The 57,671-nt window shown below is 73.0% G+C and carries 39 protein-coding genes and 3 pseudogenes (2 of these 42 cut by a window edge); 29 read left to right on the top strand and 13 right to left on the bottom strand.

Going from position 1 to position 57,671, the window contains the following annotated elements:
* Both ACFWBB_RS03935 and ACFWBB_RS03940 read right to left on the bottom strand, forming a co-directional pair.
* Positions 1-863 carry the 5' end (the start) of an N-acetylmuramoyl-L-alanine amidase gene (locus tag ACFWBB_RS03935; protein ID WP_385266566.1) on the bottom strand. 1,069 nt of this gene lie to the left of the window's left edge, so the window shows 863 of its 1,932 coding nt (coding positions 1-863); it begins with the start codon at positions 861-863; its stop codon lies beyond the left edge, outside the window.
* Between the two features lie 242 nt (positions 864-1,105).
* Positions 1,106-2,245 carry an aminoglycoside phosphotransferase family protein gene (locus ACFWBB_RS03940; protein WP_385266569.1) on the bottom strand — a complete coding sequence of 380 codons (1,140 nt, stop codon included), beginning with the start codon at positions 2,243-2,245 and terminating at the stop codon, positions 1,106-1,108.
* A gap of 233 nt (positions 2,246-2,478) precedes the next feature.
* On the opposite strand from ACFWBB_RS03940, the gene ACFWBB_RS03945 reads away from it, so the two are divergent.
* Positions 2,479-3,990 (top strand): hypothetical protein, encoded by a 1,512-nt coding sequence (locus tag ACFWBB_RS03945; RefSeq protein ID WP_385266572.1) that lies wholly within the window; start codon positions 2,479-2,481, stop codon positions 3,988-3,990.
* A gap of 127 nt (positions 3,991-4,117) precedes the next feature.
* Here the strand turns inward: ACFWBB_RS03945 and ACFWBB_RS03950 are convergent, their stop codons facing one another.
* Positions 4,118-5,515, bottom strand: coding sequence for a PP2C family protein-serine/threonine phosphatase (locus ACFWBB_RS03950; RefSeq protein ID WP_385266575.1), 1,398 nt, complete (start codon positions 5,513-5,515; stop codon positions 4,118-4,120).
* 349 nt (positions 5,516-5,864) lie between these two features.
* On the opposite strand from ACFWBB_RS03950, the gene ACFWBB_RS03955 reads away from it, so the two are divergent.
* Positions 5,865-6,278 (top strand): SsgA family sporulation/cell division regulator, encoded by a 414-nt coding sequence (locus ACFWBB_RS03955; protein ID WP_385266578.1) that lies wholly within the window; start codon positions 5,865-5,867, stop codon positions 6,276-6,278.
* Positions 6,279-6,291: 13 nt separating this feature from the next.
* Here the strand turns inward: ACFWBB_RS03955 and ACFWBB_RS03960 are convergent, their stop codons facing one another.
* On the bottom strand, positions 6,292-7,317 hold the full coding sequence (locus ACFWBB_RS03960) for a Gfo/Idh/MocA family protein (protein ID WP_385266580.1): 1,026 nt from the start codon (positions 7,315-7,317) through the stop codon (positions 6,292-6,294).
* A 300-nt stretch (positions 7,318-7,617) separates the two neighbouring features.
* Entirely contained in the window at positions 7,618-8,712 is a 1,095-nt protein-coding gene (locus tag ACFWBB_RS03965) for a chemotaxis protein (RefSeq protein ID WP_385266582.1), read from the bottom strand.
* Between the two features lie 356 nt (positions 8,713-9,068).
* Here ACFWBB_RS03965 and ACFWBB_RS03970 point away from each other — a divergent pair, with 356 nt between their 5' ends.
* The 5 genes from ACFWBB_RS03970 (at position 9,069) to ACFWBB_RS03990 (ending at position 29,910) form a co-directional block, all read left to right on the top strand.
* Positions 9,069-10,778 (top strand): fatty acyl-AMP ligase, encoded by a 1,710-nt coding sequence (locus ACFWBB_RS03970; protein ID WP_385266584.1) that lies wholly within the window; start codon positions 9,069-9,071, stop codon positions 10,776-10,778.
* A 155-nt stretch (positions 10,779-10,933) separates the two neighbouring features.
* Positions 10,934-25,213 (top strand): SDR family NAD(P)-dependent oxidoreductase, encoded by a 14,280-nt coding sequence (locus tag ACFWBB_RS03975; RefSeq protein ID WP_385266587.1) that lies wholly within the window; start codon positions 10,934-10,936, stop codon positions 25,211-25,213.
* A gap of 33 nt (positions 25,214-25,246) precedes the next feature.
* On the top strand, positions 25,247-27,934 hold the full coding sequence (locus tag ACFWBB_RS03980) for a thioester reductase domain-containing protein (RefSeq protein WP_385266589.1): 2,688 nt from the start codon (positions 25,247-25,249) through the stop codon (positions 27,932-27,934).
* Positions 27,931-29,064 carry an alpha/beta hydrolase gene (locus tag ACFWBB_RS03985; protein WP_385266591.1) on the top strand — a complete coding sequence of 378 codons (1,134 nt, stop codon included), beginning with the start codon at positions 27,931-27,933 and terminating at the stop codon, positions 29,062-29,064. Before ACFWBB_RS03980 ends, ACFWBB_RS03985 begins: the two co-directional genes overlap by 4 nt.
* A gap of 63 nt (positions 29,065-29,127) precedes the next feature.
* Complete coding sequence (locus ACFWBB_RS03990) at positions 29,128-29,910, top strand: alpha/beta fold hydrolase (protein WP_385266594.1); 783 nt, start codon at positions 29,128-29,130, stop codon at positions 29,908-29,910.
* A 73-nt stretch (positions 29,911-29,983) separates the two neighbouring features.
* On the opposite strand, the gene ACFWBB_RS03995 is transcribed toward ACFWBB_RS03990, so the two are convergent.
* Together ACFWBB_RS03995 and ACFWBB_RS04000 are read right to left on the bottom strand one after the other, a co-directional pair.
* Positions 29,984-31,492 (bottom strand): glutamate synthase-related protein, encoded by a 1,509-nt coding sequence (locus ACFWBB_RS03995; protein WP_385266597.1) that lies wholly within the window; start codon positions 31,490-31,492, stop codon positions 29,984-29,986.
* Positions 31,493-33,112, bottom strand: coding sequence for an alpha/beta hydrolase (locus tag ACFWBB_RS04000; RefSeq protein ID WP_385266807.1), 1,620 nt, complete (start codon positions 33,110-33,112; stop codon positions 31,493-31,495). It lies immediately after the preceding gene.
* 347 nt (positions 33,113-33,459) lie between these two features.
* Here ACFWBB_RS04000 and ACFWBB_RS04005 point away from each other — a divergent pair, with 347 nt between their 5' ends.
* From ACFWBB_RS04005 to ACFWBB_RS04020, 4 genes are all read left to right on the top strand, one after another.
* Complete coding sequence (locus tag ACFWBB_RS04005) at positions 33,460-34,119, top strand: chaplin (RefSeq protein ID WP_385266598.1); 660 nt, start codon at positions 33,460-33,462, stop codon at positions 34,117-34,119.
* Positions 34,120-34,332: 213 nt separating this feature from the next.
* The gene (locus ACFWBB_RS04010; protein WP_385266601.1) at positions 34,333-34,548 is read left to right on the top strand and encodes a hypothetical protein; all 216 of its coding nucleotides are present in this window, start codon (positions 34,333-34,335) and stop codon (positions 34,546-34,548) included.
* 40 nt (positions 34,549-34,588) lie between these two features.
* Positions 34,589-35,365 (top strand): GNAT family N-acetyltransferase, encoded by a 777-nt coding sequence (locus tag ACFWBB_RS04015; protein WP_385266604.1) that lies wholly within the window; start codon positions 34,589-34,591, stop codon positions 35,363-35,365.
* A 511-nt stretch (positions 35,366-35,876) separates the two neighbouring features.
* A complete protein-coding gene (locus ACFWBB_RS04020) occupies positions 35,877-37,319 on the top strand; it encodes a hydrolase (RefSeq protein WP_385266606.1) in 1,443 nt (480 codons plus the stop codon).
* A gap of 98 nt (positions 37,320-37,417) precedes the next feature.
* Here the strand turns inward: ACFWBB_RS04020 and ACFWBB_RS04025 are convergent, their stop codons facing one another.
* Positions 37,418-37,858, bottom strand: coding sequence for an SPW repeat protein (locus ACFWBB_RS04025; protein WP_385266609.1), 441 nt, complete (start codon positions 37,856-37,858; stop codon positions 37,418-37,420).
* Between the two features lie 260 nt (positions 37,859-38,118).
* Positions 38,119-38,712, bottom strand: a complete 594-nt coding sequence (locus ACFWBB_RS04030) for an RNA polymerase sigma factor (RefSeq protein ID WP_385266611.1) — start codon at positions 38,710-38,712, stop codon at positions 38,119-38,121.
* A gap of 138 nt (positions 38,713-38,850) precedes the next feature.
* Between ACFWBB_RS04030 and ACFWBB_RS04035 the strand changes: the two genes are divergently transcribed.
* Positions 38,851-39,819 carry a MerR family transcriptional regulator gene (locus tag ACFWBB_RS04035; RefSeq protein WP_385266614.1) on the top strand — a complete coding sequence of 323 codons (969 nt, stop codon included), beginning with the start codon at positions 38,851-38,853 and terminating at the stop codon, positions 39,817-39,819.
* Between the two features lie 105 nt (positions 39,820-39,924).
* Here the strand turns inward: ACFWBB_RS04035 and ACFWBB_RS04040 are convergent, their stop codons facing one another.
* Positions 39,925-41,298 (bottom strand): cryptochrome/photolyase family protein, encoded by a 1,374-nt coding sequence (locus ACFWBB_RS04040; protein ID WP_385266617.1) that lies wholly within the window; start codon positions 41,296-41,298, stop codon positions 39,925-39,927.
* A gap of 191 nt (positions 41,299-41,489) precedes the next feature.
* Positions 41,490-43,022, bottom strand: a complete 1,533-nt coding sequence (locus ACFWBB_RS04045) for an SDR family oxidoreductase (protein ID WP_385266619.1) — start codon at positions 43,020-43,022, stop codon at positions 41,490-41,492.
* A 194-nt stretch (positions 43,023-43,216) separates the two neighbouring features.
* Between ACFWBB_RS04045 and ACFWBB_RS04050 the strand changes: the two are divergent.
* The 3 genes and pseudogenes from ACFWBB_RS04050 to ACFWBB_RS04060 form a co-directional block, all read left to right on the top strand.
* A pseudogene (locus ACFWBB_RS04050) lies at positions 43,217-43,575 on the top strand (MarR family winged helix-turn-helix transcriptional regulator); the annotation flags it as partial.
* Positions 43,555-43,922, top strand: a pseudogene (locus ACFWBB_RS04055) (MMPL family transporter); the annotation flags it as partial. The pseudogenes ACFWBB_RS04050 and ACFWBB_RS04055, both read left to right, overlap by 21 nt.
* Positions 43,923-44,067: 145 nt before the next feature.
* Positions 44,068-44,235: a hypothetical protein gene (locus ACFWBB_RS04060; protein ID WP_176741484.1), complete on the top strand. Its 168-nt coding sequence runs from the start codon at positions 44,068-44,070 to the stop codon at positions 44,233-44,235.
* A 142-nt stretch (positions 44,236-44,377) separates the two neighbouring features.
* Here ACFWBB_RS04060 and ACFWBB_RS04065 read toward each other — a convergent pair whose 3' ends face one another.
* Entirely contained in the window at positions 44,378-45,295 is a 918-nt protein-coding gene (locus ACFWBB_RS04065) for a LysR family transcriptional regulator (protein WP_385266623.1), read from the bottom strand.
* A 143-nt stretch (positions 45,296-45,438) separates the two neighbouring features.
* Here ACFWBB_RS04065 and ACFWBB_RS04070 point away from each other — a divergent pair, with 143 nt between their 5' ends.
* From ACFWBB_RS04070 to ACFWBB_RS04105, 8 genes and pseudogenes are all read left to right on the top strand, one after another.
* Positions 45,439-45,516 (top strand): putative leader peptide, encoded by a 78-nt coding sequence (locus tag ACFWBB_RS04070; protein ID WP_350786652.1) that lies wholly within the window; start codon positions 45,439-45,441, stop codon positions 45,514-45,516.
* A gap of 144 nt (positions 45,517-45,660) precedes the next feature.
* Positions 45,661-46,782, top strand: coding sequence for a dimethylsulfone monooxygenase SfnG (gene sfnG, locus ACFWBB_RS04075; protein ID WP_385266626.1), 1,122 nt, complete (start codon positions 45,661-45,663; stop codon positions 46,780-46,782).
* Positions 46,783-46,839: 57 nt separating this feature from the next.
* Positions 46,840-46,965: pseudogene (locus ACFWBB_RS04080) on the top strand (monooxygenase); the annotation flags it as partial.
* Positions 46,966-47,032: 67 nt separating this feature from the next.
* Positions 47,033-47,587 carry an NADPH-dependent FMN reductase gene (gene ssuE, locus ACFWBB_RS04085; RefSeq protein ID WP_385266629.1) on the top strand — a complete coding sequence of 185 codons (555 nt, stop codon included), beginning with the start codon at positions 47,033-47,035 and terminating at the stop codon, positions 47,585-47,587.
* A gap of 7 nt (positions 47,588-47,594) precedes the next feature.
* Positions 47,595-48,779 carry an SfnB family sulfur acquisition oxidoreductase gene (locus ACFWBB_RS04090; protein WP_385266631.1) on the top strand — a complete coding sequence of 395 codons (1,185 nt, stop codon included), beginning with the start codon at positions 47,595-47,597 and terminating at the stop codon, positions 48,777-48,779.
* Between the two features lie 103 nt (positions 48,780-48,882).
* A complete protein-coding gene (locus tag ACFWBB_RS04095; RefSeq protein ID WP_385266632.1) occupies positions 48,883-50,028 on the top strand; it encodes an LLM class flavin-dependent oxidoreductase in 1,146 nt (381 codons plus the stop codon).
* Between the two features lie 157 nt (positions 50,029-50,185).
* Positions 50,186-50,620, top strand: coding sequence for a peptidoglycan-binding protein (locus tag ACFWBB_RS04100; protein WP_385266634.1), 435 nt, complete (start codon positions 50,186-50,188; stop codon positions 50,618-50,620).
* A 223-nt stretch (positions 50,621-50,843) separates the two neighbouring features.
* Positions 50,844-51,884 carry a hypothetical protein gene (locus ACFWBB_RS04105; protein WP_385266636.1) on the top strand — a complete coding sequence of 347 codons (1,041 nt, stop codon included), beginning with the start codon at positions 50,844-50,846 and terminating at the stop codon, positions 51,882-51,884.
* Here ACFWBB_RS04105 and ACFWBB_RS04110 read toward each other — a convergent pair.
* Positions 51,849-52,877: an acyl-CoA dehydrogenase family protein gene (locus ACFWBB_RS04110; RefSeq protein ID WP_385266637.1), complete on the bottom strand. Its 1,029-nt coding sequence runs from the start codon at positions 52,875-52,877 to the stop codon at positions 51,849-51,851. The genes ACFWBB_RS04105 and ACFWBB_RS04110 overlap by 36 nt on opposite strands.
* Positions 52,878-52,975: 98 nt before the next feature.
* Between ACFWBB_RS04110 and ACFWBB_RS04115 the strand changes: the two genes are divergently transcribed.
* From ACFWBB_RS04115 to ACFWBB_RS04140, 6 genes are all read left to right on the top strand, one after another.
* Positions 52,976-53,326 carry a YciI family protein gene (locus tag ACFWBB_RS04115; protein ID WP_385266810.1) on the top strand — a complete coding sequence of 117 codons (351 nt, stop codon included), beginning with the start codon at positions 52,976-52,978 and terminating at the stop codon, positions 53,324-53,326.
* Positions 53,326-54,525, top strand: coding sequence for an RNA polymerase sigma factor (locus tag ACFWBB_RS04120; RefSeq protein WP_385266638.1), 1,200 nt, complete (start codon positions 53,326-53,328; stop codon positions 54,523-54,525). The genes ACFWBB_RS04115 and ACFWBB_RS04120 overlap by 1 nt, the downstream gene beginning before the upstream one ends.
* Before the next feature lie 135 nt (positions 54,526-54,660).
* Positions 54,661-55,986: an aldehyde dehydrogenase family protein gene (locus tag ACFWBB_RS04125; RefSeq protein ID WP_385266641.1), complete on the top strand. Its 1,326-nt coding sequence runs from the start codon at positions 54,661-54,663 to the stop codon at positions 55,984-55,986.
* Between the two features lie 258 nt (positions 55,987-56,244).
* The gene (locus ACFWBB_RS04130) at positions 56,245-56,409 is read left to right on the top strand and encodes a hypothetical protein (protein ID WP_385266643.1); all 165 of its coding nucleotides are present in this window, start codon (positions 56,245-56,247) and stop codon (positions 56,407-56,409) included.
* Entirely contained in the window at positions 56,406-56,972 is a 567-nt protein-coding gene (locus tag ACFWBB_RS04135) for a sigma-70 family RNA polymerase sigma factor (RefSeq protein WP_385266646.1), read from the top strand. Before ACFWBB_RS04130 ends, ACFWBB_RS04135 begins: the two co-directional genes overlap by 4 nt.
* Positions 56,969-57,671, top strand: the 5' portion of a protein-coding gene (locus ACFWBB_RS04140) for a hypothetical protein (protein ID WP_385266647.1). It continues 167 nt past the right edge of the window; only the first 703 of its 870 coding nucleotides appear in the window; the start codon lies at positions 56,969-56,971; its stop codon lies off the right edge, out of view. The genes ACFWBB_RS04135 and ACFWBB_RS04140 overlap by 4 nt, the downstream gene beginning before the upstream one ends.

Consider the following 57,671-nt stretch of genomic DNA (forward strand, 5'->3'; position numbering starts at 1 on the left):
ACGACGATGTACCTGATGCTCGGCGCGGCGGGCCGGTCGCCGAGGTCGTGGTTGCCGTAGTCGTTGTCGCCGAACTGCTCGTAGGGCGCCGGGATCCACTCGCAGGACACCGTCGTCGGGCATTCGGTGCCGGCCGCGGAGGCCGTGCGCAGGCCTGTCTCCCGCAGCTGGGCCGTCCGCGGGGTGAGGTCCGGCTGGGCGGCCAGGGCGATCGGCCGGCCGGTGTCGGTGGTGCGCTCCGCGCCGGTGCGGAGCACGTCGTAGACGTCGTTCGCGTAGGTGGCGGCCGTCGCGCTGTCGTCGGCGCCCGAGAACCGCGCCACCGCGCCGTACCAGTCCGCCGGGTCGGCGCTCAGCGGCTCGCCCAGTTGCTTCTGCGCGGCGGCGAGGAGCGCCGCACCTCCCGCGATGTTGGCCGCCGGGTCCGTGCGCAGCTCCGCCACGCCGAGGCCGGTCAGCTCCGCCGCCCTCGGCAGGGTCTTCAGCCGGGCCGGGAGTTCCTGGCCCGACGGGAGTTTCGTGCGCCGGACGCGGGCCGGGCGGGCGGAGTCGCCGCGGGCGTCCTCCTTGTCCGCACCGTGAGTCGGGGCCGCGGCCAGCGCCGCGCGGGCGTCGGTGAGGTGCATCGGGCCGTAGCCGCCGGTGACGCTCGGCGCTCCGCCGTGCGCGTCCCAGCGCGACTGGAGATAGGAGACGCCCAGCAGCACGCTCTGCGGTACCTGGTACTCGGCGGCCGCGGCGGCGAAGGCCCGCTGAAGGCTGTTCGCGGTGGAGCCCCCGGCGGCCGGGGAAGCCACGGAATCCGTGGCGCCGGCCGGGGATGCCGCGCCGAGCAGTGGGAACAGCAGAGCCGCCGACGCCATGGCGCCTGCGGCTCTGAGGGGACGTCTGACAGGAGTGGGGTGAGTGACGGGTTTTCGCAACGCGGCCTCCTGGGACGGACGAGCGGGGTGTGCGGGGCTGGGTACGAGTCGCCTCATACCCGTGGTACGACAACCCGTCAATCATGCGCACACACAGGAGATTTCCCTTGTCAAGACACTGCTGACGCACCGTCGGAGGCGGGCGGGCGCCCCGTTCAGGCGCACCGCGCACCTCCGTCCTCTCAGCGGGTGCCGACCGCCGCCCGTACGGCCCGGCGGGCCAGCTGGCAGTCGTCGTGCAGCCGCCGCAGCAACAGGCGCTGTTCCTCACCGGACGGCACGCCACCCGGGTGGGCGGCCCCCGGAGCCGTCGGGGCGGCGTCGTGCATCGACCGCTGCACGGCCGTCTCATAGGTACGGATCTCGCGGGTCAGGACCAGCATCAGGTTCACCAGGAAGGCGTCCCGGGAGGCCGGGCCCGCCGACTGGGCGATCTGGCTGATCTGACGGCGCGCCACCGGCGCGTCGCCCAGTGCCGACCACAGCGTCGCCAGGTCGTAACCCGGCAGATACCACCCCGCGTGCTCCCAGTCCACCAGCACTGGACCGGCCGGTGAGAGAAGGATGTTCGACAGGAGGGCGTCGCCGTGACAGAACTGGCCCATGCCCTGCCGGCCCGCGCCGGCCGCGATGCCGTGCAGCAGCTTCTGGAGGTCGCCCAGGTCCCGGTCGGTGAGCAGACCGAGCTCGTGATAGCGGGAGATACGGGCGGCGTAGTCCAGCGGCGCGTCGAACGTCCCCACCGGGGGCCGCCAGGCGTTGAGCCGGCAGACCGCGCCGATCGCCGCCCTGATGTCCGCCCGCGGCGGGGCCTCGGTGGGGTGCCGCTGGAGTGCCGCCACCCGGCCGGGCATCCGCTCGATCACCAGGGTGCAGTTGTCCGGGTCCGCCGCGATCAGTCTCGGCGCCCGCACCGGGGGGCGGTGCCGGACGAACGTGCGGTATGCGGCTATTTCATGCCGGATCCGTTCGGCCCACACGGGGGAGTGGTCGAGTAAACACTTGGCGACCGCCGTGCTGCGCCCGGTCGTACCGACCAGGAGCACCGAGCGACCGCTGCGGCGCAGTACCTGGACCGGGGCGAACTCCGGGCAGATCCGGTGCACCGACGCGATCGCGGTGCGCAATTGGGCGCCCTGCGGGCCGGACAGGTCGAGTCGTCCGCTGAGCGGCTGGGCGCCGGGCCCCGCGGGGCGCCGGGCCAGACCCGCGCCGAGCGTGGGAGCCGCCGACCGCGCGGGGTCGAGGTAGGGGCCGCCGCCGCCCGGGCGGGTGTGCAGCGACCGGGGCGGGGCGGACACGGAGGACGATGCTGCGTACATGGGAGAAACAGATCCCTTCGTGTGCCGGACGTTCAGAACGCTGCCCCGACCGGTCCTTTCGGATACACCCTGGGGAATGTCCCTCGGCGACCGGGTCGGGGTGGCGCTTTCCTACCTGACACCCATCGCCCAGTGGCACACCATCTGGCGAACCCTGGCGAACCCTGGCGAATAGTCGCCCGGCAACTTTCACGGGGCTACTGTCAACTCAGCCGAGAACCTGGGGGCTTGACGTGAGCGGACAACCCAATACCCGTCTCTCGGACCTGTTCGGCCTGGCCGGCTGGTCCAAGGGTGAACTCGCGAGGCTGGTCAACCGGCAGGCGGCGGCCATGGGCCACCCCCAGCTGTCGACCGACACCTCCCGGGTGCGGCGGTGGATCGACATGGGAGAGATCCCGCGCGATCCGGTGCCGCGGGTGCTGGCGGCTCTGTTCACCGAGCGTCTCGGCCGTGTCGTGACCATGGAGGACCTCGGTCTGGTCCGGCACGGGCGTACAGGTAAACGGCCCGGCGGCGGGAGTGTGGAACATCCCGACGGTGTGCCGTGGGCGCCCGAACGGACTGCTGCGGTCCTCACCGAATTCACGGGAATGGACCTCATGCTCAACCGACGCGGCTTGGTGGGCGCGGGTGCCGCGCTCGCAGCGGGATCAGCTCTCAGCAGTGCCATGTACGAGTGGCTGCACACCGACCCCACCCTCTCCTCCGACGCTCCTGTCCTCGACCACCCCCTCCTCCACCACGCCGACCCCGCCGGGTTCGACCGCTACGAGGCCGCCCCCATCGGAAGGGAGGAGGTGGACGAACTCGAGCGCTCGGTGGACGTGTTCCGGGCCTGGGACGCGGCCCGCGGGGGCGGGCTGCAACGCAAGGCCGTGGTGGGACAGCTCAACGAGGTGGGCGGCATCCTCGCCTACCACCACCCCGCCCATCTCCAGCGGCGACTGTGGGGCGTCGCGGCGAACCTCGCCGTCCTCGCGGGCTGGATGTCGCACGACGTGGGTCTGGAGCCCACGGCTCAGAAGTACTTCGTCATCGCCGCACACGCCGCTCGAGAGGGCGGTGACCGGCCGCGGGCGGGCGAGGCGCTCTCCCGGGCGGCCCGTCAGATGGTGCACCTCGGCCGGCCCGACGAGGCCCTCGACCTGATGAACCTCGCCCAGTCCGGATCCGGCGACAACGCGACTGCGCGCACCAGGGCGATGTTCCACACCGTCGAGGCCTGGGCGCAGGCGTCGATGGGCAAGGGCCAGGCCATGCGCCGTACCCTCGGCCGGGCGGAGGACCTCTTCGTCTCCGACAAGGGCGAGATCACCCCGCCGTCCTGGATGCAGACCTTCAAGGACGAGGACCTGTACGGCATGCAGGCGCTGGCCTACCGCACGCTGGCCGAGTTCGAGCCGCAGGCGGCCGCGCACGCCCAGTATTACGCGGAGAAGGCACTGGCGCTGCGGGTCGACGGGCGGGAGCGGTCGAAGATCTTCGACCATCTGTCCATGGCGTCCGCCTGCTTCATCGCGAACGATCCCGAACAGGCGGACCGGTTCGCACGGTTGGCCCTGATGTCGATGGGGTCGAACTCCTCCCGGCGCACCTGGGACCGGCTGAGCCAGATGTACCGGCTCACCGCGCAGTACGCCGACTACCCGAGGATCAGCGAGCTGCGTGAGGAGATCAGGCTGGCGCTGCCGAGGCAGAAGAGCGGGAAGGGAGGCAGGGCAGGCGACGGCGCTCAGGTGTGAGCGGGCGGCCGTCGGCCGAGTCTGCCCGTCGGGTGGTCCGGGCGACGAGCAGACGTCACCGTGCGATGAGCGCGTATCACGAGGTGACGAGCACGTATCACCGGGTTTCCGGGGCGACCGACACGTATCACCGGGTCACTCGGGCGACCAACACGCAGGCGTCGTCCGCGCGTTCGCTCTCGTCGCACTCCTCCACGACCATCCGCACGCAGTCCTGTGCGGTGCGCGCCCCGTGCAGGCGGGGGGCCAGGCCGAGGAGGCGGTCGGCGGGTGCCAGCGCGTCGGTGTGCAGCAGGAGCAGGTCGCCCTCTTCGAGCCTCTGTTCGGCCTGCCCGTAGGCCGCGCGCGCGGTGGCGCCGAGGAGCACGCCCTCGGGCGCGTCCAGTCGGCGTCCCGTCCCGTCGCGGAAGAGCAGCGGGGCGGGGTGTCCGGCCTGCGCCCACGTCAGGGTGCGGGTCTCCGGCCGGTAGCGGCAGCAGACCGCGCTGCCCAGGGCCGGTTGGACGGTGGCGTCCAGTAACTGGTTCAGCCAGGCCATCAGTTGGGCCGGCCGGGTGCCCGCCATGGCCATACCGCGCAGGGCGCCCAGCATCATCGCCGTGTGGGAGGCGACGGACGGGCCGTGTCCGGTGAGATCGCCGACGCTGAGCAGTGTCTGGCCGTCGGAGAGTTCGAGCGCGTCGTACCAGTCGCCGCCGATCTGTGAAGTCGTCGCGGCGGGCAGGTAGTGGGCGGCGAGGTCGAGGGAACGGGGGCCCTGGTACGGCAGGCGCAGCGAGCCGCGCCACGGCGGCAGCACCGCCTCCCGCAGCTCCACCGCCAGCCGGTGTTCGGTCTGCGCCCGGTGCCGCTGGCGCTGGAGCGAGTCACGGCTCTCGCGGACCGCGTGCTGGCTGCGGCGCAGTTCGCTGACGTCGCGCAGGACCGCCCACATCGAGGCGGTGCCGCCGTCGGAGTCGAGCACGGGCTCGCCCATCATGTGCACCGTGCGGTTCCCGCCGTCCGGGCGCACGACGCGGAACTCGCCGTCGATGGGCCGGGCGTCGATCAGGCAGTCCGTGACCATCGTCGTCAGTTTCGGCCGGTCCTCGTCGAGGACGAGCGAGGGCAGTTCGTCGAGGGTGAGCGGCGCGGTGGCGGGGTCGCGGCCGAGGATTGCGTAGAGCTCCGCGGACCAGACGGCCTCGTCCGTCAGCAGGTTCCACTCGGCGCTGCCGACCCGGCTGTGCAGCGACTCGCGCCGGGACGCCGTCGGGGCGGCGGACACCGGCTCGGCGGCGGGCTCGGGCGGCGGGCCGTCCCGCAACTGGGCCAAATGCGCGTCGAGGTCGTCGAGTTGATGGAGGGCCAGATCGTAGAGCGCGCGCTGCCAGCGTCCCTGCGGGTCCGCCCCGTCGCTGCGGGTGTCCTGCCGTACGGCGTCCATGTCGCCCTTGAGCCGACGTGTCTGCGTGATCAGCGCGTCGACCGAGCCGCGCCCCGGCGGCTGGGCGGCGGAGTGATCCGCGGAGACGTGGGGCGGCATGACGCACTCCGATGAGGGACGGTACGGCGAAGGCTGACACAAGGGCCGTTACGACTGTTGCACAGCGCGCGACGGCGTGTAAGGGATTTGGCAACACACGATTCGGTGGTGCTTCTGGCATATGCCACTGTCTCCGGGGTGATGCGGTGAGACATGCTCGTCAGCCCCTGGGAGGGGGTCAAGTCGTAGGTGACGTACGTGACTTGAGGGACCCCTGAGGGGGTCGAGGTGACCATCGGTCGCGCGTTCGACGGGCTGATGTTCCAGCATGTCGGCCCTGTGACGCAGGTCACATGAATTGGACGCCGCTTTCGCGTAATGCAAGGGGCCCCCACGAGGTCGTACATGCATGGACATCACTCTTGAACAACCTGTCCGCGCCCGCCTGATCACCGCGGAGGACCGGGAGCTGCCGGTGCCCGCCACGCTCCGCTACGACTCCGCCGACCCGTTCGCCGTGCACATCGACTTCCCGCCGGAGGTGTCCCTCGCGGGCGAGGCGGTGACCTGGACCTTCGGCCGTGCCCTGCTGGAACAGGGCGTGAACGGTCCGGCCGGCAGCGGTGACGTGCACATCTGGCCCTGTGGGCGGGCCCGGACGGTGGTGGAGTTCCACTCCCCGCTCGGCCTGGCCCTGCTCCAGTTCGACACGGGCGTACTGCGCCGGTTCCTGCTGCGCAGCTACGCCGTGGTCGCGGCGGGCCGGGAGGATGTCGGCGCCGCCGTCGACCGGGGTCTCGAAGCCCTGCTCGGCAACGTCTGAGGCCCGCCGGGTGTCAGTGACCGCCCAGGGCGTACAGACCCGGGCGCGGGGCGAGTTCGACGGCGACGCGCGTACCGCTCTCCAGGGACCGGATGCCGGCCTCGGCGACGACGGAGGCCGCGTAGCCGTCCCAGACGGTCGGGCCGGTGACCCGGCCGCGCCGGGTGGCGTCGACCCATGCCTGCACCTCGCGGTCGTAGGCGTCCGCGAACCGCACGAGGTAGTCCTGGGGCACGTCCGCGCCGGCGGTGCCCTCTGTGGTGACGAGCATCCCCTGGTCGTCACCGATACGCGCGCTGCCCGCCTCGCACACGGCCTCGCAGCGCACCTGGTAACCGAAGCCGCAGTTGACGAAGACCTCGACGTCGACCAGGGCACCCCCGTCGGTCTCGAACAGGACGAACTGCGGGTCGAGGAGGCCCTGCGGGGCGCCGGACGAGGGGCGCGGGCGCCGCACGGTGACCGCGGTCAGCTCCTGGCCGAGCAGCCAGCGGGCGGCGTCGATCTCGTGCGACACCGAACTGTCGATCAGCATCGCGCTGGTGAAACCCGGCGGCGAGGAGACGTTGCGGTGGACGCAGTGCAGCATCAGCGGCCGTCCGAGCCGCCCGTCGTCCAGCAGGGCCTTGAGCCTGCGGTACCCGACGTCGTAGCGCCGCATGAACCCGATCTGTGCCAGCCGCCGCCCCAGGCGCGCCTCCGCCTCCAGCACGCGCAGCGCCCCGGCCGAGTCCGGCACCATGGGTTTCTCGCACAGCACCGGAAGCCCGCGGGTGAAGGCCATGAGCAGCGCCTCCTGGTGTGCGGGACCCGGCGAGGCGATCAGCACGGCCTCGACCCCGGGCGCGTCGAGCGCGGCCTCCGCCTCCGTGTGGACCGTCGCCCCTCCGACCCCGGCCACGGCCTCCTTCGCGCGCGCGGCGTCGGGGTCGGCCACGGCGACGACTCTGGCTCCGCTCACCACGCGATCGAGGCGGCGTATGTGGTCGGCCCCCATGTGTCCTGCACCCAGTACGGCTACGCCCAGCAGGTCACCCACGCGCACTCACCCTCCCGGTCGGCGATCACGCCGTAGCGTACGCCGCCGGGAAAAGCCGCTGAACAGGATCCTGAGGGGGTCCGGCTGACGCCTGGTGGGGGCACCGGTCGAGGTCACGGGCGGACGGGCGGTCGGGCGGAGGGACTGACGGAAAACCGGCGGGTACGCGGAGGGAACACCGGCGAGGACGCGGGCGGAACATCGGCGAGGACGCGGGCGAACATCGGCGAGGACGCGGGCGGAACATCGGCGAGGACGCGTTCGCGGGCATCGGCCGAGTCGGCGCCGGATGGGCGGGTGTCAGTAGCGCAGCACCGCCGCCATCCCGTCCGCGTCGCCCAGCGAGCCGTCGGGCACGAAGCGCACCTCCGCGCCCGTCTCCAGACACTGCTCGACGATCTCGTCCACGATGTCCTCGCGGGCGTCCGGATCGCCGCTCGCGGCCGGGACGAGATGGTCGCCGCCGTCGCGGACCGAGACGCGGTAGTTCTCCTCGACGGCCAGCAGCCGGACCCGGCCCTCACGGGCGTTCTGCCAGAGCTCGTCGACGCCGGCCGCGAACGTCTTGTGCCCGCGGGCCGAGTCGAGTTCCCGGGCGACGGCGGCGGTGTTCCGGCGGGCCTCCGCGTCGTGCAGCGGACGCACCGCCTGCCACACGGCGTCGGGCGTGCCGTGCGAGAGTCCGCCGTGCGGCATGTGCACCGCGTGCCGGGTGGCTCCGCCCAGCTCGTCGAGGAGCGACAGCGCCGCCTGCTCGCCGGTGACGTACAGCGGCCGGGGGTCCTCGCGCAGCAGCGCGGCCAGGGCGGTGTCGGCATCGCGCAGGAAACGGCGGGTGTCCTCGTCGCGGAAGGTGCTGGGCAGGTCGCCGGTCCGCTCCATGCGCTCGGCGTCGAAGTTCTGCTGACGTCTGACCAGCGGAAAGCCGCCGGCGTGTTCCTCGGTGACCCGGTCGGCGCCGCCGTTCCACAGTGTGGCGCGGTCGGCGGAGACCGACAGCACCCAGAACGGCCGCTCGGCGGCCTGGGCGGAGACGAGGTTGCGGGTGAGGAAGGTGTCGGAGAGCACGACACGTTCGGGGACGGCCCGGGCCAGCGACCACACCTGGTGCTCGCCCGGAGCGGCGTAGATGACCAGGCCGTCCTCGGCGTGCGCCAGGTCGACCTCGGCCAGGGCCCGGTCGAGCCGGCCGGCGACGTCGGCGCGCCGCTCCCGGGTGACCGCGGGGTCGCTCTCGAGCTGTTTCTTCGCCTCGGCCACGACATTGCGCAACCGGACCCGGTCCTGGGCGTTCTCGGGTTCCCGCCGATGCGTCGGCGTCAGCACGGACACCGCCGGATAGGGGCGCGGGCGGCGCAGTCCGGAGAGGGTCGCGGGGCTCAGTGCGTGCTCCATACCAGCACCATAGGACCGATTCCCCTCTGCGGCATTTGGGGGAACAAGGAGATCACCGGGTGGCCGAAACCCGTCGCGTGCCGGTTTGAGTGCCGCGATTCGATCCGCAATGATCGCGTAAAGTTGAACTTGTCGCCACCGCAGGTCGCTTGAGATCGACCCTGCTGGATACGCAGGGTTTACATATGTTCGACCCATTGTGCGGATGAGCTTGATAGGGTGTTACTCGTCAGTAGCAAGCTGAGTGGGGCAACAGGAATCCCGCGTGACGGACCATCACCGGGTTCCCGCTTGGCGGTCGAATCACGAACTTCCGTTCCCACGCCTCCACATCCAGACAGGTGAGACTCGTCAACATGGCCCGTTCCCTGGTCGATCTGCTGACCACGCACGCCGCCCACCAGCCCGAGCGGACCGCCTACCGCTACCTCGCCACGGGGGACTGCGACGGAGAGGTTCAGGAACTCTCCTACGCCCGACTGGCCACCCGCTCCCGGGCCGTGGCCGCCTGGCTCCAGGAACGCGGCCTGGCCGGCTCCCGCGCCATGCTGCTCTACCCGCCGGGCCCCGAGTTCATCAGCGGTTACCTCGGCTGCCTCTCGGCCGGAGTCGTCGCCGTACCCGGAGTGCCCCCGCAGGGCCGCTCGCAGAACCACCGTGCCCTGACCCGGATGAAGCGCCTGATCGCCGACTCGGACGCCAAGGTGATCCTCGGCGGCCACGAGGTGATCGCCGCCCTCGGCCGACTGGCGGAGCATCTTCCCGAGCTCGACGGGATCACCTGCGTCGCCACGGAGGACATACCCGACGAGATGGCGGCCGCCTGGCGCGAACCGGATCTGACCGCCGACTCGGTCGCCTTCCTCCAGTACACCTCCGGCTCCACCTCCGCCCCGCGCGGCGTCGTCGTCACCCACGGCAACCTGCTGGACAATCAGCGGGTCATCACCGAGCGCATGGGCCACACCCCGGACGTCATCGCCGGGTGCGGCGGCGAACTGTTCGTCAGCTGGCTGCCCGTGTACCACGACATGGGGCTCATCGGACCGGTCCTGAACACCTTGTACCTCGGCGTCACCGCCACCCTCTTCTCGCCCCTGCACTTCCTCCAGCGCCCCGACCGCTGGCTCACCGCGATCAGCCGCTACCGCCCGCACACCAGCGGCGGCCCCAACTTCGCCTACGAACTCGCCCTCAAGCACGCCAAGCCCGCACTCCTCGACAGCCTCGACCTGAGCTCCTGGAAGGTCGCCTTCAACGGGGCCGAGCCGGTGCGCGCCGCCACCCTGCGCCGCTTCACGGAGACCTTCGCCCCGGCCGGCTTCCGCGGCGAGGCCCTGTACCCCTGCTACGGCCTCGCCGAAGCGACCCTCATGGTCACGGGCGGCACGGTCGGCGTACCCCCGGTCCTCCTGGAACCGGAGACGGGCGCGGCCGACGCGGCCGCTGTCGGCTGCGGGCGGCCCGGTGAGGGCGTCACGGTGGTCATCGCCGACCCCGAGGGCCCGCGGGAGCTGCCCGAGGGGGAGATCGGTGAGATCTGGGTGCGGAGCGCGAGCGTCGCCAAGGGGTACTGGCGCAACACCCTCGCCACCCGGGAGTCCTTCCGCGCCACGCTTCCCGGCCATGAGGGGCGTTTCCTGCGCACCGGCGACCTGGGATTCCTGCGGGACGGCGAGCTGTTCGTCACCGGCCGGCTGAAGGACCTCATGGTCGTCGACGGACGCAACCACTACCCGCAGGACCTCGAGCTCTCCGCCGAGACGTGCCACCCCGCGCTGCGGCCCGGCTGTACCGCCGCGTTCTCCGTGGACCGCGGTATCGAAGGCGAACGGCCGGTGCTGATCGCCGAGTTGGCGCCGGAGGCGGTCGGCGAATCGGAGAAGATCACCGATCTGATCCGGGCCGCGATCGGCGACGCCCACGGCCTGTCCGTGCACGACGTAGTCCTGGTCCACCCGGGCACCATTCCCAAGACCTCCAGCGGAAAGATCCAGCGCGGGGCCTCCCGAGCCGCCTACCTCGACGGCACGCTCGCGCCGGTCGGAGCGACCGCCGTCCGCTGACCACGGCCGCCGCCGGTCCGCCCGTGCGGACCCGCGGCCCGCCTTCGGGACCCCGTCCCCTTCACTTCCGTTCATTCCGTACGACCGCGCGCGTCGGCGCGTCCCATGACGTACGGACTCCGCCGCGCACCCAGTTCACGAGGATTCCCTTCCAGATGCCTGCGAACGCGTCTCATCACCAGAGCACCGAACCGTCCGTGACGACCCCCGAAGCCGTACGCGCCTGGCTGGCCGCGGCCGTGGCCGACACGGCAGGTCTCGACCCGCTGAGCGTCGACCCGCATCGTCCGATCGCGGAATTCGGCCTTGGATCACGCCAGTTGGTGACCCTCGGCAGCGACCTCGCCGAGCTGATGGGCCGTACCCTCGAGCCCTCCCTCGTCTTCAACCACCCCACGATCGCCGCGCTCGCCGAGGCCCTCTTCGAGGAGGAGCCGCAACTCTCCGCCGAACAGCCGTCGTTACGGGGTGAGTCCGCGCGTTCCGGCGGCGACATCGCCATCATCTCCATGGCCTGTCGCTTCCCGGGCGGCGCCGACGACCCCGAGGCGCTGTGGCGGCTGCTGGACGCCGAACAGGACGTCATATCCGAGGTGCCGGCGGGCCGTTGGGACACCCAGGGACTGCTCGACCCCGACCCGGAGGCCAGCGGGAAGGCATACACCCTCCGTGGCGGCTTCCTCGACGGCATCGACCGCTTCGACGCGCCCTTCTTCGGGATCTCCCCGCGCGAGGCCGCCGCCATGGACCCGCAGCAGCGGCTCCTGCTGCAGACCACCTGGGAGACGTTCGAGCGCGCCGGGATCGTCCCCGACACGCTGAGCGGCAGCAACACGGGTGTCTACGTCGGCCTGTACGACAGCGGATATCTGGCCGCCGCCTCACTCGGGCAGCTCGACGGGCACGTCGGCACCGGCTCCGCCTCCAGCGTGGCCTCCGGACGCATCGCCTACACCCTCGGCCTCCAGGGGCCGGCGGTCACCGTCGACACCGCGTGCTCCTCCTCCCTGGTGGCCCTGCACCTGGCGGCCCGGGCGCTCGCGGCCGGCGAGTGCGACCTCGCCCTCGCGGGCGGCGCGACACTGCTGGTGACTCCGCGCGGCCACGTCGAGTTCAGCAGGCTGCGCGGACTGTCGCCGTCCGGGCGGTGCAGCCCCTTCTCCGCCGACGCGGACGGCGTGGTCTGGGCCGAGGGCTGTGGCCTGGTCCTGCTGAAGAGGCTCGCCGACGCACGCCGGGACGGCGACCACGTCCTCGCCGTCGTGAAGGGCTCGGCCCTCAACCAGGACGGCCGCAGCCAGGGCCTCAGCGCCCCCAACGGGCCCGCGCAGGAGCGGGTGCTGCGGGCCGCTCTGGACGCAGCCGGGCTCCGTCCGCAGGACATCGACCATGTCGAGGCCCACGGCACCGGCACCCGGCTCGGCGACCCGATCGAGGGCAACGCGCTGGCGGCCGTCTTCGGCCCCGGCCGCCCAGCCGACCGCCCTCTGGGCGTCGGCTCCCTGAAGTCGAACATCGGGCACAGCCAGGCGGCGGCGGGAGTCGCCGGCGTCATCAAGACGGTGCTGGCCCTCGGCCACGAGCGCATGCCGGCCTCCCTGCACGCGCACCCGCCGACCGAGCAGATCGCCTGGGACGGCGGCGGCCTGCGCGTCCAGGGCACGGCCGAGGCGTGGCCGCGCCGCGCCGACCGGGTGCGGCGAGCGGGCGTGAGCGCGTTCGGCATCAGCGGCACCAACGCCCATGTGGTGCTGGAGGAGGCACCCCGGGACGACACCCAGCCGGCCGGCGGATCGGCCGACGCCGAGCTGCCCGCCGGAGCCCTGCCCGGGGCTGAGTTGTCCGCGGACGCTCTGCCCGCCGAGGGCGTACCCCATGGCGGGGTTGCCGTCGGCGCTGTGGCGAGCGGTGAGCTTTCTGCCGAGGCGCTGCCCGAGGGTGGGCTGCCGGCCGAGGGCCTGCCCGATGGTGGGCTTCGCGCCGATGCTCTGCCCGACGGTGAGCTTCTCGTTGACGGCCTGCCCGCCGGAGCCCTGCCCGGGGCTGAGTTGTCGGCGGACGCTCTGCCCGTCGAGGGCGTACCCCATGGCGGGGTTGCCGTCGACGCTGTGGCGAGCGGTGAGCTTCCCGCCGAAGGCCTGTCCGCCGACGGTGGCCTGGCCGGTGGGGGCCTGCGGGCCGGCGGTCAGTTGGACGGTGGGCTGGCCGGTGGGGACATGCCCGACGGTGGGTCGGCCGACGGCAACCCGGCCGGTGGGGAGCCGTCGGGGCAGATCTGTTTCCCCCTGTCGGCGCGCAGCCTTCCCGCCCTGCGGGGGCAGGCCGCGCGTCTCGCCCGAGCCGTGGGTGACCGGCCGGAGTCGTCCCTGTCCGCCGTCGCGGCGACCCTCGCGCACCACCGCACCCACTTCGAGCACCGGGCCGTCGTCCAGGCGGGCGACCGTGACGAACTCGTCGCCGCACTGCGCGCGTTGGCCGACGGCCGGCCCGACCCCGACCGCACCGCCGGGCCCGGGCAGACCCTCCCGGCCGGGAAAGTGGCCTTCGTCTTCCCCGGGCAGGGCGCCCAGTGGACCGGCATGGCCCGCGACCTGCTTGCCGCCGACCCGGTGTTCGCGGACGAACTCGACCGCTGCGACGGCGCGTTGCGCCCCTTCACCGGGTGGTCGGTCGCGGCCGTGCTGCGCGGGGACGCGGGCAGCCCGTCCCTGGACCGCGTGGACGTCGTCCAGCCCGTCCTGTTCGCCGTGATGGTGTCCCTGGCGGCCGTGTGGCGGGCCCGCGGGATCCGCCCGGACGCGGTGATCGGGCACAGCCAGGGCGAGGTCGCCGCGGCCTGCGTCGCCGGAGCCCTCAGCCTCAGCGACGCCGCCGCCGTGGTCGCGCTGCGCAGCCGGGCACTGACCGCGCTGTCCGGCGCCGGCACCATGGCCGTGGTCGCCCTGCCCCACTCCGAGGTGGAGGAGCGACTCGCCGGCCTCGGCGGACGGGTGTCCGTGGCCGCCGTCAACAGCGACCGCTCCACGGTCGTCGCGGGCGAGACGGAGCCCCTGCTCGGCCTGCTCGAGGACCTGGAACGCGAGCAGGTGTTCGTGCGCCGTCTCGACGTCGACTACGCCTCCCACAGCGCCCAGGTGGAACCGGTCCGCGCGGAGATACTCGACGAACTGGACGGCGTGACCACCTACCCGGCCTCCGTCGCCTGGTACTCCACGGTCAGCGGCGGCCCCGTCACCGAGGAGCTGGAAGCGGACTACTGGTACGCCAACCTGCGCGAACCGGTCCGCTTCGCGCCCACCGTCGAGCGCATGGTGGCCGACGGCCACCACTTCTTCGTCGAACTCAGCCCGCACCCCTCCCTGTTGACCGCCCTGCGCACCATCGACGAGGACCTCGTCGTCGTCGGCTCCCTGCGCCGGGACGTGGACGGGCCCGCCTGCCTGGACCGTGCGGCCGCCGAACTCCACGTCCACGGGCGGCGGATCGACTGGCGCCGTCCGGTCCCCGGCACGGCCGCCGTGCAACTGCCGACGTACGCCTGGGACACCCAGCGGTACTGGATCGAGCCCGAGGCGGCGAGCGGCCACGCGGGGCTCTTCGACCGCGCGGCCCACCCGTTGCTCGGCATCCAGCTCCAGTCGGCCGACGCGTCCCACTGGACCTTCCGGGGCGAGTGGTCCCCGGCCACCGCCGAGTGGCTGCCCGACCACGCCGTGTTCGGGCGGACCGTCGTCTCGGGCACCACCCTGCTCGAACTCTGCCGCGCGGCCCTCACGACGGCCCGGCCCGACGAGCCCTGCGACCTGACCGGCCTGCTCCTCCTGGCTCCCCTCACGCTGCCCGCCGCCGGCACGGTCGAGGTCTCCGTCGAGGTCGTCGTCGAGGGGCCCGGCGCGGAGGTCTCCGTGCACAGCCGGCCGCGCGGCCAGGAGACCACGGGCTGGACCCTGCACGCCACCGCCTCGGCCGACCCCGCCGTCCCGCAGCCGGCGGACCGGCCTCCGGTGTGGCCGGAGGGCGTCACCCCCGCCTGGACCCCGGAGACCTATGACCGGCTGACCGGCCTCGGCCTCGGGTACGGGCCCGCCTTCCGCGGCGTACGCGAGGCCGTGCGCACCGGCGACGGCGAGCTGGTCGCCCGGCTGTCGCTGCCCACCGCGGCCCGGGACGTCGCCGACCCGTACCCGGTCCACCCGGCACTGCTGGACGCCGCGCTGCACGTGGCCGCCGCGTTCGACGCCGCCGACGGCCGGGTGCTGCTGCCGGTCGCGGTGGGCCGCTGCGTCCTGCCGCCCGGTGGCGCCACGGACCTCACCGCCGTCGTCCGCCGGACCGGAGCCACGGCCACCGACCTCACCCTCGACGTCACCCTGTGGGACACCGACGGTTTCCCGGCGGGCCGCCTGGAGGGTGTGCGGCTGCGCGTCGCGACCCCCGCGGACCTGAGCAGCGGCTCGGGTAACGCCCGGCATCTGTACGAGGTGGCGTGGACGGCCGTCGATCCGGTGGAGTCGGGCCCCGGGGAGTGGACGGTCGTCGGTGCTCCGGAGGCGCTGCCCGGGTTGCGGGCGGCCGGGATCAGGGTGAGCGACTCGGGCGCCGACGTCGCCGTACGGTTCTGGCCGCGACCCGATGCCTCCGCCGAACCGGCCGCGGCGGCTCAGGAGTCGGCCGCTGTCGCCCTCGCCGAACTGCAGGCGCTGATCGCCCTCCCGCCGGGCCGGGCGCCGGCCCGGACCGTGTGGGTGACCCGTGGCGCGATCGCGGCCGGTGACGGGGACGTTGTACCGAACCTCGCCCAGTCCGTGCTCTGGGGCCTGGCCCGCAGTGCCCGCTCCGAACACCCGGACCTCGGGCTGAGCCTGCTGGATCTCGAGGATTCCGCAGGCGCGGACGACGCCCTGATCGCCGCCGCGGCGCACGCCGACGAGCCCGAACTCGCCCACCGCGGGGGCGAACTGCTGGCTCCCCGGCTGATCCGTGCCCGCCCGGCGGACGGCCGTGCCGTGCCGGTCGACGGCACCGTCCTGATCACCGGTGGACTGGGCGCGGTCGGTCTGCACCTCGCACGACTGCTCGCCGAACGAGGTGTTTCCCGGCTGCTCCTGACGTCCCGTCAGGGTTCTGCCGACCCGCGCGCCGCCTCGGCCGTCGCCGAACTGGCCGAACTCGGCGCCGAGGCCGAGGTCGCGGCGTGCGACGTCACGGATCCGGTCGCGCTGGCCGGTCTCCTCGCGGGTGTGGGGGAGGAGGTGCCGCTGCGCGGTGTCGTGCACTGCGCCGGGCTCCTCGACGACGGGGTGATCGCCGAACTGACCCCCGAGCGCCTCGCCCGGGTCCTCGGCCCCAAGGTCGACGGCGCCGCCCACCTGCACCGGCTCACCGCCGGTCTGCCCCTGGAGATGTTCCTGCTGGTCTCCTCGGCCGCCGGCGTCCTCGGCAACGCGGGCCAGGGCAACTACGCGGCCGCCAACGTCTTCCTCGACCAGCTCGCCCACCACCGGCGCGCCCAGGGCCTGCCCGGCGTCTCGGTCTCCTTCGGTGCCTGGGCGGGCGAAGGCCTGGCCGCCGAGCACGCCGACCTCGGACGCATGGCCCGCCTCGGCCACCGAGCCCTCACTCCCGAACAGGGCCGCGACCTGGTCGAACTCGCCCTGGGGCGCGGCACGCCCCACCTGGTCGCCTGGGTCCTCGACCTGCCGCGTCTGCGGGAGACCGTGGCCGGGGCCGCTCTGTGGCGCGCCCTGCTGCCCGCACCCCGGTCCGCCGCCGGACCGGGCGGTGGACTCGCCGACCGGCTGGCCGCGCTGCCCGAGGGCGAACGCGCCGCACGGGTCCTCGCCCTGGTCCGCGAGGAGGCCTCCCGCGCCCTCGGCCTGCGCTCGGCGGAGGCGGTCCGCCCCGACCAGCCGCTGCGCGAACTCGGCATGGACTCGGTGACGGCGGTCGAACTGCGCAACCGCATCAGCGTCCGGCTCGCCACCAAGCTCCCCGCCACCCTTCTGTTCGACCACCCGACCCCGGCCCGGCTCACCACCCACCTGCTCGCCGGCGTGCTCGGCGGAGCACCCGGGCGGACGGCCGACCCGCGCCCGGCCCGCGCCGCGACCGCCGTGGCGACCGACGAGCCGATCGCGATCGTGGCCATGGCCTGCCGGCTGCCCGGCGGGGTGAACGACCCCGACGCCCTCTGGCGGCTGGTCGAGGACGGCCGGGACGCCGTCGGCCCCTTCCCGGCGGGACGCTGGGACGTGGACTCCCTCTACGACCCCGACCCGGACGCCCCCGGCAAGTCGTACGCCCGGGACGGCGGCTTCCTCGACGACATCGAGTCCTTCGACGCGGGCTTCTTCGGCATCACCCCGAAGGAGGCCGCCGCCATGGACCCGCAGCAGCGGCTGCTCCTGGAGACGACCTGGGAGGCCCTGGAGCGCGCCGGCATCGTGCCCGCCGCCCTCGCCGGGAGCACCACCGGCGTCTACGTCGGCATGTTCGGCAGCGACTATCTGTCGGGCTCGCGCCTGGACCAGCTCGACGGGTACGTCGGCACCGGCTCCGCGCTGAGCGTGGCCTCCGGACGGCTCGCCTACGCGCTCGGCCTGCACGGGCCCGCGCTGACCGTCGACACGGCCTGCTCGTCGTCCCTGGTCGCCACCCATCTCGCGGCCCAGGCCCTCAGGTCTGGCGAGTGCGACCTCGCGCTCGCCGGCGGTGTCACCCTGATGGTCACCCCGCAGACGTTCGTGGAGTTCAGCCGCCTGCGCGGCCTCTCCGCCACCGGACGCTGCCGGTCCTTCTCCGACGACGCCGACGGCGCGATCTGGGCCGAGGGCGCCGGCATGCTCGTACTGAAGCGGCTGGGCGACGCCCGACGCGACGGTGACGAGGTGCTCGCCGTGCTGCGCGGCACCGCCGTCAACCAGGACGGCCGCAGCCAGGGCCTGTCCGCACCGAACGGGCCGGCGCAGGAGCTGGTGCTGCGCCGCGCCCTGGAGCTGTCCGGGCTCGCGCCCGCCGACATCGACTACGTCGAGGCGCACGGCACCGGCACCACGCTCGGCGACCCCATCGAGGCCAACGCGCTCTCCGGGGTTTTCGGCGCCGAACGGCCGCAGGGCCGGCCGTTGTACCTCGGTTCCCTCAAGTCCAACATCGGTCACGCACAGGCCGCTTCGGGCGTCGCCGGCCTGATCAAGGTCGTGCAGTCGCTGCGTCACCGGACCCTCCCCGCCACCCTGCACGCGCGCACCCCCAGCCGGCATGTCGACTGGGAGGACAGCGGACTGCGGCTGCTCCAGGAGGCGCGGCCGTGGACGGTGACCGGCGACCGGGTGCGGCGCGCCGGGGTCAGCGCCTTCGGCATCAGTGGGACCAACGCGCACGTCATCGTCGAGGAAGCCCCGGAAGCGGTGCTGCCGACACATCTCCCGGACGACGCCGAAGCCGACCCGGGAAAGCGGCTGTTCGTGCTCTCCGGGCGCAGCGAGGCCGCCCTGCGGGGGCAGGCGGCGCGGCTCGCCGCGTACGTCACCGAGGACACGGCACTGCCCGACCTCGCCCACACCCTGGCCCGGCACCGCAGCCACTTCGAGCGGCGCACGGCCGTCGTCGCGGGCGACGGGCACGAACTGCGCACCGTGCTGCGTGCGTTGGCGGCCGGCCGGGCGCCGCTGGCCGGGCCCCGCGAGGAGCGGACCGGCAAGGTCGCCTTCGTCTTCGCCGGACACGGCGGCCAATGGGCGGGCATGGGCCTGGAGGCGATGAACGACTCGGCGGCCTTCCGCGAGGAGCTGACCCGCATCGACGAGGCGATCCAGCGCCACGTCGGCTGGTCCGTGCTCAACGTGCTGCGCGCACCGGAGGAGTTCTCGCCGCTGGGACGCACCGAGTACCTCCAGCCCGTCCTGTTCGCCGTCAACGCCTCCCTCGCCGCCGCCTGGCGCGCCCTCGGGGTGACCCCGGACGCCGTCGTCGGACACAGCCTCGGTGAGATCGCCGCGGCGTACAGCGCGGGCGCCCTCACGCTCGACGAGGCCGTGACCGTGGTGACCGGACGCGCCGGCGCGGTCGTCCCGCTCGTCGGCCACGGCGGCATGATCGCCGTCGAACTCCCGCACCCGGAGGTCGAGAAGCTGCTTCTGCCGTACGAGGGGCGGCTGTTCGTCGGAGCGCTCAACAGCGCACGCTCCACCGCGGTCTCCGGCGTCGCCGAGGCGCTCGCCGAACTGCGCGCGGAGCTTGAGGAGCGCGGCGTCACCGTCCGGACGCTCTCCACGCCGTTCGCCTCGCACAGCCCGCTCATGGAACCGCTGCGCGAAGAACTGCTGGACCACCTCTCCGGTGTCCGGGGCGCGCGGACCGACACCCCGCTGTACTCGGCCGTCCTGGCCGAACCGGTACCCGGAGACCGGCTGGACGCCGCGTACTGGTACGCCAACCTCCGACAGCCGGTCCGCTTCGCGGACACCATCGCCCGCATGCTGGACGACGGCTACCGCTACTTCGTCGAGCTCAGCCCGCACCCGTCGCTCACCGCCGCCATCGAGTCCGTGGCGGCCGAGGCCGGCATCGACGCCGTGGGTGTCGGCTCGCTCCGCCGCCAGCAGGGCGGACACGGCGCGCTGCTGCGCCAGGTCGGCGCGCTGTACACGGCCGGGCACGAACCGGACTGGACGGCGCTCTTCCCCCAGGGCCGCCGCCTGGACCTGCCCACCTACGCCTTCACCCGCGAACGGCACTGGCTCGCCCCCGCACCGGCCGGCGCGCCCGGCGCCTCCCCGCTGCTCGGCACCCATGTCGAGGCCAGTGACGAACCCGGCCGGCACCTCTTCCAGAGCGAACTCGACCTGCGCGACAGCCGGTTCACCTACCTCACCGACCACCGGGTGACCGGCGAGGTCTGGCTGCCCGGCGCCGCCTTCCTCGACATGGCCCTGGAGGCGGCGGCCGCCTCGTCGAACGGAGGCGAGGTGCGACTGGCGGACGTGCGGTTCGTCAGGCCGCTGCGCCTCGCCGAGGACAGGCCCGTACGGCTGCAGCTCGTGCTGCGGCCCGCCGAGGACGGCACGCGGGAGTTCACCATCGCTTCGGCGGCCGCCGGCGACCGGAACTGGGAGCAGCACGCCGACGGCCGGGTCGTGGCCGACGCACCCGCCGCCGCCGTGACCCTGGACGAGATACGCGAGAGCTGCACGGAGAACGTCGAACTGGCTCCCGTGTATGACCGGTTGGCCGGCCTCGGCATCGACTACGGACCCGCCTTCCGCAACCTGGAATCGGGCCATCGCACCGGCACCGCCGCGATCGCCCGGCTCGCCGAGCGGCCCGCCGCCGGACACCTCCTCCACCCCGCCGTCCTCGACGCGGCCTTCCACACGGCCGCACTGCCCGGCGACGCCCCCGAGGGACGGGCGTTCGTGCCCGCCGGATTCGGCCGGATCCGCCACACCGGCCGACGCACCGCGCCCGTGTGGGCGACCTGCGAACTGCGCTCGGTGGACGGGGACACCGCCACCCTCGACCTGCGACTGTGGGACGAGGACGAACAACTCGTGCTGGAGGCCGAGGAGTTCCGTCTCGCCGCTCTCTCACCGCTGGACGGCGCCCTCTTCGAGACCCGCTGGCAGCCACGCCCGGACGCGCAGGAGCCGCCGGCCGAGGGCGGCTGGCTGGTCCTCGCCGACGCGACCGGGACGGGCAGCGATCTCGCCGCCCGCCTGGGCTCGTCCGGCGAGCCGTTCGTCATCGCCCGCCGGGGCGCCGAGTTCGCGCTCGAGGGGCCTGGCCGCTACGTCCTCGACCCCGCCGACCCCCGGCACCTGGCGCGTCTGCTCGACGAGGCCTACCCCGACGCCCTGCCCGCGCGGATCGTGCAGCTCACCGCGCTCGACGCGCCGGCGGTCGTGGACGCGTCCACCGCCGAGGAGGCGGCCCGGCTCGGCTGCCTGAGCACGCTGCACCTGGTGCGCGCGCTCGCCGACCGGCCACGCGGGCGCGCCCCGCGCCTGTTCACCGTCGTCCGGGGCACGCAGGCCGCCGGTGACAGCGAGCAGGTCGTCCATCCGCAGCAGGCGCTCGCCTGGGGCTTCGGTCTCGCGGTGGCGCAGGAACACCCCGAGCTGTCGCTCACCCTGGTGGATCTCCCGGCCGTGGGCGGCGCGGACCGGCTCTGGACACAGCTGCGGCACGCCGACGACGAACGGCTCGTCGCCCTGCGCGAGCCGGGCCGGCTCGTCCCGCGCCTGGCCCGCACCCGCCCGGACGACGCGGGTGACCTCACCCTCGACGGAGTCCACCTGATCACCGGCGGTCTGGGCGGCCTCGGCCGGGTCGTCGCCGAGCGGCTGGTCCGCCGAGGTGTCCGCAGTCTCGCCCTGCTGAGCCGCGGCACGCCCGACCAGGACACGGCACACTGGATCCGGGGGCTGGAGGAGCGCGGAGTCACCGTGCACCTCGCCCGCGCCGACGTCGCCGACCGCGACGGACTCAAGGCCGCCCTGGACGCCGTACGACGGGAGGCCGGGCCGCTCGCCGGGATCGTGCACGCGGCCGGTGTCCTCGACGACGCCACCGTCGCGAACCTGACCGACGAACGCGTCCTGCGCGTCCTCGCCCCCAAGGTGCTGGGCACCGCCCTGCTCACCGAACTGGCCCCGGAGGCGGGGAACCTGGTGCTGTTCGCCTCGGCCGCCGGACTGCTCGGCTCGGCCGGACAGAGCCCCTACTCGGCGGCCAACGCCTTCCTCGACGCCTGGGCCCACCACCTCTCCCGCACCGGCCGACGGGCACTGAGCCTCGACTGGGGCGCCTGGTCGGGCGTGGGCATGGTCGCCGAGTCCGGCACCCGGGCCGCCGAGACCGGCCGCTCCGGGCTGGTCGCCTTCTCCCCGCAGGAAGGCGGGGAGCTGTTCGACCGTGTGCTGACCTCCTCGCGCCGGCAATTGGCCCCCCTCGCGCTGGACCGGGAGATGCTCGCCCTCGCCCCGGACCTGGCCCGCGCCCGCCCGATCCTGGCCGACCTCGTCACCGCCCCCACCGGCCCGGGCGACGCGGACGGCCTGGTGAAGAAGGTGTTCGCGGCGACCACCGACGAGGACCGCGCCACCTGGCTCGAGGCCTATGTGCGGGCCCGGATCGATGCGGTGTCCGGTGGCATCGTGGACGACACCGCGAGCACCGCGCTGAAGGAACTGGGCCTGGACTCCCTCATGCTGGTACGGCTGCGCAACGCCTTCGCCCGCGAGCTGGGCGTCGAACTGCCCACCGCGGAGGTGTTCGCCGCCGCGGACATCCGGGGACTGGCCAGGACACTGGCCGGGGCCCTGCCCGAACGACCGGTGCCGGCGCAGGAGGTCACCCCCGCGGAAGAGGTGCCGCAGACCGAACTGCGGCCCGTCACCCGGGACGTCGTCCGCCTTCTGCGCAGCGCCCCGCCGGGCATGCCGCAGGCGGCCCACGCCGTCGGCCTCGCGGTGCGCCTCACCACGCCCACCACCCGGGAGACCCTGACCGGCATCGTCACCCGGCTCGCGGCACGGCACGCGGCCCTGCGCACGGCCGTCGTCACGAGCGCCGACGGACGACAGCTCAGCGTCGTCCGGGAGTTGGCCGAGCCACCGCTGCGCTGGACGACCGTGCACGCCGAGCCGGACGCGGCCGAACAGCTCCGGGCGCTGCTGGAACCGCCGTTCGACCTGGCGAGTGCGCCGCTGTGGCGGTTCCGGTTGCTCGACGGGGCGGGCGGCCAGATCCTGGTCTTCGGTGCGCATCACGCGGTCAGCGACCTGCAGTCCCTGCTGCTCGTCGCCGGCGAGATCGACGCCGAGCTGTCCGGCGCCCCGCTCGGCGCCGACGTCAGCAACCGGGACATCCACCTCCTGATCGAGGCCCAGCGGACGGGCGAGGCGCGGGCGACGGCGGGCGAGAACGGGGCCACGGCGGGTGACGGCATGGCCACGGCCGAGTGGCGTGCGGCCTTCGAGGGCAGCGAACGCCTCGACCTCACCCTGTCCGGCCCGCGGCCCGCCGAGCGGTCCTACCGGGCAGGCAGCGTCACCGTGACCATCCCCGACGGCCTCATGGACCGGGTGACGACGGCCGCGAGCGGCCTCGCCGTCACCCCCGCCGCCTTCTGTCTCGGCACCCTGACCGTCCTGCTGGCCCGCAGGCGCGAGAGGGAACGGTTCGTGCTCGCCGTGCCGGTGGACACCCGGATCCATGCCGACGCCTTCGACGCGGTGGGCTTCTTCGGCGTACCGGTGCCGTTCCCGGCCGAGGCCCGGCCGGCCGAGCCGGTCGCGGACGTGCTGCGCCGCACCGACGGGCGGCTGCGACGGCTCCTGGCGAAGGGCGCCATGTTCTCGGACGTCCTCGCCACCCTGGCCCGCCAGGACCTGCCCCGGGCCAACGCCCCACTGGTGGAGGTCTACTTCAACTACGTCCGCTACGGCAGCCGCCTCGGCCGGCTCGAGGTGCTGCCCGCCGGGACGGGGTACACCGACCTCGACCTGATGATCACCATGACGCCCGACGCGGGCCGCATCCGTCTCGACCACAACCTCGACATCCTGGACGCGGCGGACACGGCCGCGCTGGGCGAGGAGTTCCTGCGGCTGCTGGAAGAGGCGGCGAACGACACGACGGCCCCGGTACGTACGGCCCGGGCCGCGACGCCCGCCGTGGCCACGACAGGTGCCGTGCGGACCACGCCGGATGCGGAGGCTCCCGCGCCGACGTCGGCCACGACGGCTCAGGACGGGACGGCGCCCGCGCCGACGGCTGCCGTGGCCGTGACGGCGCCCGCGCCGACGGCTGCGGACTCGGTGGATCCATCGCCGGCTGCCGCTCCCGGCCGGGCCCTCGCCCTCGCCGCCACCTTCGCCCTCGGCAACCTCCCGCTGATGTGCCGGGCGGCCCTCGGAGACGGTGCTCCCGCAGTCGTCGAGGCCCCCTACCACCACGTGCTCGCCGCGCTGCGCGACCCCTCCGGAGTCTTCGCCGACCCCGCCACGGCGGTGGGCGTGGTGCTGCTGCGGGCGCGGGACCTGGAACGGTTCGGCCCGGTGGGCGACGCGCTCCTCGCCGAACTGCGGAAGGAGTACCCGGCCGCACTGCGGGCCGTCGTCGAGCGGACCCGCAAGCCGCTGATCGTCGGCTTCCTGCCCTCCGCACGTCCGTCCTCCCACGACGACGGACGGCTCGCGGAGTGGGAGCGCGAACTCGCCGCCGAGCTCACCGGACTGCCCGGCATCGCGGTGCTCGACACCGGCCACTGGACGCTCCGGCACGCCGTCGAGGAACGGTTCGACGAGCGCACCGAGCGGCTCGCCCACCTCCCCTTCACCCCGCAGTTCCAGGCGGCGGTGGCGCTGTCCCTCGCCGAGGTGGTCAGGGCGGTGCTGCGGCCCGCGCCCAAGGTGATCGCGGTCGACGGCGACGAGACCCTGTGGGGCGGAGTGGCGGGGGAGACCGGCCCCGAAGCCGTGGACCTCTCCGGCCCCCGGGCCCTCCTGGCGCGCAAACTGCTGCAGTGGCGCGAGGCCGGAGCCCTGCTTGCCCTCGTCAGCAACAACGACGAGGAGACAGTGCGGGCCGTCCTCGACCGGCCCGACAGCCTGCTGAAGCCCGAGCACTTCAGCGTCCTGTCCGCCGCCTGGGGACCGAAGCCCGCCAGGCTGACGGAGGCCGCCCGCACACTCAACCTCGGCGTGGACAGCTTCCTGTTCCTCGACGACAACCCGGCCGAGATCGGCAAGATGCGGTCGGCGCTGCCCCAGGTCCTGGCGGTGACCTGCCCACCGGAGCCTGAACTGGACGCGTTCCTGCACCGGTTGTGGCCGCTGATCCCGGCCGCGGCAACTGCGGAGGACGCGTTGCGGGCCCGGCACTACGCCCAGGAACGGGAGCGGGACGCAGTCCGTGAACAGGCCGGCTTCGAGGACTTCCTCGACCAGCTGGAACTCGAGGTCGACATCCGTGCCCTCGGCGAGGACGACGTACAGCGCGCCGAACAACTGGTGCGCCGCACCAATCAGTTCACCCTCCGCGCGCGCTCGGCCGACGGCGGTGATCTCGACCGGTGGCGACTGCGGGGCGAGGTGTGGACCGCGGCGGCCAGGGACCGCTTCGGCGACTACGGCCAGATCGGCCTGCTCGCCGTCCGCGCCGAGGGCGACCAACTCGACGTTCTGGCCTGGCTGATGAGCTGCCGGGCGCTCGGGCGAGGGGTGGAGGAACGCCTGCTGGCGTGGCTCGCCGACCGTGCCGACGAACTCGGCTGCGGGAAGGTCAGGTTGACGGCGGAGCGCACCCCGCGCAACGCGCCGGCCCGGCGGATCGTGGCAGCCCTCGGCGGCGGAGAGCAGGACGACGAGCTTCTGGAGACCGTGGCCACGCCGGAACACCTACGGGCGTTCCGCTCCTGGCAGCAGCAGTGACGACAAGGACCGTGCACACCGTGAAGGGCTCCCATGCGTGACATGAACGAGGACGCGGCGGCGAACGCCGGCCTGCGGGCGACCGCAGAGTCGATCGAGGGGGGCGGCGGCGACGGGCTCAGTGTGACCGACCTGCTGGCCATGGTCGCCACCACCGAACCGACGGCGGCGCAGGCCGCATCGGCCGTATCCGCCGATTCGGCGGTACCTACTCATACGGCGGTGCCTGCCGATTCGGCGGTGCCTACTGGTACGGCAGTACCTGCGGCTTCTGTCGCATCCGTCCCATCGGCCGTGCCTGCCCCGTCGGCTGTACCTGCCCCGTCGGCTGTACCGGCCTCCTCGGCCGTGCCCGCCTCCTCGGCCGAACCCGCCGCTCCGGCCGGGGAGGCGGCTCCCGTCCCCGACGTGGACGGGCTGGCCGCCGCCATCGCCACCGCGGCCGGACGCTACCTGCCGCAGGGGCATCTGGCCCTGGACGCCGACTTCTTCGACGCCGGGGGCGGCTCCGTGCACGCCGTGGAGCTCGCGGCGGAGCTGGAGCGCGACCTGGGCGTGGAACTGAGCCTGGACGACGTGTTCGCCGACGCGCGCCCGATCAGCCTGGCCCGCCGCTGGCTGGCGGCCGCCGGCCTCCCGACCGATGCCGCGGCCGGCGCGGTGACCAGTGAGGTGCCCGCCGCCCCGCCGTCCCCGAGCACCACCGCGCCCACCGTCACGGGCGCCCTCCCGCCCCCTGGAGCAGCGGCTCTCCCGCTCTCCGCCGCGGGCACCCGACCCGCCCCCGCGCCGAGCGCGCTCGCCGTCCCGGCCCCCGGCCTCTCACAGCCGGTCACCACCGTCCCGCTGCCCGACTTCCCCGCCTTCGACGACGGCCCGCACTCCCGCGCCCGCCAGGAGGACCTCGACCAGATCCTGGCCGACCTGGCCCTCGCCGACCGGCTCCCCTTCATCCGCTCGCCCGAGCCGCTGCCGCCCCGCCGGATCCTGCTCACCGGCGCGACCGGCTTCCTCGGCGGCCATCTGCTGCTGGATCTGCTGCGGCACAGCGACGCGCACGTCTACTGCCTGGTGCGCGCGGCGGACGAGGAGGCGGCGACCGCCCGGCTCGGCGAGCAGTTGCGCAACTACCGGCTGCCCTGGAACTCCGAGATCCGCCGCAGGGTCACCGTCCTGCCCGGCGATCTGCGCCGCCCCCGTCTCGGCCTGTCCGACGAGCTGTGGCACACCCTCGCCCGGGAACTGGACAGCATCGTGGGCGTGGCGGCGGCGGTGGACTTCCTGCGCGGCTACCAGTCCCTGCGGACCGGCAACGTCCTCGGCACCCTCACCCTCGCCGAACTCGCCGCCACCGGCCGGCCCAAGCCGCTGCACCACATCTCCTCGATCGCGGTGTTCAACGAGGTCGGCATCGCCTCCATGGGCGAGGACGACCCCTTCGCCCACGTGGACCGGCTCGTCGCGGGCTACGACCAGTCCAAGTGGGCCGCCGAGGCCGCCCTGCGCCGCGCCCGCGACCACGGTCTGGTCGTCTCCGCCCTGCGTCCCGGCGGGATCGGCGGCCACAGCAGAACCGGGGCCTACAACCCGCAGGACCTCAGCAGCGGCCTGATCTCGGCCTTCGGCCGCTTCCGTACCGTACCGGCGTTCCGCTACCTCAACGTGGCCCCGGTCGACTGGGTCAGCCGCGTCGCCGCCGCCGTGGTCTGCGAACCGGACGCCTGGGGCTTCGACTACAACCTGACCGGCGTCCCCAACACCCTCGACGACGTCGTCCGGGACATGGCGTTCGGCGGCATGCACGTCCGGGTGCAGGACTGGGACGAATGGCGCGCCGACACCCTGGCCCGCCTGGAGGCCGAGCCCGTCCCCGAACTCGGCTTCCTCTCCAGGGTGTTGCAGAGCCCCACCGCCCTGAAGCTGTGCGAGGCCACCCTCAAGGGCCCGGCCGCGGTCGCGGAACGCACCGACGCCCTGGTCGAGGCCCTCGGCCTGCCGCCCGCCGCGCGCTACGACGCCCAGGCCCAGCTGAGGACGTTCGAGAGGCTCGCCGGCGACGGTCTCGGCCGGCTGCCCGACAAGGACGACCAGCCGTACCTGTGGTTCGCCGAGAGCACCGAGGGCAGCGTCCGCGCCCTCGACGGCGGCACGGACGACACCCCCTGTTCGATGTCCCTGACCCTCTCCATCGCGAGCATGTACCAGCTCGTGAAGGAGCGCCGGGTGGACGTCACCGGTGAGGTCACCTGCCCGGCGATCCACGCCCGGCCCCTCGCCGTCGTACACGGCGACGTCTGGGTCCGCCCCGACGAGGGCATCCCGCGCCATCACGGCCTCAAGCACCAACTCCTGCGCTACCGACTCCAGTTGCGGGACGCCGACGGCGAACTCTGGTGGCTGGAGGGCCGCAAGCACGCGCGTGCCCGCCGCGACCTCTGGCACCAGACCCGCGCGCTCACGATCGAGGCCGGCCGCGAGGGGGAGCCGGCGACTCTCGCCGGCGAAGTGGTCGTCCCGGCCGACTCCTACGTGCGTGACCAGATCGACGGCATCAAGGTCGCCCCGCACCTCACCAGCCAGGAGAAGCGCGCCGCCAAGCTGACCTGGCTCGCCTGGTTCGGCCTGGAGATGGGCCGCGGACTGCTCGGCCCCTTCGCCCGGGCCGCCGCGGACCTGCTCGACCTGCGCCGCACCCCGAACCTCACGGAGCAGCACCGATGATCTTCAGGACGACCCCCACCACCAGGCCGGCGCTCCGCAGGGTGCGGACCACCACCGCCCTGCGCCCGCTGCGCCACCGCCTCGACCCGGCCCGCGTCGAGGAGATCCCCTTCCGCGCGCCCGACGGTGTCCGCCTCGGCCTGACCCGGATCGACACCGGCGACACCGGCCGCCCGGCCGTGCTGCTCCTGCACGGTCACACCGCGTCCGCCGACATGTTCCTGCTCCCCGAGACCCGCAACCTCGTCGACTCGCTCCTCGACGACGGCTACGAGCCCTGGCTCCTGGACTGGCGCGGCAGTTGCCGGCTGCCCTACAACGAGACCGGGCAGCGGTACACGTACGACGACGTGGCGCTGTACGACATCCCGGCCGCCGTCTCCCACATCCGCCAAGCCATCGGCGACCGGCCCCTGTTCGTCGTGGCGCACTGCATCGGTTCCCTCACCCTCTCGCTGAGCATGACGGCCGGACTCGTGCCCGGGCTGGCCGGAGTCGTGTCCCAAGGCGTCTTCCTGACGCCGAAGCTGGCGGGGCGGACCTCCCTGCGGATGTCCGTGGCCGGGGAGTTGCTGAAGACCCGGATCGACCACATCCCGGTCGACTTCCGCAAGGTCGGCCTGTGGTCCAAGTACACGCCCCTGTTCGCCCTGGCCTCGCGCAGAGCCGGCTGCCCGGACCCCACCTGCCAGATCCTGCACAACTCGGCCTGGGGGACCGGTGCCTCGCTGTTCGTCCACGAGAACCTCAGCGAGGCCACCCACGACCGGCTCGCCGAGCTGCTCGGCCCCGCGCCGCTGTGGATCCTGCCCCACCTGCGCCGCATCGAGCTCGCCCGCAGCGTGGTCCGCTGGCACGAGACCGACCGGCGCTACCGTGCCCTGCCGCCGAACGCCCTCGACGCGGCCGCCCGCATCGACACACCCGTCCTGCTGCTGGCCGGCAGCGAGAACGGACTGTGGCTGGACTCCCAGCGGCTCTGCCACGACGTCCTCGCCCACCGGCAGCCCCAGCTGGACGTCCGGTACACCGAGATACCGGGCTACGGCCACCTCGACACCTTCCTCGGCCGGGGCGCCGCTCTCGACGTCTTCGGACACATCCTCGAATTCCTGGGCGAACGACGGTGACGGCACCCCCGGCGGCCGGTTACCGTACGCGTCAGTAACCAGGACCGCACCGCAGGAGGCACCATGCCGCAGCTCGAAGTCGCCGGCGCAGCACTGACGTACGACGACGAGGGCCCGCACGACGGCGACGGCGTGCCCCTGGTGTTCGTGCACGGCTGGACGGCGAACCGGCACCGCTGGGACCACCAGGTGGCGCACTTCGCCCAGCAGCGCCGGGTGATCCGGTTCGACCTGCGCGGGCACGGCGAGAGCACGGGCGCGGGCGTGAAGACGGTCGAGGAGCTGGCGGAAGACCTGCTCGCCCTCCTCGACCACCTGGAGATCGAGCGGTTCGTGCTGGTCGGCCACTCGATGGGCGGGATGATCTCGCAGACCGTCGCCCTGTCCCACCCGGAGCGGGTGGAGCGCATGGTGCTGGTGAACTCCATCGGCCGGATGACCTACAGCCGGGGCCGGGGCCTGCTGATGGGCGTCTCCACCCTGGTCCCCTTCAAGCTGTTCGTCGCCACCAACATCCAGCGCGCCTTCGCCCCCGGCTACCCCCGCGAGGAGATCCGCGCGTACGTCAAGGCGTCCGCGGACACCCCGCGCGAGGTCGTGATGACGCTGTACGGCGCCATGCGTGCCTTCGACGTCCTGGACCGGGTCGGGGAGATCCGGACCCCGACCCTGATGATCCACGGCTATCACGACATCCAGCTGCCGGTGAAGCAGATGCTGCGCATGGCCAAGGCCTATCCGGACGCCACCGTCCGCATTCTCGACGCGGGCCACGAACTGCCCGTCGAGAAGCCGGCCGAGCTGACGGCGGCGATCGACGCGTTCGTGAGCGTCAAGTCCGTATAGCCGTCCGCCTATTCGTCCGCGTCATCCGCGCGTCCGCGTCATCCGCGCGTCCGCGCCGTCCGCGACGTACGCGTCAACGGAAGCTGTCCGGGTCCGCCGCCTTCCAGTCCGTCTCCCAGGACGGCGGCGGCCCGGCGAGCAGCTCTCCCGGTGCCAGCCACTCGTACAGCTCCGCGTACGAGCGCACCGTGCCCGCGCCCGTCCGCCGGACCAGCTGCCCGGGCGTGAGCTCGGCAGGCTCGCGGACGCCCATCGCCGCCATGATCCGCACGGCGTCGCGGACCGTCTCCTCCTGATGGCGCCGGACCCGCCGGGCCCCGTCGGCCACGTTGAGGGCACGGGCCCGGAGCGGGTCCTGTGTCGCGACGCCCGCCGGACAGGCGCCGGTGTGGCACCGCCCGGCGCCGACACAGCCCAGGGCGCGCATCATCGAGCGGGCCGCGTTGGTGTAGTCGGCGCCCTGCGCGAGCCGCCTGACGATGTCCGAGCCCGTGGCCACCCGGCCGCTCGCCCCGATCCGGACCCGGTCCCGCAGCCCGACACCGACCAGCGCGTTGTGCACGGTGATCAACCCCTCGGTGAGGGGCATGCCCAGGCTCCCGGCGAGGCCCGACGGCGCGGCGCCCGTGCCGCCCTCCGATCCGTCCACCACCACGAAGTCCGGGGCCACCCCCTCCGCCACCATCGCCCTGCACACCGCGAGGAACTCCTGACGCGACCCGACGCACAGCTTGAACCCGGTCGGCTTGCCGCCCGCGAGCTCACGCAGCCGGGCCAGGAACAGCACCAGTTCACGCGGCGTCGAGAACACCCGGTGCAAGGGCGGCGACACGACCGTCTCGCCCACCGGTACCTTCCGCTCCCGCGCGACCTCGGCGCTCACCTTCACCCCGGGCAGCACCCCGCCGCTGCCCGGGGCCGCCCCCTGGGACAGCTTCAACGACACGCACCTCACCTCGGGCAGCGCCGCCTTGTCCGCGAACTCCCGCGCGTCGAAACCGCCGTCGGCACCGCGGCAGCCGAAGTACCCCGTCCCGATCTCCCATACGAGGTCGCCCCCACCGCGCAGATGGTGCTCGGACAGCCCGCCCTCCCCGGTGTCCTGCGCGAAGCGCCCCAGCGCCGCACCCCGGTTGAGGGCCAGGACCGCGCGTGACGACAGTGCCCCGAAGCTCATCGCGGACACGTTCAGCAGCGCCATGTCACAGGGCTGGGAGCAGTCCGGCCCGCCCACCCGCACCAGCGGCGGCTCCCCGGCCGCCTCGACCGGCCGCAGCGACGGCACCAGCCACTCGTACGTGCGGTACCCGCCGTACGTGCCCCCGCCGTCACCGAACGGTTGCCGCGCGTCGGCGCCTTCGGAACGCACCCGTACCTTCTGCGTCGGATACCGCAGACGCCCGGCCAGCGGGTGGTTGCGCAGTACGGGGCGGCGTCGCTGGAGCAGGTCCCGGCCGCCCAGGCAGGCCGCCGCCAGCATCGGTCCGGCCGCGAGCCACCACCGGGGGGACACGACGAACGAGGCGACCGCCGCCCCGGCCGCGAGGACCCACACGAGCAGCAGCGGCAGAAACCGGCGCACTCAGTCGTCGTCCTCGTCGGGCCCGCAGGAGCTGCCGCTGGGCGGGAGGGTGCCGTACAGCAGGAAGTCGTCGACCTTGCGGTGCACGCACTTGGACGACCCGTACCCGGTGTGGCCGTCGCCCTTGTTGTCGAGCACCACGGCCGGGGAGCCGAGGCGCTTCGCCGTCTCCTCGGTCCAGCGGTACGGCGTCGCCGGGTCGCCCCGCGTGCCGACCAGCAGCATCTTCGGGGCGTCCAGGTCCTTCACCTGGTCGCGGATGAAGTCGGTGCCCCTGGGGCGGCCGTAGCACATCAGGACCTCGGCGAGCCGGTACTGACCGAAGACCGGCGAGGCCTTGTCGTACGCGGCCCGCAGCCGTCCGAGGTCCGCCGTGACCCGCGCGGCCGTGGGGCGGTCGGGGTCGTCGGCACAGTTGATCGCCATCAGCGCCGCGGGCAGGTTGTCGAGGGGGACGTCCTCCTCGTCGACCAGCGCCCCTGGCGAGGGGTCGGCGCGGCCCGCCGCCCGCAGCGGGAGCGGCAGCGGGAGAGCGGAGCCGCCGGCCGCGAACCCCAGGACCCCGCCGGCGTCACCGCTCTCGACGAGCTGTGCCAGCGCCCGCTCCAGCAGGGGCCACAGCTCCCGGCTGTACAGCCCCTGCCCCAGGGCTCCGACGAGGTCCTGACCGGAGAAGTCACCACCGAAGTCCGTCGGCACCGGATCCTCGTCGAGCGAGCGCACGAGCCGGACGACCCCCTCGCGGGCCACACGCGGATCCTGACCGAACGGACAGGCGATGTCCTTCGCGCACCAGCCGACGAAGTCGTCCAGCGCCACCTGCTGCCCCCGGGCACCCGCTATGCCCTGCTCGGTGAGCGGCTCGGTCAGCGTGTCGACACCGTCGAGGACCAGCCGGCCCGCCTTGTCGGGGAACTGGGCGGCGTAGACCGCGCCGAGCCGGGTGCCGTAGGAGAACCCCAGGTAGTTGAGCTTCCGGTCGCCGAGCGCCGCGCGCATCACGTCCAGGTCCCGTGCCGAGTCGACGGTGCCGATGTGCGGCAGGACCGGTCCGGAGTGCTCGGCGCAGTCGGCGGCGACCTGCTTCAGACGGGTGAGGAGCCCCTGCGGATCGGCGAGGGCCGAGCCGTCGTCCAGAGTGGTCAGCCCGCCGTCCTCGCCGTCCCCACAGCTGACGGGGGAGGAGCGGCCGACGCCCCGGGGATCGAAGGCGACCACGTCGTAGCCGTCGGTCAGCTCCATGAACTCCTTACCGTCATAGGCGAGTTCAGGGACACCGGCACCCCCTGGGCCACCGAAGTTGAGCACCACCGAGCCGCGCTTCTCGCCCGTGGCCCGGTAGCGGGCCAGCGCGAGTCCGAGCGTGCCGGCCTTGGGGCGGCCGTAGTCGAGGGGGACGGTCAGCTCGGCGCACTGGAGATCCTTGGGCATGGCATCGCCCTCGCAGGCCGACCACGCGACCTTCTGTCCGTAGAACCGGGACAGGTCGGGACGGTCGCCTCCGTCGGCTTGGCGGTTCGCGGTCGCCGTCGGCAGGCCCGCGCCCACCAGGGTCAGTGCGGCGGTCGCGGCGAGCGCGCAGCGTCGCAGCCCGGGCCGCGTCGTCAGCTTGGCCAGCATCAGTGCCTCCAGGGACGCCGGCAGCGGTCCGGGAACGGCGCCCTCGCTCACGATAGGCGGCCTGCCGGCGACCCGCCTCCGGGCGGCCGGGGCACCACCCCACCCCCGTTCACGGGCCGTGGCCGCGTGCCGTGCGGCGCCCATGCGACGGGTTCGACACCAGTTCGAGGAGAGGACCCGGTGGGGGACCCCCAAGGGGGTGAAAGAACGCTGAGGCATAACCCGCTCGGTTCGCCGGCGTTCTACCAGGTGCGGGCGAGTGCCCGTGATCCATGTCTGGAAGGCAGGGACCCATGAGACGGGTTACCCGAACCGGTGTGTTGGCCGTCGCCGCACTCTCCGGCGCGATGGCTGTGACACTGCCCGCACACGCCGACTCCGCGGCGAACGGCTCCGCGGCAGGCTCGCCCGGACTGATCTCCGGCAACGGTGTCCAGCTGCCGGTGCACCTCCCGGTGAACCTGTGCGGGAACACGGTGAACGTGGTCGGCGTGCTGAATCCCGCCGCGGGCAACACCTGCGCCAACGAGGGCGGGGCCGCGGCATCCGGGCCGCACGGTGCGTCGTCCGACGGCGGCGCCACCGCGCGGGGCGCCGCGCAGGACTCGCCGGGCGTGGTCTCCGGCAACGGCGTCCAGCTGCCGGTCCACCTCCCGGTCAACGTCAGCGGCAACAGCGTGAACGTCGTCGGCATCGCGAACCCGGCGGTCGGCAACAAGTCCGTCAACGCTTCCGGCGAGGAGCCGGTGCGGCCCGACGATCCCGCGCCGCAGCCGCCGGTCCGGCACAACCCGCCCTCGCAGCACCAGCACGCGGACCCGGACCCGGACCCGCGGGCCGTCCCGCAGGCGCCCGGCCTCGGATCCCGGAGCTCGGCGCCCCAGGCCGTGGGCTCACTCGCCCACACGGGATCCGACGCCACCTTGCCCGCCCTCGCGGGCAGCGCGGCCCTGCTGCTCGGCGGAGTGGCTCTCCAGCGCCGGTTCCGCCCACGCACGGAGCGCTGAGCCCCGCCCCGCACCAAGGACGGCGTGCAGGCCCCTCGGCCGCAGCGGGCGACAGACGGGGGGCCTGCGACAGCCGGCCCGGGTCTCCTCAGTGACCGTGCCTGATGGAAGCTCTTTCGGCGCGGCGTGCCGGTGACGGTGTCCGTGGCTTGGCCGGGACGGTGTCCGTGGCTTGGCCGGGACGGTGTCCGCGGCTTGGCCAGGACGGTGCCCGTGGGTTCGGCGATCGAGGTGAGCCGGCCCTCGCTGCCCGGCCTGAGCCCGGTCGCGCTGGGCCGCCTGAAAGGCGTGCCGGCCGCCCAGCGTGACCGCGGTGAGGGCAGCCAGTGCCACCAGCGGCAGCGCCGTCCACGGCAGTGCTCCCGCGCGTACCTGGCGGCGGTACGCGCGGACGGCACCGGCGCGCCCCACGTGTCGCCGAGCCGGTAAACCCGTTGTGGGGACCGGGCGCGGATGCTGGAGTGAGGGCATGGATCATGCCGCGGTACTCGCCCTGTACGACCGGGACATGCGCGAAGGCGCGCGCCCCGAGAGCTCCGACGCACGCGTCGAACGCACCGGGGGCGTGGTCCGCCATGTCGGCGGCGAGGGCGGCTGGAGCGGTGTGCTCTGGTCGGACCTGGATTCCACCGACGCCGACGCGGTGATCGCGGAACAGGTCGCCCACTTCACCCGTCTCGGCCACGAGTTCGAATGGAAGCTGTACGGTCACGACCGCCCGGTCGACCTCGGCCGACGGCTCACGGCGGCCGGCTTCACGGCCGACCCCGAGGAGACCCTGATGATCGGCGAGACCGCTGACCAGCTGGTCGACGCCGAACCGCCCGAGGGCGTCCGTATCGTCCCCGTCACCGACCGGGCGGGCGTGGAACTCATGGTCGAGGCGAACGAGAAGGCCTTCGGCCGCGACGGCTCCTGGCTGCGGGACCTGATGCGAGCCCGTCTCTCCGCCGACCCGGACGCGATCGTGGCCCTCGTCGCGATGGCCGGGGACGAGCCGGTGAGCTCGGCGCGGATGGAGCTCATCCCGGGCGCGAGGTTCGCGGGCCTGTGGGGCGGCGGCACCGTCGAGGCGTGGCGTGGCCGGGGCGTCTACCGCGCGCTGATCGCCCACCGCGCCCGCATCGCCGCCGACCGCGGCTACCGCTACCTCCATGTCGACGCCTCCGACCAGAGCCGCCCCATCCTGGAACGCCTGGGCTTCGCACCACTGAGCACCACGACGCCGTACGTCTACGCGCGGTAGGACCGGCGCCGGGGGGCGCGCCGAGGTCCCGAAGCGCGGGGCGGGCACGCCGGGGGAGCAGGGGAGCGGGGACGTGGGCTCGCCGGGGGCGGGCACGCCAGGGACCGGGCACGCTGGAGGGAGCGGGCCGTGGGCGCGTCCGGGTGCGGGCTCGCCCGGGCGCGGAGGCGCGGTGCGACGCCACTGCGTGCGTGACTGCCGCCGGAGTCGGCCTGCCGGCGGTCACCGCCGCGGTACGGCGCCCGCGGCCCGAAGCCGCTCCGGCCGCACCCGGACGCACCTGGCCGCAGCGATGGTCGTCGGCCGTCGGCCGACGGTCCCGATACGTCGCCTGCCCGCGTGTTGACGTTTTCGCTCACGTTATTGCCTGCGTTTGATGTTCAACGGTCAGTCATGCCATGTACCTTTCAATCGTTCCACGCGGGTAGAACCCTCGAATGTGGTGTCTACGCGCGAAGATTTGGCGCCCCGCACCCGCCTCGTGTCCCCCCATCTCACGGAGGTTCGCCGGATGCTCGGATCACACGGATACCGCCGCAAGGTCACCACCGTCCTGGCCGGTCTCGGGCTGCTCGTCACCGGAGCCGCTCTCCAGGTCAGTGCCGACGCCACGCCCGCCCACGCGGCCACCCCCCACCGCATCCTGTTCGACGACGGCCACGCTGAAGAGGCCGGCAACGCCGACTGGATCATCTCCACCAGTAAGCCCGACCCGCTCTCCCAGGACTCCTCCCCGTCCTCGGAGACGGACTGGACCGGCGCGCTGTCGTCGTGGGGTGTGGCCCTGCAGAAGACCGGCGACTACAGCCTCAAGACCGCCACGAGCGCGCTCACCTACGGCGGTTCGTCGTCGACGGACCTGTCGAACTTCGACACGCTGGTCCTGCCGGAGCCCAACACGCTGTTCACCACCGCCGAGAAGACGGCGATCATGAACTTCGTGAAGAACGGCGGCGGTCTGTTCATGGTCTCCGACCACACGGGCGCCGACCGCAACAGCGACGGCGAGGACGCGGTCGAGATCCTCAACGATCTGATGACCAACAACAGTGTCGACTCCACCGACCCGTTCGGGTTCTCCATCGACTCCCTCTCCATCAGCTCCGGCTACCCGGCCGCGATCAGCGACAGCACCGACCCCGTCCTGCACGGCTCGTTCGGCACCGTCACCAAGAGCCTGATCGCCTCCGGCACCACGGCCACGCTCAAGCCGGCCGACAACTCCTCGGCCAAGGGCCTCCTGTACCGCAGCGGTTACTCAGGTAACACCGGCGCGTTCTTCGCCACCAGCACCTTCGGGAGCGGCCGGGTCGCCTTCTGGGGCGACAGCTCACCCATCGACGACGGCACCGGCCAGTCCGGCAACACCCTCTACGACGGCTGGAACGACACCGGCGCCACCAACGCGGCCCTCGCCCTGAACGCCACCGAGTGGCTCTCCGGCGCGAGCGGCAGCGGGGGCGGTGACGGCGGCGGTACCGACTGCACCGACACCCAGTTGCTCGGTAACGCCGGATTCGAGTCCGGCGCCACGACCTGGAGCGCCACCAGCGGCGTCATCACCAACTCCGGCAGCGAGTCCGCCCGTACGGGCTCGTACTACGCATGGCTGGGCGGCAACGGCACCGCCGGAACCGAGACCCTCTCCCAGTCGGCGGCCATTCCGTCCGGCTGCTCGGCCACCCTGAGTCTCTACCTGCACATCGACACCGCGGAGACGACCACCAGCACCGCCTACGACACCCTCCAGGTGCAGGTGCTCAACAGCTCCGGCACGGTCCTGGGAACCCTGGCCACTTACTCCAACCTCAACGCGGCCTCCGGTTACACCCAGCGCAGTTTCAGTCTGAGCGGCTACGCCGGACAGACGGTCACGCTCAAGTTCACCGGCACGGAGGGCTCCAAGCTCCAGACGTCGTTCGTCATCGACGACACCGCGCTCGACGTCACCTGACGGCAGGACCGCCGGGTAGCCCGGCGACCCGACAGGACGGCCGGGCCGGTCCGCACGGGCGGATCGACCCGGCCGTCCCCCGGGGTGGGCGAGGGGTTCTACGGCTTCGGGGTGCTCCTCTCCGTCGTCGCGATGCACATCACGCCGAGGATCAGGGCCAGCGCACCGATGATGATGTTGTTGACCGCCACACCGGCGTCCGGGCTGTCGCCGACGACCCACGGCGCGATGATCATCCAGAGGCCCAGCGCGCACATGGCCCAGCTCAGGCCGTACATCCGGGCGGGGGCCGCGGTGAATCCGAGGGCCAGCAGAGCGATCGCGATCCCGACGATCAGGTTGTGGGTGACGAGGGCCGGCTGGCCGGTGGTGTAGTGGAGTATCCACGGGGACACGGCGCAGTACAGACCGAGCAGGAACACCGGTCCGTCCACGAGCGCCACATCACGACCGCCGAGCATGCGGGCGTACCTCGCCTGCATCTCGGGAACGTCGGGGTGCGTCGACATGTCACCTCTGGTGGGCGAGACGTTGGCCATGATGCGGCTCCTTCGACTTTCAGGCCCGACCGCTTCGGAGCGGTGTGCGGTAAGCGCCGCGCGTCTCCATTCTGCTCTTATTTGGTCTTTATGTGTAGAGGTCGGGCGTACTGCATGGATATCTGCATATCCGCCCGATCTCCCATGGCGGAACTGGCTCGGGGTCAAGGGGCATGCAGATGCAGCGTTTGTGCGTCGAAATGGTTCCATGCCGAAAGCAGTTCCGTGCCGGGAACGCGCCTACGTACGAAGGTGACCTCTCAGCCGTGCGGCTCGGGTTCCAGGAGGCCGCGCAGCCGTCGCAGGCCGCGCCGGGCGTGACTCTTGACCGTGCCCAGCGGCCAGCCCGTGCGCTCGGCGATCTGCGTCTGTGTCAGGTCCTCGTAGAACGTGAGACGCAGCACCTGTTGCTGAGGCGCCGGGAGCCGGGCGAGTCCGCCGCGCACCAGTACGCGCTCGAGGGCCTCCTCGGGACGACCGCGGTCGGCATCGCGCAGGGCGAGCCAGGCGCCGGCCGAAGCGACGAGTTCCTGGCGGCGGGTGCGGGCGGTCAGCGCGTCGGCGATCTTGCGCCGGGTGATGCCCACGATCCAGCCGCCGAGCGCTCCCCGTTCGGGCCGGTAGCCCGCGCGACCGTTCCACACCCCGAGAAACACCTGCTGCATGACGTCCTCGGCCTCCCTCGCGTCGCCCAGGGAACGCCGGGCGAGCGAGTGCACCAACGTGCGCCAGCGGCGGTACACGGCGGCCAGGGACGCCTCGTCTCCCGACGCCAGGCCCTGGGCGAGTTCCTCGTCGGTGAGCGACTCCTCGGTCGGGGCGGGACAGGAAACGGTGGTCGGCTGCGGGCTCATGGCGACGGCTCCTCGCGTCGGGCGGCCTGCGCCGAGGCCGTTCCGGGGCGTCCTCCGGGGTGAACCCGGTGACGTCATCCTGCGAGCCGGGTCCCCGTCGTCTCAACATGCGTCGTTTCTGCGTCGTATCGTCGTTCCATGAGCGTGTTCCCGAACCCTGACGACACCGGCCTGACCACCGGGGCGTTGGCCCGCCGACTGGGCGTGGCACCCACCACCCTGCGTTCGTGGGACCGCCGCTACGGCATCGGGCCCGCCGTCCGCGCCGACGGGCGGCACCGGCGCTGGCGGCCGGACGACGTCGCCGTCCTGGAGACGATGTGCCGGCTCACCTCGTCCGGTGTGCCGCCCGCGGACGCGGCCCGAGCGGCGAAGGCGGGGGTGCTCCCGCCTCCCGCGGAACCGGCGGAGGCGGTTGCCGGACGGCCGGCCGGAGCGGGCGGTCCCCTTCCGCTCGGCGGCGACGTCCGCCAGGAGTGCCGGGGACTGGCCCGCGCCGCCGTGCGGCTGGACGCGCCGGCCGTCGCGGAGCAGCTGGCCACGGCCGTCGAACGGCACGGACTCACCGTGGCCTGGCATGAGGTGATGGTCCCGACGCTGCACGCCGTGGGACGCAAGTGGGCCTCGTCCGGCGACCGCTACGTCGAGGTGGAGCACCTGCTGTCCTGGCACGTCTCCACCGCCCTGCGCCGTGCCACCCGGCCCGTCGCGACGGCAGACGCGGCGGGCCGGCCGGGGCCGGTGGTGCTGGCCTGCGTGCCGGGCGAACAGCACAGCCTGCCGCTGGAGGCGCTCAACGCGGGGCTCGGTCGACTCGGCGTCCCCACCCGGATGTTCGGGGCGGCGATGCCGGTCGAGGCGCTGACCGCGGCCGTGCAGCGGCTGGGTCCGGTCGCCGTGGTCCTGTGGGCCCAGGCGCGTTCCACCGCGAGCCTGCCCCTGGCCCGGCACGTAGCGGAGACCCGCTGGGGCGTCACCGGAGCCCGGCGGGCCCCGGCCGTGGTGCTGGGCGGCCCCGGCTGGGCCGGGCGCCCGTCCCCGGGCCTGCCCCGGCCGACCGGCCTGGACGACGCCCTGACCATGCTGGCCGGCGCCTACGGCACCTGACGAGCCGCGGACCTCCTGCCCGGACGCGCCCGGACGGCCGGCTCCCCGCGCCGGAAAGACGGGCCCGCCGCGGGCCTGCCTGTCCGGCACGCGCCCGGCGAACGCTCAGGCGCGGTCCCGGGCGCGTCTGAAGCGGGCGAGCCCCTCGGCGAGTCCGACGATCGGCTCCGGGTAGCCGAGCGCCGCCCGGTCCGCGCGCGGCAGCTTCCACGGCTCGTGCACCGCGGGCGCCGCCAGGTGCTCGAGCTCCGGCAGCCAGCGCCGCACATACGCCCCGTCGGGGTCGTACCGCTTGGCCTGGGTGACGGGGTTGAGGACCCGGTTGGGCCGCGAGTCGGTGCCTGTTCCCGCCATCCACTGCCAGTTGAGCTGGTTGTTGGCCACGTCCCCGTCGACCAGCAGATCCAGGAAGTGCCGGGCGCCGACGCGCCAGTCGACGTACAGCGTCTTGGTGAGGAAGCTGGCGGTCAGCAGCCGGCCCCGGTTGTGCATCCACCCCTCGTGGCGCAGCTGCCGCATCGCCGCGTCCACCACCGGGTAGCCGGTCCGGCCCTCCCGCCACGCCTCGACGTCCTCGCGCGCCGTCCACTCCGTGCGCCAGCGGTCGCGTTTGGTGCGGTAGTCGGCGCGCGCCGCGTCGGGCCGGGCCGCCAGTACCTGGCGGTGGAAGTCACGCCAGGCCAGCTGCCGCACGAACGCCTCGGCTCCCGGGCCGCCCGCCCGGCGCGCCCGGTGCACGAGCTCGACCGGGGACAGGGTGCCGAAGTGCAGATGGGGCGACAGCCGGGAGGTCGCGTCCCCGGCCAGGTCGTCGTGCCGGTCCTCGTAGGCGTCGATGCCGTCCCGCAGCCAGGCGGCGACCCGCTCGCGGCCCTCCGGCTCGCCTCCCGCGGCCAGTCCCGGTGACAGGCCGGTCAGCCCCTTCCGGGTGGGCAGCGGCTCCGAGCCGACGCCGTCCGGGACCCCTACGGTGCGGGGCGCGTCGAGCGGCTCGCGCAGCCGCCACCGCGACCAGTGCCCGTAGTACGGGGTGAAGACGGCGAAGTGGTCCGACGAGGCAGGGGTCACCGCCCCGGGATCGACGGCGGTGGTCACCGCGTCGTGCACATGCAGCCGCACGCCCTCCCCCTCCAGGGCGTGCCGCAGCCGTTCCTCGCGGCGCCGCGCGTGCGCGCTGCCGTCGGCGGCCAGATGGACCTCGTCCGCGTCCGCCTCACCGGCCACCCGGCAGACCTGCTCCACCAGGTCTCCCGAGCGCAGGACGAGCCGGCCGCCGCGCTCGCGCAGCCCCGCGTCGAGATCACGCAGACAGTCGGCGAGGAACGCCAGCCGGTTCGGCGCCGCGAACCCGGCACCGTCCACCGCCCGGTCGCGCACGAACAACGGGACCACCTGCCGGGCCCCGTCGAGGGCCGCGCGCAGCGGCGGGTGGTCGTGCAGACGAAGGTCCGCGGTGAACAGGACGAGTGAGACGTTCATGGACGGGCTCCGGGACGGGATGTCGGGACGGGGGCGCGGGCGGGGTTCGCCTCACGGGTTCGGGGCGGTTCATGACCGCGGATCCTGCGGATCCGTGGCGGCGTAGGTCGGACGATGAGCTGCTTCCGTGAAGCGATGCCCTGCGGATGCACGGTCGGGCGGCGGGCGGTGTCCGCCTGCGTATCCGGCACTCAGCCCGACGAGGCCCCCTCGCGAGGGCGGTTCGTCGCCTCCTTCGATGCCGCCGCCCGGGCGATGTTGCGGGCCATGCCGCCGAAGACGACGGCGTGGAAGGGCGAGACGCTCCACCAGTAGACGTGGCCGAGCAGCCCGTGCGGATGGAACAGCGCGCGCTGACGGAAGCGGGTACGGCCGTCGGCGTCCGTCTCGGCGGACAGCTCCAGCCAGGCCAGACCCGGCAGCCGCATCTCGGCCCGCAGCCGGAGCAGATGTCCGGCTTCGATCTCCTCGACCCGCCAGAAGTCCAGTGAGTCGCCCACCCGCAGCCGGGCGGCGTCCCGGCGGCCCCGGCGCAGCCCCACCCCGCCGGCCAACCGGTCGAGCCCGCCACGGACGGCCCAGGCGAGCCGGAAGGAGTACCAGCCGTTGTCACCGCCGATGCCCTCGATCACCCGCCACAGCGACCCACGAGGCGCGTCGACGACCAGTTCGCGGACGTCGGTGTAGAGACTGCCGCCCGCCCAGCCGGGGTCGGTGGGCAGCGGGTCGCTGGGTGCGCCCGGAACGGACGCGGAGGACCACCGGGTGGTGACCCGTGCGTCCCGCACCTTGCGCAGGGCGAGCCGGACGGCCTCGTCGAAGCCGAGCGGATGGCCGGGCGGGTCAGGCACGTACCGGGTGAGGTCGCGCTCGTGACAGACCACCTCGTGCCGCAGCGACTCGGTGAGCGGCCGCGCGATCGAGGCCGGTACGGGGGTCACCAGACCGACCCAGTGGCTGGACAGACCTGGGGTGAGCATCGGCACGGACAGGATGAGCCGGCGGGGCAGTTCGGCGATGGCGGCGTAGCGGATCATCATCTCGCGGTACGTCAGGACGTCCGGGCCGCCGAGGTCGAAGGCCCGGCTGACGTCGTCCGGCATCCCGGCGGAGCCGACGAGGGCGCGCAGCACGTCGCGGACGGCCACGGGCTGGATCCGGGTGTGCACCCAGCTCGGAGTGACCATCACCGGCAGTCGTTCGGTCAGGTAACGCAGCATCTCGAAGGAGACCGAACCCGAGCCGATCACGACCGCGGCCCGCAGCACGGTGGTGGGGACGCCCGAGTCCAGCAGGATCCGCCCCACCTCGGCGCGCGAGCGCAGGTGCGGCGACAGGTCGCGCTCGGGCACACCGGCCGGGGTGAGGCCACCGAGGTAGACGACGCGGCGCACTCCCGCCGCCCGGGCCTGTTCCCCGAAGATCCGTGCCGCCCGCCGGTCCGTCTCCTCGAAGTCGTCACCCGTGCCCAGCGCGTGCACCAGGTAGTACGCGACGTCGACACCTCGCAGGGCCGCCGCGACCGACGTGGCGTCCGTGACGTCCCCGCGTGCCGTTTCCACGTCGCCGGCCCACGGGTGGTCGCGCAGCCGGTCGGGTGAGCGGGCGAGACAGCGCACCCGGTGGCCCGCCGCCAGCAGCTCCGGGACGAGCCGGCCGCCGATGTATCCCGTGGCGCCGGTCACCAGGCAGAGCGTTCCGGTACCGCGGCTGTCTCCGGTCATGAGCCGTGCTCCTTCGCGTCGGTGGCCCCCTCGCAGATCGCTTCCACGCGCGGCGGGCCCGCGGATGCGACCGGGGCTTGTGCGCACGAACGAGTGATCGCGGACGGCGACCACGCCGGCCCCGTGGCCACAGCGAACGACCGTGAGGGGCGGGTGCCGGGACAGCAGTCCGAGGCGTCCGAGGCGCGACCGGCCTGCATGTCTCCGCGGTCCGGCTGCGGCGGATGAACGGCGGGATCAACCGGTTGGCGCAAGCCCTTCGCGGGCGACCAGGGGCTGCACCCGACGGACGTCCAGGCGCTCGCCGCGATCCTCGACGCCTGCGGGCCGATGACCCCGAAGCGGCTGCGTGAGCATCTCGGGCCCACCTCCGGCGCCGTCACCGCGTGCGTGGACCGGCTGGAGCGCGCGGGGCACATCCGCCCGGGTCCGGGAGAGCGCCGACCGCAGGGTGGTCCACCTGTACCACGCGGCCGACGCCCGGCCGGTGGCCCGCACCCACTTCCGGCCGCCGGCCGGGGCGACCCGGGCGGCGCGCTTCCGCTTCACCGAGGGCGTCGCCTCGGCGGCCGCCGCCACCGCGTCCGGTCGTCCCGGCGCCGACCCCCTGGTGGTCGACGGCGGGTACGGGTCGACGTCACCCTCGCCTCCGCCGCGACGGCGACCCCGCCCTGCGGACCGTGGACCGCCTGCGCACCTCCCTGCACGCCGTTCCCGGCGCGGACGCCCTCGTCGGCGGCTGCACGGCCCAGCGGCGCGGCCCAGCGGTACGACACCCTGCGCACCGCCGAGCGCGACCGCACCCTCATCGTCCCCGTCGTCCTCGCCATCGTCTTCCTCGTCCTGACGGCCCTGCTGCGCTCGCTGCTGCTGCCCGCGCTGGTGCGGGACACCGGAGCCCGCGCCCGGTGGCCGGGACGGCTCGCCAGCGGCCACGACGGGGCGGACGACCATCCGTCGGCCGCGAGGTGAACATGCTCGCGCCGATCCTGGGAAGCCGGAGTGAGGAGAAGTTGTCCGTTTCGCACGGGAGGTGTCCGCCGCTATGAGCGCGAAGGTCTTGGAGCGTTTCCCCGCAGGATCCCCGCGAGGGTCGTGGCCGGCGGAGGAGTACGCGGCACGGCGGCGAGCCGAGGGGGAGCCCGCGACCGTGGTCATGGACCTGAAGTCGGATGCCTTCCTCGTGGTCGTCCCGCTCGGCGACGAGGACTGATACCCCGCCGGCGGTGGGCGGCGCGGGTGTGCTGAGGACCGGCTGCTGCGGCCGGTCCTCCCCGGGCTCCCGCCCGTCGCCGGCCGGCCGCCACCCGGACCGTGCGCCCTGCCGCGGGACGGCCGGCCCGGTGGTCCCGCTCCTACGGCCCCTCGGGTGCCACGCCGAGGGCCCGTGCCGTGCGGACGAACACCTCGTGCAGGTCCCGCGCGGCCTGCGGTACGGACTCGGCCCGCCGCCGTTGCAGCATCAGCAGGACCTGTGTCGTGTCACCGCTGATCGGCCGGTGGGTCAGCGCGCCCCGCCGCTCCAGCGGATCCCCGACCACACTGAAGTCCGGCAGGACCGTCGCACCCAGCCCCTCGGCCACCATCAGCTTGCCCATCTCCGCCCCGTCGGTGGAGTATGCGAAGGAGGGGCCGCGCCCGTCGAGGAGCCGATGGACGTAGCGGTGCATGACATAGCCCGACCGCATACCGATCAGCGGTACGTCGAGCAGGTCGTCCACCGAGACCGAGGCCCCGGCGGCCAGTGGGCTGTCGGGGCGCACGCACACCACCGGCCGGCCGCGCAGCAGCTCCGTGGACTCGAACTCGGCCGGCACGTCGTCCCCCTCCAGATGGTTGACGAGGCCCAGGTCGAACCCGCCCTCCAACAGGGTCCGGTGAATGTCGGTCTGCTGGGCGCCCACCACCTCGACCTGGGTGACGGGATGCGCGGCGCGGAACTCCCGGACCACCGGGATGAGCAGCGGCACGGTCGCCGCGTTCACCGTGCCGACCCGCACCATCCGGCTGATCCGGTGCTGCTCGCCCGCCGCCGAACGCAGCCGGTCCACCGCGTCCAGCACCCCGATGATGTGCGGCAGGAGTTCCCGGCCCGAGGCGCTCATGGTGGCGCCGGACCGCTTGCGCTCCAGGAGATCCACCCCGAGTTCACGCTCCAGGTTCCGCACGGTCTCGCTCAACGCGGGCTGGGAGAGGCGTAGTTCGTCAGCGGCCCGGCGCAGAGAACCGAGCCGGGTGACCGCCGCGATGTATTCCAGCTGTTCCGTTCGCACGACCGAAGAATGCGGGCCCGTCCGACGCCCGTTCAAGGGTTTCCCTGTCACACCTTCGTGAAATTCAATGGTCCGCGATACGAGACCGGTCGGGTTTGCCTTGACTGCTGTCGGCGGCGGCTGCCACGATCGAGGATATGAAGATGCGACTGGACCTCACGCGGCGACGCCATGTCGACCTCGCGCGCGTCTCCAGCGCCTCCTGTTGCGCCGCGGCCTGATCTTCCCCGCGATCCGCCGCGCTTTTCCTGTTCTCCGCCTGAATTCAACGCGCCCGCCCACGCCTTGGCGTCCGCACCTCCCTCGGAGCCTGTGCGCCCCGTGAATTCGGCGCGCCCGAAAACATTCCGCAACAGGAGTTCCGCATGCCTGCCGCGCCCGTGAAATTCGCCTATTGGGTCCCCAACGTCAGCGGGGGACTCGTCACCAGCAAGATCGAGCAGCGCACCGACTGGGGGTACGACTACAACCGCGAACTCGCAGTCCTCGCCGAGAACAACGGCTTCGACTACGCCCTCAGCCAGGTCCGCTACATGGCCAGCTACGGCGCTGAATTCCAGCACGAGTCGACGAGCTTCAGCCTCGCGCTGCTCCTGGCCACACAGCGCCTGAAGGTGATCGCCGCAGTCCATCCCGGCCTGTGGCACCCTGGTGTCCTCGCCAAGCTCGGCGCCACCGCCGACCACCTCTCGAACGGCCGCTTCGCCGTGAACGTCGTGTCCGGCTGGTTCAAGGGCGAGTTCACCGCGCTGGGCGAACCCTGGCTGGAGCACGACGAGCGGTACCGGCGTTCCGAGGAGTTCATCCGCGCCCTGCGCCAGATCTGGACCGAGGACCACACCGAACTCGCCGGCGACTTCTACCGGCTGCGGGACTTCTCCCTCAAGCCGAAGCCCCTCAACACCCCAGAGCGACCGCACCCCGAGATCTTCCAGGGCGGCAACTCCACCGCTGCCCGGCAGATGGCCGGCCGGGTCTCCGACTGGTACTTCTCCAACGGCAAGGACTTCGACGGGGTCGTCGAGCAGATCGCCGACGTGCGCGTGTCCGCCGCCCGGGCGGGCCGCACCGCACCGAAGTTCGGTCTCAACGGCTTCCTCATCGCCCGGGACACCGAGGCCGAGGCCCGTGACACCTTGCGGGAGATCGTCGCCCAGGCCGACACCGAGGCCGTCGAGGGCTTCGGGGCCGCAGTCAAGCAGGCGGGCAAGTCCACCGCCGACGGCAAGGGCATGTGGCAGGACTCCGGCTTCGAGGACCTCGTCCAGTACAACGACGGATTCAGGACCGGCCTCATCGGCAGCCCGGAGCAGATCGCCGAGCGCATCGTCGCCTACAAGAAGCTCGGCGTCGACCTCTTCCTCCTGGGCTTCCTGCACTACCACGAGGAGGTCGAGTACTTCGGCAAGCGGGTCCTGCCTCTGGTACGTGAACTGGAGGCTCAACTCCTGGACGGCGAGGACGATTTCGTCCCGGCACAGGTCTGACCGCCCCCACATCGGCATCCGGATCCTCGAGGTGCCGGCGCCCGCGCCAGGGCCGCCTCCGAGGGTCTGGACCGCTTCTGGCGCAAGCCCCGCACCCACACGCTCCACGACCCCGTCGCCCACCAGCGCCGCGAGGTCGGCCGCCGGGTCCTCGAGGGCGAACTGCCCGAACCCACCTGGTACTTCCTGACCGCTCCCACCGGGGCACCCCGCCATGCCGAGGCGTCCCGGGCTCTCCGAAAGAGGATCCATGGCCACCGTCCTGTCCGTCTCCGGCAGCCCCTCCGTCTCCTCCCGCACCGGCCGTCTGCTCCGCCACCTCGACCAGCGGCTCGCCGCCCAGGGGCACGAGGTGATCCCGCTCGACGTCCGCACGATCCCGGCCGAGGCCCTGCTCGGCGCGGACTTCCGGCACCCGGCGATCGTCGAGGCGACCGAGCTGGTCGCGCGCGCCGACGGCGTCGTCGTGGGCACCCCGGTCTACAAGGCGTCCTACTCCGGTGTCCTCAAGGCGCTCCTCGATCTGCTCCCGCAGTACGCGCTCACCGGCAAGACGGTCCTGCCCCTGGCCACCGGCGGCTCCACCGCGCACGTCCTGGCCATCGACTACGCCCTGCGCCCCGTGCTCAACTCCATGGGCGCGGCCCATATCGTGCAGGGCTGGTTCACCCTCGACAAGGACATCACCGCCCACGAGGACGGATCCATCACCATCGCCCCGACCGCCACCGAGGCGCTCACCCAGGTCGTCGACCAGTTCTCGGCAGCGCTCGGGCGGACGCCGTACCTGGCCGCGGCGAGCTGAGCGCACGATGGCCGCCCATGTCATCGCCGACGACACCGAGGCCCTCGCCGTCGCCGCTTCGCTGGCCGCGGAGTTCCGCCTCGGCGCGTCCGCACGCGACACCGAACGACGCCTGCCCCGGGCTGAGGTGGACCAGTTGTCCGCCTCCGGGCTGCTCGCCGTCACCGTCCCCGCCGACCACGGCGGGGCGGACGTCGGCGCCCGGACCCTCGCGGAGATCTTCCGCCTGCTCGGCACCGCCGACGGCAGCCTCGCCCAGATCCCGCAGAGCCACTTCGCCTATGTGAACGTGATCCGCCGCCAGGGCACGCCGGAGCAGCGGAAGTTCTTCTTCGCCGAGCTGCTCGCCGGCCGGCGCTTCGGCAACGCCCAGTCGGAGGCCGGCACCCGGCACGTCCAGGACATCCGCACCCGCCTGGAGTCCCGGCCGGACGGCTCGTACGTCCTGACCGGAGTCAAGCACTACTCCACCGGCGCCCTCTTCGCCGACTGGATCCCGGTGCTGGCCCGCGCCGAGGACGACGAACTGCACGTCGCCTATGTGCCGTCCGACGCACCCGGACTCACGGTGCTCGACGACTGGGACGGGCTCGGTCAGCGGACGACGGCCAGCGGCACCGTCCGCCTCGACGGCGTTCCGGTGCCGGGTGACCGTGTCCTGCCGCACCACCTCACCTTCGGGGGGCCACAACTGCACGGCGCCGTGGCCCAGTTGCTGCACGCAGCCATCGACGCGGGGATCGCGGCGGGCGCACTCGACGAGGCGGCCGAGTTCGTGCGGACGAAGAGCCGACCGTGGTTCGAGAGCGGAGTCGAGACCGCCGCCGAGGATCCGCTGCTGATCCAGCGGTTCGGCGAACTCGCCCTGCAGGTACGGGCGGCGGAGGCGCTGCTGCGGGAAGCCGCCCGGTCGGTCGACGCGGCGCACGCCGCTCTCACCGACGACACGGCCGCCGAGGCGTCCCTCGCGGTCGCCGCCGCGAAGGTGCAGGCGGCCCGGGCGGCAGTGGAGGTGTCGAGCGCCCTGTTCGAGGTGTCCGGCACCCGGTCCGCCGCCAACTCCCTCAACCTGCACCGGCATTGGCGTGACGCCCGCACGCACACCCTGCACGATCCGACCCGCTGGAAGATCCAGCACCTCGGACGGTTCGTGCTGAACGGCACCCGGCCGCCACGCCACGGCCTGCTCTAGCGCGGCACGGCCCGCCTCACACCGAAGGCCCGACAGCCCGGCAGGCCGACAGCCCGGCAGGCCGAAGGCCCGGCATACGGACATTCCCGATCGGAGACCCCCCGTGTCCCTCATCTTCCACTGGTTCCTCCCCACCAACGGAGACAGCCGCCATGTCGTCGGCGGCGGTCACGGCACCCCCGCCACCTCCTCCGGAAGGGACCGGCCGCCGACGGTCGCCTATCTGAGCCAGATCGCCCGCGCCGCCGAGGATCTCGGTTTCGTGGGCGCGCTCACCCCCACCGGGGCGTGGTGCGAGGACGCCTGGCTGACCACGGCGATGGTCAGCCAGCACACCGAGCGGCTCAAGTTCCTGGTCGCGTTCCGGCCCGGCTTCGTCTCGCCGACGCTCGCCGCGCAGATGGCGTCCACCTTCCAGCGGCAGACCGGTGGCCGGCTCCTGCTCAATGTCGTCACCGGCGGCGAGAGCCACGAGCAGCGGGCCTACGGCGACTTCCTGGACAAGGACGACCGTTATCGCCGTACGGGTGAATTCCTCCAGATCGTGAGGGAGTTGTGGGAGGGCGGGACCGTCGACCTGAAGGGCGAGCACCTCCAGGTCGAGGACGCGAAGCTGGCCCGGGTGCCGGATCCGGTGCCCGAGGTGTACTTCGGCGGGTCCTCGCCGCTCGCCGGTGAGGTCGCCGCGAAGTACGTCGACGCCTACCTCACCTGGGGCGAGCCGCCGGCCCAGGTCGCGCGGAAGATCGCCTGGGTCAGAGGGCTCGCGGCGAAGGAGGGGCGGACCCTGCGGTTCGGCATCCGCCTGCACGTCATCACCCGGGACACCTCGGAAGAGGCCTGGGCGGAGGCGAACCGACTGCTCGCCGGGTTCGACACCGAGACCGTGCGGTCCGTACAGGCGGGGCTGGCGCGCAGCGAGTCCGAGGGACAGCGGCGGATGCTCGCCCTGCACGGCGGAGGCAGCCGGGACGGACTGGAGATCCACCCCAACCTGTGGGCCGGCATCGGGCTGGTGCGCGGGGGCGCGGGGACCGCGCTGGTGGGCAGCCATGAGGAGGTCGCCCGGCTCATCAAGGAGTACGCGGCGCTGGGGATCGAGGAGTTCGTGCTGTCCGGGTACCCGCATCTGGAGGAGGCGTACTGGTTCGGGGAGGGCGTGCTGCCCAGGCTGGCGGGGGAGGGGCTGTGGAGGCATCCGTTCCGTACGGACGTCGCCCACTCGGCGCAGGTTCCCTTCGCGAGCTGAGGGCTCCTTACCGCGCACACGACGATGCGCGGTAATTTCGTGAGCCGTTCAATCGAACCTTCAACTGGCAGACCTTCAACTGGCGAATATTCAACCGGCCTTTCCTCAGGGGACTTCCGGGTCGAATTTTTCTCGAACCGTCATTAGCATGGTTCGTATGAATACGACACCGGAGTTCTATGTGGTAAGGGAGGGCGACTCGCTCTCCAAAATCGCGGACAAGTTCCATCTGTCGCTGGCCAAGATCGAGGCGATGAACCCCGAGATCGAGAACTTCGATCTCATTCACCCGGGAGACCGCGTTCGCGTGGCCGCACCGAGTGAGGAGCCGGAGTTCGAGCCCTTCCCGGGCAAGGACTTCTTCCAGTCGTCCGTGAGCAGCCCGATCATCGAGGTCATGGGTTTCCGCCTCATGGATGAGGGCTGCTCGGTGTACCCCGACGGGCCGGACCTCCAGTGGAGTGAGGACGACCGGAGGTCCTTCGCCAAGTGGCAGCGGAAACTCGGCTTCACGGGCAGCGACGCGGACGGCATCCCGGGGCGGCAGTCCTGGGAGCGGCTTCATGTGCCCGCCCTCCACATGAGCGAATAGCCCGCCCGAGCGGTGACGGAGATCGGCGATGAACACGTTCGCGGCGGTCGCGGAAAACCCCTCGGTCCCTACGCGCCGAGGGCTCGCGGTAAAGCTGCGTCCCCGACCGCCGCGGTCACCCTGGCGGGCGCGAGCCAAAACCCGCATCGCCTATCTCGAAGTACAGTTGAAACGCGAAGAAGTCAGGCCTTGCACCGACGGCCGCAAAGCCCTTCTCAAGGGAATGAAGGGTCATCTCGAAAGGGCCCGCTCCGCGGCGGACGAGACATTCGGATGGCGGCGGCCGTGGTCGGGTTCGACCGCCCGCGAGGGCGTCTGGTCGAATCTGCGCAGCGCCGACGTGCTGCTGCTCCAGCTGGTGCCCGACGCGGAGGCCGTCGGCCGTGCCGGCGAGGTCATGGCACTGGTCAAACGCCATCTGGACAAGGACAACCCACAGCGCGTCAGGCTCGCCCAGCGGATCCGGCACCTCGTCTCCGGCGACCTGACGCCGAGCGACCGGGAGCTCATGGTCCGGGCGCTCGACGGCGCGTACAGCAACCTGGACGCCGAACTGGCCCGGGTGCGCAGCCTGCGCAACATCCTGTGGACCGCCACGTTCGTCGTCCTTCTCGGCGTCGCGAGCCTCGCCCTCTACGGCTGGTTCTCGCCCAGCTCGCTGAGCCTGTGCTTCACGCCCAAAGCCGGCGCCGGTGACGCGCACGTGATGCAGGTCGTATGCCCCAGCAAGGACTACCCCACCGCGACGGCAGGCAGGTCTGCCAGCGACCACGCCCTGCCGAGGGACATCCTCACTGTCGAGATCGCCGGGCTGGCCGGCGCGGCACTCACCGTCATCGCCTCACTGCGACGCATACGGGGCACCAGCTCTCCCTACATGCTGCCCCTGGCGTCGGCGGTGCTGAAGTTCCCCACCGGCGCCCTGTCGGCCTTCCTCGGCGTGCTGCTGATCAGGGGCGCGTTCGTCCCAGGGCTCAGTGACCTCGACAGCAGAGCGCAGGTCCTCGCCTGGGCCGCGGTCTTCGGCGCCGCGCAGCACCTGGTGACCCGCCTGGTCGACGAACGCGCGCAGATGACACTGTCGGAGGTCGGTCAATTCACCGGCGCAACCGTCGACCCGGAAACCGTCGCGGTCAGGGAGGGCGAGCGGGAGGGGGAGGTCGGGGCGCCCGGTTCACCGGTCGCGGGCGGCCCCGGAGAGAGCACCGACGGCGAACCGGGCGGGTCGTCAGCCGGCCAGCGCACTCAGGTGGGCCCCGCGTGACTCCTGTGTCTGGGCCTGGACCATCAGGAACAGGGCTTCCCTCGCCAGGCGTTGGGCCCTGTTCGTCAGCAGCATCGAGCGGCCCCCGCCGGTCACCACCGCCGCTGTGGTCGCCGCCTGCAGCACCTCGTACGCCTGTGTCCTCAGGGCCAGGCGTTCCGCCAGGTGCTCGTGGGGCGCGGCACTGTCGGCCAGGGCGTAGGCCCGGGCGCGGATCTCGGTCAGACGGGCGCGCAGCGGGGGCGCCGTGTCCTCGTCCAGCAGGGCCAGCGCCGCCTCCGTGAGGCCGAACACCGCCGGGTTGGCGTTCACCGTCCTGAGGCGGTCCGCCGCCGACCAGCGGTCGTACGGGGTGCGCAGCGCGACCGCCTCGTCCGGTAGCCACAGGCCGTCCAGTTCCAGGGAGACCGTGCCCGCCGCGGTGAGGGCGGCAAGGCGCATCGGGGCCGAGGCCCGCAGGCCCGGCTGTTCCCGCGCCTCGGCGAAGGCGAACAGGGCCTCGTCCGTGTCGGTGACTCCGGCGAGGAGCAGCACGTCGTTCAGGCCCCACCCGGTGTACCAGGGAACCGTCCCCTCGAAGCGCCAGCCGGTGCGCTCCCGGGCGACCCGGACCGGGATGCGCGGATACGCGCGCAGGTGGGCGTACGCCACCCCGGACAGCAGCTCACCCGTCGCCAGCCGGCCCAGCAGGCGTTCGCGCACCGGGCCCTCGTTCCCGGCCAGCGTCAGTACCGGGGTGTGGTGCTGCGCCTGCACGAACCAGGTCGAGCAGCACGCCCCGGCCAGGATCTCCGCCGTCTCGCGCACCACCGCGCCGGGTGCCGCAGCCCCGCCGTACTCCAGCGGCGCGTTCAGTCCGAGCAGACCCGAGCGCCTGATCTCCGCGAGGTGGCCCGGGGGGACCTCTGACTGGTCGACCTGTTCGGCGTGCGGGGCGAGGAGGTCGTCCGCGAGACGGCGGGCGCGGGTGACGAGGGGGTGCGGTGCGGTCATGAGCGGGATTCTTCCGTTTACGTGGCGTGGGGTGTCGATCCGGGGGACCGCCGTTCGTGTAGGAGGTGACGGAACGGCACGACGACCTGGAGGACGTCATGAATTACTACCTGCTCAGTGTGATCACGCCCAGCGAGGGCGAGCCCCCGTCGGCCGAGGGGATGGCGGAGATCAACCGCAACCTCGAGACGTTCCACCGGGAGCTGCGCGAGGCCGACGCCTGGGTGTTCGCCGGGGGGCTGCACGGGCCGGAGACGGCCACCGTGCTGCGGCCGGGCGGCGGCGAGGTCCTCGTCACCGACGGGCCGTACGCCGAGGGCAAGGAATACCTCGGCGGGATCTGCCTGATCAAGGCCCCGGACCTCGACGCCGCCCTGCACTGGGGCCGGCGGGCGACGTGGGCGACCACCCTTCCCGTCGAGGTGCGCCCCTTCATGGGCGAGGCCTGATGCCCCTCGACGTCGAGGCCGTGTTCCGTGCTGAGTACGGCCGCGCCGTCGCCGTCCTGGTCCGCTTCCTCGGCGACATCGACCTCGCCGAGGAGGCGGTCCAGGACGCCTTCACCACGGCCGTGCGGCGCTGGCCGCAGACCGGTGTGCCGCCGAGCCCGGCCGGATGGATCATCACCACCGCCCGCAACCGGGCCGTCGACCGGCTGCGCCGGGAGTCCACCCGGGGCGCCCGGCACGCCGAGGCCGCCCTGCTGCACGCAGCCGGCCCGCCCGCCGAGGAGGGCCCCGTGCGCGACGACCGGCTCCGCCTGATCTTCACCTGCTGCCACCCCGCGCTGGCCCGGCAGGCCCAGGTCGCCCTGACCCTGCGCCTGCTCGGCGGGCTCACCACCGCCCGGCTCGCCCGCGCCTTCCTCGTCCCCGAGCCGACCATGGCCCAGCGGCTCGTCCGCGCCAAGGCGAAGATCCGGGACGCCCGCATCCCGTACCGCGTACCTCGTGACGCCGACCTGCCCGACCGGCTCGAGGGCGTGCTCGCCGTCGTCTACCTGATCTTCAACGAGGGGTACGGGGGCGACCCGGGCCTGTGCGCCGAGGCCCTGCGCATGGGCCGGCTCCTCACCGAGCTGATGCCGGACGAGCCGGAGGCGACCGGCCTGCTGGCGCTGATGCTGCTCGTCCGGTCCCGGCAGGCCGCGCGCGAGGACGCCGACGGCACCCTCGTACCGCTGCCCGAGCAGGACCGCGACCGGTGGGACCGGGACCTGGTGGCCGAGGGGCAGTCACTCGTCCGCCGCTGTCTGCGCCGCAACCGGCCCGGGCCCTACCAGATCCAGGCCGCGATCCAGGCCGTCCACGGCGACGCCCCGACCGCCGCCGACACCGACTGGCGGCAGATCCTGCGCCTCTACGACCAGCTCATGGCACTGGCCCCGAGTCCGGTGGTGGCACTGAACCGGGCGGTCGCCGTGGCGGAGACCCAGGGGCCGGGCCCCGCCCTCGACCTCGTCGACGCGCTGGACCTCGGCGGCTATCACGTCTGGCACGCGGTCCGCGCCGACCTGCTGCGCCGGCTGGACCGGGTCACCGAGGCCGCGCAGGCCTACGAGGCCGCCCTCGCGCTGAGCACGAACCCGGCGGAGCGGGCCTTCCTCGACCGGCGCAGACGCGCACTCTGCGCAGGCGCCGAAGAGTAGTCGTCGCCCGGGAATGTATTTTGGTGCAGGAAAGGTTGGCATATACATCGAGCTGATCGCTCGCACCCGAACGAGCCGACCGCTCGCACCGAGAACCCAGGGCCGCGAGGCCCGCGCACCCCCCAGTGAGGCACCGTGACCACCGCCGCCACTCCCGAGCAGCCCGCCGACGTCGTGGCCCGACTGCGCGCCACGTTCCGCACCGGACGCACCAAGCCCGTCGCCTGGCGCACGGAGCAGCTGCGCCGCCTGCGTGAGCTGCTCACGGAGCGGGGCGCCGACCTGGCCGCCGCCCTCCACGCCGACCTGGGCAAGAGCTCCACCGAGGCCTACCGCACCGAGATCGACTTCACGGTCCGGGAGATCGACCACACCCTCGACCACCTGGACGCGTGGCTGCGCCCCGAGTCCGCCCCGGTCCCGGCGCACCTCGGCGCGGACGCGAGTGCCTGGACGCAGTACGACCCGCTCGGTGTCGTCCTGGTCATCGCGCCCTGGAACTACCCCGCCCAGCTGCTGCTCGCCCCGCTGGTCGGTGCCCTCGCCGCCGGCAACACGGTGGTCGTCAAGCCCAGCGAGCTCGCGCCGGCCACGTCCGCGGCGCTGGCCCGTCTGCTGCCGGGGTACCTCGACACCGACGCGGTCGCCGTCGTCGAGGGCGGGATCCCGGAGACCACGGCCCTGCTCGCCGAGCGCTTCGACCACATCTTCTACACCGGCAACGGCACCGTCGGACGCGTCGTCCTGCGCGCCGCCGCCGAGCACCTCACCCCCGTCACCCTCGAACTCGGCGGCAAGTCCCCGGCGTTCGTCGACCGCGACGCCGATCTCACCGTCGTCGCGGACCGGTTGGCCGGCGGCAAGTTCCTCAACGCCGGCCAGACCTGCGTCGCCCCCGACTACGTCCTCACCGACCCGGAGACGGCCGCCGCCCTCGAACCCCTGCTGGCGCGCGCGGTCGAGACGCTCTACGGCACCGACCCGCAGACCTCGTCCGACTACGGCCGCATCATCAGCGAACGCCACTTCGACCGGCTCACCGGTCTGCTCGGCTCCGGCCGGATCGTGATCGGCGGCGGCAGCGACCGTACGGACAAGTACCTCGCGCCGACCGTGCTCGCCGACGTCGACCCCGAGTCGCCCGTCATGCAGGAGGAGATCTTCGGCCCGATCCTGCCGATCGTCACCGTGGACGGCCTGGACGAGGCCATCGACTTCATCAACGACCGCGACAAGCCCCTCGCCCTCTACGTCTTCACCGAGTCCGAAGGCACCCGGGGCCGCATCGCCGCCGAGACATCTTCCGGCGGCCTCGGCCACGGCCTGCCCCTCGCCCATCTCACCGTCTCCGACCTGCCGTTCGGTGGCGTCGGCGAGAGCGGCATGGGCAACTACCACGGCCGCTACTCCATCGAGACGTTCAGCCACCGCAAGGCGGTGCTGGAGAAGCCGCTGCGCTGAGCGGCGCGGGCCACGGGCGGTGCGGGCAGGCGGGCGAAAGCGGACGGGAGTGGGCGGAAGTAGCCCATCAAGCGGCATTCAGGGAACGGGTATTGGCCCGGAATGGCACGGTCCGTAGTCCGAAACGGCCAAATCCATCGGGCTTTCGAATCCGGCTGCACGAATCGGCGCCGCCGGACGCCGTGGAGGCAGAAGGTGTGACCGATGCCTTCCGGGGCCCCTGCGCCCCGCACAGCCAGCGGAAGGACCGAAGGGTCCGTGAACGACCAGTTCGAACAGCTCGCCCGCGACATGGCGTTGTCCGTGCTAGCCCTACGGGTCTTCGGGCCCGGAGTCCTCACCCTCGCGCGCCGGTTCGTCGCCGCACTCGTGCGGGTGGGCGTCCGTGAGATGGACCACCGGCTCCCCGGGGGAGATCGGTGACCCAGGAGGAATTGCGCCCCGCCGGCAACCCGCGGGCCCCCGAGAAGCTGCCCCTGGACTTCAGCGCCTTCCACCAGATGCACCGCCCTCTCTACGTCCGTGAGGCCGAGCGCTGTCTGCGCTGCCGGGCGGACGCCGAGGAGGCCGTGGACGAGGCGTTCGTCCAACTCGCCCGGCAGTGGCCGCGGATACTGCGCGCCGAGAACCCCGCCGCCTACGCCTGGCGGGTGATGAAGAACCGCGTCATCGACCACGCCCGGGCCCGTGGCCGGCGCGCCACGCTGATGGACACGGCCGTCTTCGAGACGGTCACCCTCCAGGGCGCGGAGGACGCCTTCGAGGTGATCGAGCAGAACCTCCGGCTGTTCCACGCGATCTCCGCTCTCCCCGAGCGCCAGCGGGACGTCATCCGGCTGCGCTACTGCGAGGGTTGCAGCACAGCCGACGTGGCGTTCCAGCTGGGGATCACCGAAGCCGGGGTGCGTTCCACCGAACGCCATGCCAAACGCCGTCTGCGGGAGATCTACACATCGTGCGCCGAGGAGGAGGCGGAGCGGTCATGACCTTCGACACCGCGAGCGACATCGACACCCTGCTGGCCGGGGCGCGACTTCAGCCCATGGCCCCCTACAGCCGCTCGGACATCGAGGCGGCGGAGGCCCGGATCGCCGCCCGGGTCGCGGCGGGCGGCGGCCCCGAAGAACCCACGGTCAGGGTGTGCCCGCAGCGCGCCGCGGCGGTGCGCAGAACCCCGAGGGCGCACCCCGCGGCCCGGGATCTGCGATCACTGTGCGAGGCGCTGCTGACCCGTACGGGAGCCCTGAAGGGCCTCGGCAACTTCCTCGGCAGCGCCCTGCCCGAACCCTCCGGCGCCCGGATCCTCGGCGGCCTGCTCTACCTGGCCGACTGCGAGGACAGTGCCCGCTTCTGGTGGCAGTACGGCGCCGGCGCCTCCGACACCGTCTCCTCGTACTGCCTCTACCTCCACCACCGCTCGATGGGGGAGGAGGACGAGGCCGACTGGTGGCTGCGCCACACGGAGATCACCCCCGCCACCCTGAGCCGGGAGGCCACCGAACTCGAGATCGCCACCGCGCTGCATGTGCTCAGCGGTCTGCGCCGCGGCGGGAGGGGACTGCCCAAGGCGTTGCGGGCGCTGGTGGAGTACGTGCCGGCCGTGGTCGGCTTCGTCGACGACGACCTCGAACTCCCGCTGCCCGACGGGGATCTGGCCGAGATCGTGGAGGAGGTCGTCGCCCATG

Origin of the sequence: Streptomyces sp. NPDC060000 (assembly GCF_042737375.1) — a bacterium.
GTDB lineage: Bacteria > Actinomycetota > Actinomycetes > Streptomycetales > Streptomycetaceae > Streptomyces.

Coding starts and splice junctions, on each gene's coding strand:
- ACFWBB_RS03940 (WP_385266569.1), bottom strand. CDS start 2,245: ATGTACGCAGCATCGTCCTCCGTGTCCGCCCCGCCCCGGTCGCTGCAC.
- ACFWBB_RS03950 (WP_385266575.1), bottom strand. CDS start 5,515: ATGCCGCCCCACGTCTCCGCGGATCACTCCGCCGCCCAGCCGCCGGGG.
- ACFWBB_RS03955 (WP_385266578.1), top strand. CDS start 5,865: ATGGACATCACTCTTGAACAACCTGTCCGCGCCCGCCTGATCACCGCG.
- ACFWBB_RS03965 (WP_385266582.1), bottom strand. CDS start 8,712: ATGGAGCACGCACTGAGCCCCGCGACCCTCTCCGGACTGCGCCGCCCG.
- ACFWBB_RS03970 (WP_385266584.1), top strand. CDS start 9,069: ATGGCCCGTTCCCTGGTCGATCTGCTGACCACGCACGCCGCCCACCAG.
- ACFWBB_RS03975 (WP_385266587.1), top strand. CDS start 10,934: ATGCCTGCGAACGCGTCTCATCACCAGAGCACCGAACCGTCCGTGACG.
- ACFWBB_RS03980 (WP_385266589.1), top strand. CDS start 25,247: ATGCGTGACATGAACGAGGACGCGGCGGCGAACGCCGGCCTGCGGGCG.
- ACFWBB_RS03985 (WP_385266591.1), top strand. CDS start 27,931: ATGATCTTCAGGACGACCCCCACCACCAGGCCGGCGCTCCGCAGGGTG.
- ACFWBB_RS03990 (WP_385266594.1), top strand. CDS start 29,128: ATGCCGCAGCTCGAAGTCGCCGGCGCAGCACTGACGTACGACGACGAG.
- ACFWBB_RS04000 (WP_385266807.1), bottom strand. CDS start 33,112: ATGCTGGCCAAGCTGACGACGCGGCCCGGGCTGCGACGCTGCGCGCTC.
- ACFWBB_RS04005 (WP_385266598.1), top strand. CDS start 33,460: ATGGCTGTGACACTGCCCGCACACGCCGACTCCGCGGCGAACGGCTCC.
- ACFWBB_RS04015 (WP_385266604.1), top strand. CDS start 34,589: ATGGATCATGCCGCGGTACTCGCCCTGTACGACCGGGACATGCGCGAA.
- ACFWBB_RS04020 (WP_385266606.1), top strand. CDS start 35,877: ATGCTCGGATCACACGGATACCGCCGCAAGGTCACCACCGTCCTGGCC.
- ACFWBB_RS04025 (WP_385266609.1), bottom strand. CDS start 37,858: ATGGCCAACGTCTCGCCCACCAGAGGTGACATGTCGACGCACCCCGAC.
- ACFWBB_RS04030 (WP_385266611.1), bottom strand. CDS start 38,712: ATGAGCCCGCAGCCGACCACCGTTTCCTGTCCCGCCCCGACCGAGGAG.
- ACFWBB_RS04035 (WP_385266614.1), top strand. CDS start 38,851: ATGAGCGTGTTCCCGAACCCTGACGACACCGGCCTGACCACCGGGGCG.
- ACFWBB_RS04040 (WP_385266617.1), bottom strand. CDS start 41,298: ATGAACGTCTCACTCGTCCTGTTCACCGCGGACCTTCGTCTGCACGAC.
- ACFWBB_RS04045 (WP_385266619.1), bottom strand. CDS start 43,022: ATGACCGGAGACAGCCGCGGTACCGGAACGCTCTGCCTGGTGACCGGC.
- ACFWBB_RS04060 (WP_176741484.1), top strand. CDS start 44,068: ATGAGCGCGAAGGTCTTGGAGCGTTTCCCCGCAGGATCCCCGCGAGGG.
- ACFWBB_RS04070 (WP_350786652.1), top strand. CDS start 45,439: ATGCGACTGGACCTCACGCGGCGACGCCATGTCGACCTCGCGCGCGTC.
- sfnG (WP_385266626.1), top strand. CDS start 45,661: ATGCCTGCCGCGCCCGTGAAATTCGCCTATTGGGTCCCCAACGTCAGC.
- ssuE (WP_385266629.1), top strand. CDS start 47,033: ATGGCCACCGTCCTGTCCGTCTCCGGCAGCCCCTCCGTCTCCTCCCGC.
- ACFWBB_RS04090 (WP_385266631.1), top strand. CDS start 47,595: ATGGCCGCCCATGTCATCGCCGACGACACCGAGGCCCTCGCCGTCGCC.
- ACFWBB_RS04100 (WP_385266634.1), top strand. CDS start 50,186: ATGAATACGACACCGGAGTTCTATGTGGTAAGGGAGGGCGACTCGCTC.
- ACFWBB_RS04105 (WP_385266636.1), top strand. CDS start 50,844: ATGAAGGGTCATCTCGAAAGGGCCCGCTCCGCGGCGGACGAGACATTC.
- ACFWBB_RS04110 (WP_385266637.1), bottom strand. CDS start 52,877: ATGACCGCACCGCACCCCCTCGTCACCCGCGCCCGCCGTCTCGCGGAC.
- ACFWBB_RS04115 (WP_385266810.1), top strand. CDS start 52,976: ATGAATTACTACCTGCTCAGTGTGATCACGCCCAGCGAGGGCGAGCCC.
- ACFWBB_RS04120 (WP_385266638.1), top strand. CDS start 53,326: ATGCCCCTCGACGTCGAGGCCGTGTTCCGTGCTGAGTACGGCCGCGCC.